General features: G+C 44.9%; 53 protein-coding genes, 2 tRNA genes and 1 pseudogene (2 of these 56 only partly in view). 21 read left to right on the forward strand and 35 right to left on the reverse strand.

Annotated features, from left to right (window positions below):
- Positions 1–177, forward strand: partial view of a NapC/NirT family cytochrome c gene (locus AOT11_RS22125; RefSeq protein WP_017422593.1) — the final stretch only. Its footprint begins 381 nt before the window's first position; only the last 177 of its 558 coding nucleotides appear in the window; its start codon lies beyond the left edge, outside the window; its stop codon occupies positions 175–177.
- A 317-nt stretch (positions 178–494) separates the two neighbouring features.
- Here the strand turns inward: AOT11_RS22125 and AOT11_RS22130 are convergent, their stop codons facing one another.
- From AOT11_RS22130 to AOT11_RS23550, 3 genes are all read right to left on the reverse strand, one after another.
- Positions 495–2,306 (reverse strand): SUMF1/EgtB/PvdO family nonheme iron enzyme, encoded by a 1,812-nt coding sequence (locus AOT11_RS22130; protein WP_026050714.1) that lies wholly within the window; start codon positions 2,304–2,306, stop codon positions 495–497.
- Between the two features lie 78 nt (positions 2,307–2,384).
- On the reverse strand, positions 2,385–3,482 hold the full coding sequence (locus AOT11_RS22135; protein ID WP_017422591.1) for a PEGA domain-containing protein: 1,098 nt from the start codon (positions 3,480–3,482) through the stop codon (positions 2,385–2,387).
- Between the two features lie 608 nt (positions 3,483–4,090).
- Complete coding sequence (locus AOT11_RS23550; RefSeq protein WP_017428818.1) at positions 4,091–4,237, reverse strand: hypothetical protein; 147 nt, start codon at positions 4,235–4,237, stop codon at positions 4,091–4,093.
- A gap of 72 nt (positions 4,238–4,309) precedes the next feature.
- On the opposite strand from AOT11_RS23550, the gene AOT11_RS22145 reads away from it, so the two are divergent.
- Both AOT11_RS22145 and AOT11_RS22150 read left to right on the forward strand, forming a co-directional pair.
- Positions 4,310–6,664 carry a fatty acid cis/trans isomerase gene (locus tag AOT11_RS22145; RefSeq protein WP_017422590.1) on the forward strand — a complete coding sequence of 785 codons (2,355 nt, stop codon included), beginning with the start codon at positions 4,310–4,312 and terminating at the stop codon, positions 6,662–6,664.
- 26 nt (positions 6,665–6,690) lie between these two features.
- Positions 6,691–6,876 carry a hypothetical protein gene (locus tag AOT11_RS22150; protein WP_011081109.1) on the forward strand — a complete coding sequence of 62 codons (186 nt, stop codon included), beginning with the start codon at positions 6,691–6,693 and terminating at the stop codon, positions 6,874–6,876.
- 79 nt (positions 6,877–6,955) lie between these two features.
- Here the strand turns inward: AOT11_RS22150 and torS are convergent, their stop codons facing one another.
- The gene (torS, locus tag AOT11_RS22155; protein WP_026050715.1) at positions 6,956–9,868 is read right to left on the reverse strand and encodes a TMAO reductase system sensor histidine kinase/response regulator TorS; all 2,913 of its coding nucleotides are present in this window, start codon (positions 9,866–9,868) and stop codon (positions 6,956–6,958) included.
- A 110-nt stretch (positions 9,869–9,978) separates the two neighbouring features.
- Between torS and torT the strand changes: the two genes are divergently transcribed.
- Positions 9,979–10,992, forward strand: a complete 1,014-nt coding sequence (gene torT / locus AOT11_RS22160; protein ID WP_017422588.1) for a TMAO reductase system periplasmic protein TorT — start codon at positions 9,979–9,981, stop codon at positions 10,990–10,992.
- Between the two features lie 56 nt (positions 10,993–11,048).
- The gene (locus tag AOT11_RS22165) at positions 11,049–11,504 is read left to right on the forward strand and encodes a methylglyoxal synthase (RefSeq protein ID WP_017422587.1); all 456 of its coding nucleotides are present in this window, start codon (positions 11,049–11,051) and stop codon (positions 11,502–11,504) included.
- Positions 11,505–11,642: 138 nt separating this feature from the next.
- On the opposite strand, the gene helD is transcribed toward AOT11_RS22165, so the two are convergent.
- Positions 11,643–13,715, reverse strand: coding sequence for a DNA helicase IV (helD, locus tag AOT11_RS22170; RefSeq protein ID WP_017422586.1), 2,073 nt, complete (start codon positions 13,713–13,715; stop codon positions 11,643–11,645).
- 208 nt (positions 13,716–13,923) lie between these two features.
- Between helD and yccS the strand changes: the two genes are divergently transcribed.
- The 4 genes from yccS (at position 13,924) to AOT11_RS22190 (ending at position 18,190) form a co-directional block, all read left to right on the forward strand.
- Entirely contained in the window at positions 13,924–16,077 is a 2,154-nt protein-coding gene (gene yccS, locus AOT11_RS22175) for a YccS family putative transporter (protein WP_017422585.1), read from the forward strand.
- Positions 16,078–16,297: 220 nt separating this feature from the next.
- A complete protein-coding gene (locus tag AOT11_RS22180) occupies positions 16,298–16,459 on the forward strand; it encodes a hypothetical protein (protein ID WP_223848361.1) in 162 nt (53 codons plus the stop codon).
- Between the two features lie 95 nt (positions 16,460–16,554).
- On the forward strand, positions 16,555–16,851 hold the full coding sequence (locus AOT11_RS22185) for a hypothetical protein (RefSeq protein WP_017422583.1): 297 nt from the start codon (positions 16,555–16,557) through the stop codon (positions 16,849–16,851).
- 79 nt (positions 16,852–16,930) lie between these two features.
- Complete coding sequence (locus AOT11_RS22190) at positions 16,931–18,190, forward strand: hydroxymethylglutaryl-CoA reductase (RefSeq protein WP_017422582.1); 1,260 nt, start codon at positions 16,931–16,933, stop codon at positions 18,188–18,190.
- Positions 18,191–18,285: 95 nt separating this feature from the next.
- On the opposite strand, the gene AOT11_RS22195 is transcribed toward AOT11_RS22190, so the two are convergent.
- Positions 18,286–18,552, reverse strand: a complete 267-nt coding sequence (locus AOT11_RS22195; protein WP_017422581.1) for a hypothetical protein — start codon at positions 18,550–18,552, stop codon at positions 18,286–18,288.
- 347 nt (positions 18,553–18,899) lie between these two features.
- Between AOT11_RS22195 and AOT11_RS22200 the strand changes: the two genes are divergently transcribed.
- A complete protein-coding gene (locus AOT11_RS22200; RefSeq protein ID WP_017422580.1) occupies positions 18,900–19,148 on the forward strand; it encodes a YgjV family protein in 249 nt (82 codons plus the stop codon).
- Between the two features lie 185 nt (positions 19,149–19,333).
- Complete coding sequence (gene cueR, locus AOT11_RS22205; protein WP_017422578.1) at positions 19,334–19,720, forward strand: Cu(I)-responsive transcriptional regulator; 387 nt, start codon at positions 19,334–19,336, stop codon at positions 19,718–19,720.
- A 50-nt stretch (positions 19,721–19,770) separates the two neighbouring features.
- Here the strand turns inward: cueR and vctC are convergent, their stop codons facing one another.
- The 3 genes from vctC to vctD are packed head-to-tail and all read right to left on the reverse strand — an operon-like array spanning position 19,771 to position 22,412.
- Entirely contained in the window at positions 19,771–20,526 is a 756-nt protein-coding gene (vctC, locus tag AOT11_RS22210; RefSeq protein ID WP_017422577.1) for an iron chelate ABC transporter ATP-binding protein VctC, read from the reverse strand.
- A gap of 7 nt (positions 20,527–20,533) precedes the next feature.
- Positions 20,534–21,484, reverse strand: a complete 951-nt coding sequence (locus AOT11_RS22215) for an iron chelate uptake ABC transporter family permease subunit (RefSeq protein WP_017422576.1) — start codon at positions 21,482–21,484, stop codon at positions 20,534–20,536.
- Positions 21,477–22,412 (reverse strand): iron chelate uptake ABC transporter permease subunit VctD, encoded by a 936-nt coding sequence (gene vctD / locus AOT11_RS22220; protein ID WP_026050717.1) that lies wholly within the window; start codon positions 22,410–22,412, stop codon positions 21,477–21,479. The genes AOT11_RS22215 and vctD overlap by 8 nt, the downstream gene beginning before the upstream one ends.
- Positions 22,413–22,643: 231 nt before the next feature.
- On the opposite strand from vctD, the gene AOT11_RS23655 reads away from it, so the two are divergent.
- Entirely contained in the window at positions 22,644–22,901 is a 258-nt protein-coding gene (locus AOT11_RS23655; RefSeq protein WP_162268210.1) for a hypothetical protein, read from the forward strand.
- 11 nt (positions 22,902–22,912) lie between these two features.
- On the opposite strand, the gene nifW is transcribed toward AOT11_RS23655, so the two are convergent.
- On the reverse strand, positions 22,913–23,188 hold the full coding sequence (gene nifW / locus AOT11_RS22225; protein WP_011081094.1) for a nitrogenase-stabilizing/protective NifW family protein: 276 nt from the start codon (positions 23,186–23,188) through the stop codon (positions 22,913–22,915).
- A 182-nt stretch (positions 23,189–23,370) separates the two neighbouring features.
- Here nifW and AOT11_RS22230 point away from each other — a divergent pair, with 182 nt between their 5' ends.
- Together AOT11_RS22230 and AOT11_RS22235 are read left to right on the forward strand one after the other, a co-directional pair.
- Positions 23,371–23,742: a MazG nucleotide pyrophosphohydrolase domain-containing protein gene (locus AOT11_RS22230; protein WP_017422573.1), complete on the forward strand. Its 372-nt coding sequence runs from the start codon at positions 23,371–23,373 to the stop codon at positions 23,740–23,742.
- A gap of 15 nt (positions 23,743–23,757) precedes the next feature.
- Positions 23,758–24,213, forward strand: a complete 456-nt coding sequence (locus AOT11_RS22235) for an NUDIX hydrolase (protein ID WP_017422572.1) — start codon at positions 23,758–23,760, stop codon at positions 24,211–24,213.
- A 60-nt stretch (positions 24,214–24,273) separates the two neighbouring features.
- Here the strand turns inward: AOT11_RS22235 and AOT11_RS22240 are convergent, their stop codons facing one another.
- The 3 genes from AOT11_RS22240 to AOT11_RS22250 all read right to left on the reverse strand — a co-directional run bounded on the left by AOT11_RS22240 (position 24,274) and on the right by AOT11_RS22250 (position 27,263).
- Positions 24,274–24,867: a sugar O-acetyltransferase gene (locus AOT11_RS22240; RefSeq protein ID WP_371286991.1), complete on the reverse strand. Its 594-nt coding sequence runs from the start codon at positions 24,865–24,867 to the stop codon at positions 24,274–24,276.
- A gap of 159 nt (positions 24,868–25,026) precedes the next feature.
- Positions 25,027–25,701, reverse strand: coding sequence for a response regulator (locus AOT11_RS22245; protein ID WP_026050719.1), 675 nt, complete (start codon positions 25,699–25,701; stop codon positions 25,027–25,029).
- Between the two features lie 2 nt (positions 25,702–25,703).
- Positions 25,704–27,263, reverse strand: a complete 1,560-nt coding sequence (locus AOT11_RS22250; RefSeq protein WP_017422570.1) for a GHKL domain-containing protein — start codon at positions 27,261–27,263, stop codon at positions 25,704–25,706.
- Positions 27,264–27,273: 10 nt separating this feature from the next.
- On the opposite strand from AOT11_RS22250, the pseudogene AOT11_RS22255 reads away from it, so the two are divergent.
- Together AOT11_RS22255 and AOT11_RS22260 are read left to right on the forward strand one after the other, a co-directional pair.
- A pseudogene (locus AOT11_RS22255) lies at positions 27,274–27,477 on the forward strand (anion permease); the annotation flags it as partial.
- 117 nt (positions 27,478–27,594) lie between these two features.
- Positions 27,595–28,383, forward strand: a complete 789-nt coding sequence (locus tag AOT11_RS22260; protein WP_026050720.1) for a lipase family protein — start codon at positions 27,595–27,597, stop codon at positions 28,381–28,383.
- A gap of 65 nt (positions 28,384–28,448) precedes the next feature.
- Here the strand turns inward: AOT11_RS22260 and AOT11_RS22265 are convergent, their stop codons facing one another.
- The 4 genes from AOT11_RS22265 to AOT11_RS22280 all read right to left on the reverse strand — a co-directional run bounded on the left by AOT11_RS22265 (position 28,449) and on the right by AOT11_RS22280 (position 30,234).
- Positions 28,449–28,703 (reverse strand): hypothetical protein, encoded by a 255-nt coding sequence (locus AOT11_RS22265; protein ID WP_017422567.1) that lies wholly within the window; start codon positions 28,701–28,703, stop codon positions 28,449–28,451.
- Positions 28,704–28,922: 219 nt separating this feature from the next.
- Positions 28,923–28,996 (reverse strand) — tRNA-Cys (locus AOT11_RS22270).
- 32 nt (positions 28,997–29,028) lie between these two features.
- A tRNA-Leu gene (locus AOT11_RS22275) sits at positions 29,029–29,115 on the reverse strand.
- 192 nt (positions 29,116–29,307) lie between these two features.
- Complete coding sequence (locus AOT11_RS22280) at positions 29,308–30,234, reverse strand: endonuclease/exonuclease/phosphatase family protein (protein WP_017422566.1); 927 nt, start codon at positions 30,232–30,234, stop codon at positions 29,308–29,310.
- 164 nt (positions 30,235–30,398) lie between these two features.
- Here AOT11_RS22280 and AOT11_RS22285 point away from each other — a divergent pair, with 164 nt between their 5' ends.
- Positions 30,399–30,779, forward strand: coding sequence for a cystatin domain-containing protein (locus AOT11_RS22285; RefSeq protein WP_017422565.1), 381 nt, complete (start codon positions 30,399–30,401; stop codon positions 30,777–30,779).
- Positions 30,780–31,018: 239 nt separating this feature from the next.
- On the opposite strand, the gene AOT11_RS22290 is transcribed toward AOT11_RS22285, so the two are convergent.
- Genes AOT11_RS22290 through AOT11_RS22350 form a run of 13 tightly spaced genes read right to left on the reverse strand, consistent with a single transcriptional unit; the run spans position 31,019 to position 42,258 of the window.
- Positions 31,019–31,585, reverse strand: a complete 567-nt coding sequence (locus AOT11_RS22290) for an OmpA family protein (protein WP_026050721.1) — start codon at positions 31,583–31,585, stop codon at positions 31,019–31,021.
- Position 31,586: 1 nt separating this feature from the next.
- A complete protein-coding gene (locus AOT11_RS22295; protein ID WP_017422563.1) occupies positions 31,587–32,915 on the reverse strand; it encodes a TadE/TadG family type IV pilus assembly protein in 1,329 nt (442 codons plus the stop codon).
- Positions 32,869–33,450, reverse strand: coding sequence for a tight adherence pilus pseudopilin TadF (tadF, locus tag AOT11_RS22300; RefSeq protein WP_017422562.1), 582 nt, complete (start codon positions 33,448–33,450; stop codon positions 32,869–32,871). Before tadF ends, AOT11_RS22295 begins: the two co-directional genes overlap by 47 nt.
- Positions 33,440–33,967 carry a TadE family protein gene (locus tag AOT11_RS22305; protein WP_017422561.1) on the reverse strand — a complete coding sequence of 176 codons (528 nt, stop codon included), beginning with the start codon at positions 33,965–33,967 and terminating at the stop codon, positions 33,440–33,442. The genes tadF and AOT11_RS22305 overlap by 11 nt, the downstream gene beginning before the upstream one ends.
- Positions 33,964–35,094 carry a tetratricopeptide repeat protein gene (locus AOT11_RS22310; protein WP_017422560.1) on the reverse strand — a complete coding sequence of 377 codons (1,131 nt, stop codon included), beginning with the start codon at positions 35,092–35,094 and terminating at the stop codon, positions 33,964–33,966. The genes AOT11_RS22305 and AOT11_RS22310 overlap by 4 nt, the downstream gene beginning before the upstream one ends.
- A complete protein-coding gene (locus AOT11_RS22315) occupies positions 35,087–35,965 on the reverse strand; it encodes a type II secretion system F family protein (protein WP_017422559.1) in 879 nt (292 codons plus the stop codon). The genes AOT11_RS22310 and AOT11_RS22315 overlap by 8 nt, the downstream gene beginning before the upstream one ends.
- Positions 35,962–36,879, reverse strand: coding sequence for a type II secretion system F family protein (locus AOT11_RS22320; RefSeq protein WP_017422558.1), 918 nt, complete (start codon positions 36,877–36,879; stop codon positions 35,962–35,964). The genes AOT11_RS22315 and AOT11_RS22320 overlap by 4 nt, the downstream gene beginning before the upstream one ends.
- Entirely contained in the window at positions 36,876–38,141 is a 1,266-nt protein-coding gene (locus AOT11_RS22325; RefSeq protein WP_017422557.1) for a CpaF family protein, read from the reverse strand. Before AOT11_RS22325 ends, AOT11_RS22320 begins: the two co-directional genes overlap by 4 nt.
- Positions 38,138–39,340 (reverse strand): CpaE/TadZ family protein, encoded by a 1,203-nt coding sequence (locus tag AOT11_RS22330; RefSeq protein WP_017422556.1) that lies wholly within the window; start codon positions 39,338–39,340, stop codon positions 38,138–38,140. Before AOT11_RS22330 ends, AOT11_RS22325 begins: the two co-directional genes overlap by 4 nt.
- Positions 39,340–39,801 (reverse strand): hypothetical protein, encoded by a 462-nt coding sequence (locus AOT11_RS22335; protein ID WP_011081074.1) that lies wholly within the window; start codon positions 39,799–39,801, stop codon positions 39,340–39,342. The genes AOT11_RS22330 and AOT11_RS22335 overlap by 1 nt, the downstream gene beginning before the upstream one ends.
- Positions 39,801–41,126 (reverse strand): type II and III secretion system protein family protein, encoded by a 1,326-nt coding sequence (locus AOT11_RS22340; protein WP_017422555.1) that lies wholly within the window; start codon positions 41,124–41,126, stop codon positions 39,801–39,803. The genes AOT11_RS22335 and AOT11_RS22340 overlap by 1 nt, the downstream gene beginning before the upstream one ends.
- Positions 41,127–41,128: 2 nt before the next feature.
- Entirely contained in the window at positions 41,129–41,947 is an 819-nt protein-coding gene (locus AOT11_RS22345) for a hypothetical protein (protein ID WP_017422554.1), read from the reverse strand.
- 17 nt (positions 41,948–41,964) lie between these two features.
- Positions 41,965–42,258, reverse strand: a complete 294-nt coding sequence (locus tag AOT11_RS22350) for a Flp family type IVb pilin (protein ID WP_017422553.1) — start codon at positions 42,256–42,258, stop codon at positions 41,965–41,967.
- Positions 42,259–42,457: 199 nt separating this feature from the next.
- Here AOT11_RS22350 and AOT11_RS22355 point away from each other — a divergent pair, with 199 nt between their 5' ends.
- Entirely contained in the window at positions 42,458–42,898 is a 441-nt protein-coding gene (locus AOT11_RS22355; protein ID WP_017422552.1) for an A24 family peptidase, read from the forward strand.
- Positions 42,899–42,901: 3 nt separating this feature from the next.
- Here AOT11_RS22355 and AOT11_RS22360 read toward each other — a convergent pair whose 3' ends face one another.
- From AOT11_RS22360 to AOT11_RS22375, 4 genes are all read right to left on the reverse strand, one after another.
- Entirely contained in the window at positions 42,902–43,753 is an 852-nt protein-coding gene (locus AOT11_RS22360) for a LysR family transcriptional regulator (protein ID WP_015727729.1), read from the reverse strand.
- Positions 43,754–44,273: 520 nt separating this feature from the next.
- Positions 44,274–48,134, reverse strand: a complete 3,861-nt coding sequence (locus AOT11_RS22365; protein WP_026050723.1) for a M6 family metalloprotease domain-containing protein — start codon at positions 48,132–48,134, stop codon at positions 44,274–44,276.
- A 389-nt stretch (positions 48,135–48,523) separates the two neighbouring features.
- Positions 48,524–51,589 (reverse strand): AAA family ATPase, encoded by a 3,066-nt coding sequence (locus AOT11_RS22370; RefSeq protein WP_017422549.1) that lies wholly within the window; start codon positions 51,587–51,589, stop codon positions 48,524–48,526.
- An 8-nt stretch (positions 51,590–51,597) separates the two neighbouring features.
- The gene (locus AOT11_RS22375; RefSeq protein WP_017422548.1) at positions 51,598–52,731 is read right to left on the reverse strand and encodes an exonuclease SbcCD subunit D; all 1,134 of its coding nucleotides are present in this window, start codon (positions 52,729–52,731) and stop codon (positions 51,598–51,600) included.
- 718 nt (positions 52,732–53,449) lie between these two features.
- Here AOT11_RS22375 and AOT11_RS22380 point away from each other — a divergent pair.
- Both AOT11_RS22380 and ylqF read left to right on the forward strand, forming a co-directional pair.
- Complete coding sequence (locus AOT11_RS22380; RefSeq protein ID WP_017422547.1) at positions 53,450–55,009, forward strand: methyl-accepting chemotaxis protein; 1,560 nt, start codon at positions 53,450–53,452, stop codon at positions 55,007–55,009.
- A gap of 259 nt (positions 55,010–55,268) precedes the next feature.
- The gene (gene ylqF, locus AOT11_RS22385) at positions 55,269–56,213 is read left to right on the forward strand and encodes a ribosome biogenesis GTPase YlqF (protein WP_026050724.1); all 945 of its coding nucleotides are present in this window, start codon (positions 55,269–55,271) and stop codon (positions 56,211–56,213) included.
- A gap of 102 nt (positions 56,214–56,315) precedes the next feature.
- On the opposite strand, the gene AOT11_RS22390 is transcribed toward ylqF, so the two are convergent.
- Positions 56,316–56,864, reverse strand: a complete 549-nt coding sequence (locus AOT11_RS22390; protein WP_011081058.1) for a GNAT family N-acetyltransferase — start codon at positions 56,862–56,864, stop codon at positions 56,316–56,318.
- Between the two features lie 169 nt (positions 56,865–57,033).
- Here AOT11_RS22390 and AOT11_RS22395 point away from each other — a divergent pair, with 169 nt between their 5' ends.
- Positions 57,034–57,671 carry the 5' portion of an acyl-CoA desaturase gene (locus AOT11_RS22395; protein WP_026050725.1) on the forward strand. The gene runs 487 nt beyond the window's last position, so only the first 638 of its 1,125 coding nucleotides appear in the window; it begins with the start codon at positions 57,034–57,036; the stop codon falls past the right edge of the window.

Raw genomic sequence — 57,671 nt, forward strand, 5'->3', positions numbered from 1 at the left:
GAATTTGTGGCAAACAAATCACAGCAGTGCCGCTATTGCCATCGTGTTGAGTTGATGGATTTCACTGCGCAAGATCGAACGGTCGCTCGTCGGCATCAAACCATGGAGGAAAGAGAGAAATCGTGTATCGACTGTCATGCGGGAATCGCGCACAAACTGCCACAACAATCTGAATAAACACGACGATAGTGCAATCGCTATACCCAAACAACTTGGCGTTGCAGGTAGGGGGCAAATGAGTGAGTCCCCATGCGCATAGATACGCTATGTGATTGGGCCGGGCTAGCGATCAGTGAACGAATGCAGCCAACACCGTTGCAGCTTCTAGTAGGAAGGGGATAAGTGGCTATGCTTACCAAGTAAATAGCATAAGGTCACGCTCATTTGCCTATGCTAAGTCCCCTATTTTGAAAAATAACTGTATTTAAAAATAACCATATTGATAAATAAAAAGGCGAGCCGATTGGCTCGCCATTCACATGACTTACTGATGCTTACAGTACTCTGACAACTCGGAATCCTGCAAAGTTTGCTGCAGAATCAGGAGAAATAAATAACTGAGATTCCGCTTTTGCTTTTTCAGGAGAGAAGCTCCAAGCACCGCCTTTTAATAAGCCTTTGCTGTCTGCGGTCCACTCCCAGACGTTACCAACCACATCATAGAGGCCAAAGCCATTGGCACTAAATGATTTCACTGGAGAAGTGCTGTTATTTGACCAAGGAGTTCCGCCCCATCCTGTATTAGCTTGGCCCGAACCAAACTTCTCGCCCCACCAATACTCCGCTTCCGAGCCTGCTCTCGCTGCGATCTCCCACTCGTCTTCGGTAGGCAATCGGTAGTGGTAGCCTGTTTTGTCGGACAGCCAGTTAACGTAGGCGTTTGCGTCATTTTGACTGACACAGACAACCGGAGAGTTTTCTTGCTGACTGAAACCCGGATCACGCCAGTATTTGTTGGCTATAGGAGTGATCGCCGCTTGTTCGATACGAGTACAGATTTTGTGTAGTTCAGCATCTGTCTGATAGTTACTTTGGTCAACAAAAGCACGGAACTGTGCAACCGTAATCGGCGTGGTACTTATCGAAAATCCACGATTCAAGCGAACTTGCTTACCCGCACGCTCACCGACCATATAAGTGCCTTCTGTCACGACCGCCATTTCCGGTGCTGGTAATGAACCCAAGTTATCCGCAAACGTCTCACCCGTCTTGGCGACATTGCGTTTTGCTACTAGGTTTGCTCTCAGTGCTTGGTCTTGGCTAACCATCAGATCGGTACGGAAGGTACTGTAGCCTTCTTTCTCAATGCTGATCTGGTGATTGCCCATCGGCAGCATAATCTCAACGGGTGTGGAGCCGTACTTCACGCCATCAATCAAAACGGTATCACCATATTGATTGGAACGAATGGTCAGCGTATGCCAAGCGGTTTCGGTCACTTTTTCACCGTCAACGACCTGACTTGGAGAAAAACAGTATTTTGAATCAATGTTCAGCAGCTTACACGGCGCATTTTCAGCCGGTCGCGTGTTTAAAGAAACCTTGAGAATTTGCGTGTATTGATTCTCACCAGAAAATTCAGCTTTCGACGACTGGTGCTTCAATACATGGATATTAAGAGCCGCTTGCGATTGATTCTGCTTGGCCAATTTGGCTTCGGTTGTTCCATCGATCAGTTCGTTTTGATACTGACGAACCGCTTTTTGCAGCGCTAAAGTTGTTGTTTGTTTCGCACATTGTTCAAGTGTCATATCGCTACGACAAGTATTGGTGAACGATACGGTGAGATCCCCTTTCTGGCTGATTTCACTGCGTATGGTCGCAATACGAGCACGTTGACGTTCTTCTTGAAGCTGTGCAATTTTGCCACGAATCACCGTTTCTTCTGCGTTAATCGCGGCCAATTCGCTTGCGAGTGTTTCATGCGTTTGACGCGCTTCGAGCTGCTCGCTTTGATTCTGCTTGACCTTAGACCAAGCGGACTGATAGGCACTCTGAGCGGGCATCAAATCAAAATCAGGCGTATCACTTAAACGTTGATAATCTTTCTCAAGCTGTTGCTTCGCCTTATCGAGTCGCGCAACAAGTTCAGCCTCTTGTTGTTTCAATCGCTCAAGCTGCTCTGCTTGGTTATTCAACTGATTCTGTTTAGCCGATTTCTTCTTTTCCGTATCGCTAAGCAACGTGTTTTGGGTGAACAAAGCGTCATCAACAACCACCACAGGGCTTGCTTCTTCCGCCATCGCAGGAATTCCAGCAACAACAGGCAGCATGGCAAGTGTAAGTGCAGAAAAAACTAAACGCATGATAAATACTTCATTAAAACTTAGGGAACATGCCAAATTATCGAAAAATGGCGTTTAAATAAAAATGCGAAAGCAGGGTTACCCCTGCTTATCTTCAACCAACTTGACCCAAACGGTATCGGTCGAACCGACATAAATCTCACGATTATACGTTTCATAGCCCGGTTTCGACACCGTAAAACGATGCTTGCCTTTAGGCAAGAGCAATTCGACTGGCGTACTTCCGTAGCTAACACCGTTGATCGTCACCGCATCATTGTACTGATCCGATCTTACCGTTACTGTGACCCAATCTTTTTTCTCTTGCTTTGATGAGTTACTGCTTGCTGATAAACAGTAGCGGCTTGATACAGAAAGTAGTTTACATGCTGCCGTTGCTTCTGGTTTCGCTTGAAGCTGAGCTTGAATACTCGTGCTATACGCACCATTGCCTGAGAAGCCACTTTCAATCGTTTGACTCTCTTGAACGTGGATGTTTAACTGAACACCTTGCAAGTTTTGCTTCGCCAACACCGATTCCGTCAAGCCTGACAAAAGTTTATCTTTAAAAGTGTTTACGGCTTTTTGCTTGGTGAGGTATTTGCCTTGGCTAATACACTCTCCAATCGTCATCGTTGATGAACAAGTCGTCGTGTAACGTGTTTCTAGTACCGCGCTTTCGCGAAGTTCTGCTTCCAAACGTTTTACACGCGCTTCAACGTGAGACTCTTGTAAGTTCGTGTATTCACTGTTTAAGCGTGCCAGCTTCTGTTTTAGCTGAGATAAACGAGATTCGCTTTCTACGATACTTTGATCACTCTTGAGCTTTTCGTTTTGATTCTGTTTCAGCGCTTCCCAAGACTCTTGGTATTTTTTCTGAAAAGAAACAAGGTCAGTATCTGGATCTTCCAGTAAACGAGCATACTGCTTATCAAGAGCAGATTTCGCTCGGTTACGTTTCGCTTCCAGCTCTTCAGCTTCTCGCTGCAAACGAGCGTTGTCGCCTTTCAATCCTTTCAGTTGACTGCTTTCTTCGCTGTATTGCTCTTCTACTGCTTTGATCTCTTGTTGTTTTGCATCGATTTTTTCATCAACGGCGGCAACTGGATCGGCCTGATTCACCTCTTCTGCCAACACAGAAGATGCCCATGGAAAACTTAGCGCAAGCAAAAGCGCTGGGATTGGACGTATGTTCATAGTTCCCTGCTCAAATAACGTTACATTCTGTACGTGCAAAACGAGATAAGCATCTCGTTAATCTAAACAAACCTTCCTTCTAGTACCGCGACAAATCCGTACTTGAGAAGAAGCTCAAGAGCTCTGCTAATTATTAGAAACGATCTCCTGAAAAATCATTGTATATCAATCCTGTTGAGAATATTGTTTTCAAAGTCTAAACCAAATCACACTTTTGAGCTAATTACATAATTTTATCGCTCAATTTTACTCCTGCTGACAGTAATGGCATCAAGAAACAACCAGTTACATTACGAAAACTATTGAATAACCGAGCATCGTTTGCTGTTCAAAAAGTCAGCATTATTAGCAAAAACTGTGTTTTCAATTGAAACCACACCAATATCTCTCTATAGAACATTTAACACAAAACGCCTAGTGAGATAGCTCAACAAGTTGAAAGCGTGAGCTAATCAAAAAAACCTATCCACCATCTCAGCCTTAAGCCATGCTCAACTAGAGGGCAATCACAATCTTGGTTTTGCATGGTGTTTTATTATTGAAACCGCTATTCTTCTGTACCTTCTACCCAAATAACGTCGATATCTTCAACTTGTCGCGCGGCGAATCTATACCCAAATTGCTTGGAGTTGCAGGTAGGCGGCAAGTGAGTGAATCCCCATGAAGATAGATGAACTATGTGATTGGGCCGAGGCGTACCAGTGAACGAACGTAGCCAACACCGCTGCAGCTTCAAGCAGGTTGTGGATATTCATTTTCGCTCAGCCAAGCATCTCTCCGTTATTTGAGTATAATAAACGCTATGGCTTATTTAGACGATTAACCAAATGAAATTTAGAACATTTCTAATACTAGCAGTAGTCACACTTTTTGCAGGTTGTGCCACCTATACTGGGCTCAACTATGACCAACTGTTTGGCGAGGCCGAAGTCCGTGACCGGACCGAGCACATTCAATCGGCTCAAAGTGCGTTTTTTATGCACGATGTCAAACCCATCATCGAAAACCGATGTGTGGTTTGTCACGCTTGCTACGACGCGCCATGTCAACTCAAGCTCTCTTCCGTAGAAGGTATTGACCGCGGCGCAAGCAAGACGCTCGTTTATCAAGGGACTCGTCTTACAGCCACGGCACCTACTCGCTTGTTTGAAGATGCGCAAACCACGCAAGAGTGGCGTGATGCAGGCTTTCATCCTGTGCTCAATGAGCGTGCCCAAACTGGTGTTGCCAACATTGATGCTGGCTTGATTGCGCGATTGCTGCAACAAAAGGAGCGTCATCCCCTTCCTCAACAGGACCAGCTTGAAGGATTTGATTTTTCGATTGATCGCGAACAGACCTGTCCGACGATTGAAGAATTTGATCAGTACGAGCGGACCAACCCAAGCTGGGGAATGCCCTTTGGTATGCCCAACCTTTCGGCCAAAGAACACCAAACGCTCATGGCTTGGCTGGAAAATGGCGCGATCATGAACGATCACATTCCGCTCACACGTGATCAGGCGGCGGAGATCACGCGATACGAGCAAATGTTCAATAAGAGTTCGCGTAAAAACCAGCTTGCCGCACGTTATATCTACGAGCATCTTTTTTTATCGCACCTCTATTTCTCTGAGTTAGAGGGGGAACCTCGCTTCTTTACTATGGTTCGTTCGTCCACCCCACCAGGCGAACCCATACAGCGCATTGTCACTCGTCGCCCCTATGATGATCCGGGTGTAGAACGTGTTTACTACCGAATCATTCCCGAGCAAGGCACGATTGTCGATAAGACACACATGCCTTTCGCTCTGAATAGCCAGCGAATGAAGGATTGGAAAGCGTGGTTTATTGACGCAGATTACGTCGTCGAGCAGTTGCCAAGTTACGATCCTGAGATTGCGGCCAACCCAATGAGTGCTTTTATTGACCTCCCAGTGAAAGCACGCTTTAAGTTCATGCTAGATAACGCACAAAACACCATTATGGCTTACATAAAGGGGCCAGTGTGTCGCGGGCAATTGGCGCTGAATGTGATTAACGATCGTTTCTGGGTTTTCTTCCTCGATCCTGACAAAGCGGATATTCCGGAGGTTAACGAGTTTTATCGCTCACAAGCCGATAATCTAAAACTACCGGGCGAACTTGAAAGTAATACCCTACCAGTCACCAATTGGGTCAAATATTCGACACAACAAGCTCGCTATTTAGAAGCAAAATCGGAGTTTATTAACCATTGGTTTAAAAATGGTACGCATCTCAACACCGACATCATATGGGATGGTAATGGCACTAACCCCAATGCCGCATTAACGGTGTTCCGTCACTTTGATAGTGCCTCTGTGGTACAGGGATTGGTGGGTGAGAAGCCCAAAACGGCCTGGGTTCTCGACTACGCTTTGCTAGAACGCATCCACTACTTGTTAGTGGCGGGTTTTGATGTGTATGGCAACTTTGGTCATCAATTAATCACTCGCATGTTTATGGATTTTCTTCGTTTAGAAGGTGAAAGTAATTTCATCGCCTTGTTGCCCGCAGATATGCGCCATCAAGAGCAATCCAGCTGGTATCAACAGCAAAACCGCCAACTGAGCGATTTCTTGCAGCGCAATGTGGCGCCCTTTAGCCAACCAACTAGCGTTGTATATAAAACCGATGATCCTAAGTCCGAGCTGTTTGACATATTACGCCGTCAAGTGAGCCCAATCCTGAATGCACGCTATGAGATTGTCGATACTGGCATGAGCGTGAAAAACGAAGCATTGCTGAAGTCATTGAATTTGGTAAAAGGTGAAAAACTGTTGCCTATCCCGCAAATTACCATGTTGATGGTCAAAGCAGATACTGGGAAAGAGCAGCTTTATACACTGCTTCATAACAATGCACATTTGAACATCTCAAGTTTGTTTAATGAAGAGAAAAATCGTGACCCAGCGAACGACAGTCTCACCATAGTGCGTGGCGTTGTCGGGAGCTACCCTGCGGCATTCTTCTTGTTAAACGAAAACCAAGTGGCTGAGTTCGTCCAAATCATTACTGCAATGAAATCTGAGCAAGACTACGTTAAGTTATTGGATAAATTTGCGATTCGTCGTAGCTCAACCAATTTCTGGTCGTTTAGCGACAAAGTTCATACTTGGTATCGCAACGATCAACCTATCGAATTTGGATTGCTTGACTATAATCGTTTTGAGAACCGATAGCACAACCTAACGTAAAGGAGGTTCCCATGAGTATCCGAGATAGAATCGAAGCTCTGGAGCAACAAATTTACGTCGCTTGTTCTGAAGGTGATTATGACACCGTGAACATGCTAGAGAGCAAATTAGAACGCCTAAGAGGGCGTGTTGAGCATCCATTTGATGACGACCCTAACGCGCTGGATACCCAGTTTGATTGGGACAGCGACAATTAACTGGGTAAATATCGGGCATAAAAAAGCCTCCGTTGATTGACGGAGGCTTTCTTTTTGGCCGGGAGCTGCTTGGAAAACGCTATTGAACCAAGTTCTTCAGTGCGTGATAACTTAGCTCAACGCACTCTTCCAACGCTTCTTTTTCGTTGAGATAGAGGCTGATTGGTGAAGAGTGGGTTTCAATTGTTTTGCACAGCGTCATTAACTTATTTAGACCCAAACTGCCTGCACTGCCCTTAAGTTTGTGGGCTAGCCCTTTAACTTGCGCTTCATTCGCTTCATTGGCAGCGCTCACTAAGGCTTGAAGAATTTCATCGCTGCTGCTTTTGAACAGTTCGATGATTTGTCGCATTTTGTCAGCACCAAGCACCTCCATATCGGAAAGCACCACTTGAGGATCCATCAGATTGCTATTCTGAGATTGAGCAATGCTTGAGCAAACGTCACCGCTCGTTGCCGTGTCTTGACTTTCTACGCACACCAGTACTTTTCCTTCTAACATTTTTTGAATCAGCGCTGAAAGCGCTTCTTTTTCCAGTGGTTTTGCAAGGAAACCGTCAAATCCTGAGGCTAAATAGCTCTCCACTTCCTCATTAAATACGTGAGCAGAAACCGCAACCATAGGTGTTTTTCTCTCACTTGATTGCTCTTGCTGCTTTAAACGTTGGATCAAATCCGTTCCATTACAATCAGGCAGATTGATATCAACTAACGCAATATCAAATGACTGCTGCTCAAACAACATTTGTGCTTCTGCACCATCTTCCGCCATTACCACGGTATGACCCAAGCTACTGAGAAACCCTTCCGCAACAATACGGTTCACAGCGTTGTCTTCAACCAATAGGATCGTCGCTTGTCGGTTTTCAGTTTCGAGCGGACAAACAACGGGCTCAACGGCATCGCAAGGCGTCAAAGGCACGGTGAACCAAAAACGACTGCCTTCTCCCTCTTCCGACGTCATTTCCATCTGCCCACCCATGGCTTGAATGATGCGGCGACTGATCGCCAAACCCAACCCTGTACCACCCGCGGCTTTTTGCCCACCACTGGCTTGGGTAAAGGCATCAAAAAGGGTCGCCTGCTCTTGTTGAGCAATGCCGATACCAGTGTCAGTGACTTCAAACTGCACCACATTCTCCTGCTCAAGATCGAGGCTAACGTAAATATCCACCGCACCTTGATGAGTAAATTTAATCGCATTACCAACAAGATTGTTGAGCACTTGACTGATGCGTGTGACATCGCCACGCCAATAATGGTTAACATCACTCTCGATATGATAGGAGAAGGTCAGCGATTTCTCGGCGGCTCGGCTTTGCATCAGTTGGAAAGTGTCTTCCACCATTTGATGCAACTCGAAGGCGGATTCTCTAATCTCAAGATGCCCAGCTTCAATTTTGGAGTAATCTAAAACATCGTTCAAAATGGCCAGGAGATTTTTACCACTGCGATTGATGATATCGGCATAACGCTTTTGCAACGGATTCAGACCGGAGTCCATCAATAAGCGAGCGGTACCCAGTACGCCGTTCATTGGCGTGCGAATTTCATGGCTCATCGTGGCCAAAAATGCCGATTTCGCTCGGTTTGCTTGTTCTGCTAATGAACGCGCTTTGGCGTGATTGAGCACTTCGTGATTGAGTTTCTCATTGGTCAGTTGTAACTGACGCGTGCGCTCAGTTACAAGCTCTTCTAAGTGTTCTTTGTGCTCTTGAAGCTCTTTTTTCGCTTTGGCTTCCCCTTCAGCAACGATTTTCAGTGCTTGAGCCGTGTTCCTTGCCGTGATGATCGCCTGCCCCATATGCGCCAGCTCGTCATTGCCCCGAACTTGAAGCTCAATATCGAGATTGCCTTGGGCTACTTGCAACAACGCCGCCGAATATTCCGTTAAACGCGTCACCACAGAAACATAAACCACTCGCCAAACAATCACGATGGCGACGATGAGGCCAGCGAGTGAAATCACCGTTAGAATGAGCTGCGCTAAGTTCAGTGTGCGTGTTAGCTCCGACACGGCTTTTGTCGTGGTCTGATTTGAGTCGTCCACAAGCTTATTGACGGTACCGTTGAGCTCAGAAAAAAGCGCGAGGTTTTGCTGCATAAGCTTCTGGGATTCTAGGTTATTTTGGTATTGTTGCCCAAGGATGTTAAACACGACTTGGCGCTTGCCCAACTCAGTAAGTAAGTTGGACATTTGCGCAGAGCGAGTAGGATCTTCCACCGCTTGAACTCGGCGAACCATGATTTTGAGGTTGGCATCAAACTCATTACGCACATCATGAATGCGATCAATATTGGAAAGTGTACGTGCTTCTTCGATCTGGTTGAGCATTTTGAATGCGAGCAGATGCAGCTCATGCAATCGTTCGGAAAGATCAAGGTCAACCTCCACCAAGGCATCAAGCGCTTGGTAAGCTTGAGGAATTTTGTTTGACTCCAATAAGTCATAGATATGTGTCACATTCGCAACCGCAATGGTGCTGGTATTGAGCACTTGAGTGCGCGTCAGTTGTTCAAGCTCTTCGCTGAGCAGACGCATCTCTTCAACTCGGCTATCAATCTCTTTTGCTAACCACAGTTTTTTCTCCACTGATACGCCTAAGTCGGCCAAGTTATCAATCACACTTTGCACATGAGTTTCGAGCCGCTCCAACAGTAGCGGATCAAACGACTCTCCACCGCCAAGCGCTTTAATATGTGAAAGTAGCGACTCCAACTGAGAAAAAAGTTCTTTCCCTGACTGTTTTCGCTCCACTTCATTTTTGGCGTTTGATAAGGTTTGGACCGATGCAATAATACGCGAGCTGAGCTCAGAGACTTGTCTTGCTTCAATCATGGCGGGAATAGCCGTATCAACGACATTGCGCTCTGTTTTTGCCACGAACGAAAAACCCGATACACCAATTAACGCTGATAACATCACCAACATTGCCATGGCGATGAACGAGAGTAACAACTTCCGGCCGATACTCGCTGTTGCTAATAACATATTTTTCTTAACCTTACACAACGGCAAACAGCAGATCAGCATTGGTTCGCCGGGGAGAATACGCTATATTCTGCTACGTAACTTCCAACGATGCCAATGAACCTTGCTGCATGTTAAAGACTAAGCACACTTTTTCGCACTGTTTGCGCAAAACTTTACCACTTTCCCTTCCAATTCTATTTTCTACCCCTGTTTATGCGGCGGAAAAACTCTGTGCGATTTATCCACATTTAAAAGACTCTTACTGGCTTTCTGTCAATTATGGCATGGTGTCTGAAGCGGAGAAGCAAAAGGTCAATCTACGCGTGTTAGAAGCGGGAGGCTACCCAAACACTGCCAAACAGCAGCAACAACTGATGCTATGCAGCAAATGGGGGGCGGATGCTATCTTGCTTGGTACCGTCGACCCCATGGCGTTTAACGAAAACTTGCAACAGTGGACAGGCAGTATTCCCGTTTTCGCAACTGTAAACCAATTGGAGCTCGATGAAACGCAAAGTAAGAATCTGAAAGGCACCGTCGGCGTGGATTGGTATTGGATGGGTCATCAAGCGGGTCAATACTTGGCACAGAAACATCCTGCTGGCTCAGGAACCAAAAATGTCGTGTTATTGTTAGGCCCCAAAAGCAGTGGTGGGACCAAGCCCGTCGATAAAGGCTTTAGAGATGCCATTAAGGGCAGTGATATCCATATCATGGAGAGTTTCTGGGCGGATAACGACAAAGAGTTACAACGTAACTTAGTACAGCAAGCGATCGACACACCCGATGTTGATTATCTCGTTGGCAGTGCGGTGGCAATGGAAGCAGCGATCAGCGAACTACGTAGCGCCAATAAAACAGGCCAGATTGGTTTGATTTCAACTTACCTCAGCCATGGCATTTATCGTGGCCTATTACGCAATAAAATTGAGTTTGCTCCGACGGACCAAATGGTGCTGCAAGGGCGCTTATCGGTGGATCAAGCGGTCAACTATTTACGTCATAAGCCATATCAGATTCACAGCTCACCAACCATTGAGCCTCTAACACCAAACACGCTGAACTTCTCAACTATTGAAGACTCTTTATCGCCATCCGAATACAGGCCAATTTTTGACGTCAAAGCAGTTGAATCTCAGTGACGATTTATGCTTAATTATTTTCGAACCGAATCAGGTAACCATAACGGAAACATTTGATGCAAAAAACAACTCGCACGATGCCAGCGCATAAACACATTGCATTGGTTGCACACGATAACTATAAGCCTGAGCTGCTACGCTGGGTAAAAGAGAACAAAGAAAAATTGCAGAGCCACTTCTTGTATGCCACAGGGACAACTGGCCACATGCTTAGTCGCGAAACCGGGCTTGCGATTAAAAGTATGATCAGCGGCCCAATGGGCGGTGACCAACAGCTTGGCGCTTTAATCTCAGAAGGCAAGATCGATATGCTGATTTTCTTCTGGGATCCACTGAATGCGGTACCACATGATCCGGATGTAAAAGCGCTGCTGCGCATCGCCAGTGTATGGAATATTCCAGTGGCAACCAACCGTGCAACGGCAAAATTCCTTTTTGAATCGCCATTGTTGAATGAAGAAGTTAACGTCGAAATACCTGATTACCAAGCCTATTTGGCAGGCCGCACCTAATTCTTCTTTCTGAGTGCCTCAACAATCACCACCGCTAAAATCGGTGGTTTTGGGATGACAATAAAAATGCCAGCAACTCAGTTGCTGGCATTTTTATTTGTTCTTTCGCGCTGAGTTTACCTTCGCGACCAGACTTATCTAGCTGTTGTGTTTCACCACTGGGTAGTCGTTTTCCAACAGCTCCTGAACAAATCCGGAACCTGCACCACTGTGTGTGATCCAAACCTTCTCTTTGGCGCGAGTTAACGCCACATAAAACAAGCGTCTCTCATCGGCATACGCAAAGGTGTCTGAAGATTGAGTTAGTGCGCCATCAACATGCAGCTGTTTTTTCTTGGCAGGGAACTGCCCTTCATCAACGCAAAGAATAATCACGTAATCCGCTTCTTTGCCCTTACTGGCGTGGCAAGTCATGAAGTTGAGCGACAGGTTTTTGAAGCGTTTGACCCAATCATCATAAAGGTCCGGCTTGTGATAGTGATTGCGACCAAGTAGCAGCACTGATTTCTGCTTGTCCGACTTTCTATCCAACTGATCGAGGATCTTTTCTACCGAGTTACTTGGCGCTGTGTGTACTGCTTTTTGTTTCTGCTGTTTGTGACTCTGCAGCGTTTTCACCAGTTGTCGTGGATTCGCCTGAATAAATCGATTCGCCACCTCTCCAATCATATTATTAAAACGATAAGTGGTATCAAGGTGATGCACCGTTGAGTGCTCAAAGCGCTGTTGGAAACCCGTGGTTAAATCAACATCCGCCCCAGCAAACTGATAAATCGCCTGCCAGTCATCACCGACGGCAAACAGAGAGGCGCCTGGCTGCTGATGGGTTGTCTCGCATAGCGCTTCAACCAAGGCAAGCCGATCGGGTGAAATGTCCTGATATTCGTCGACCATAATGAAACGCCAAGGAGAGACAAACTTCCCTTCTTTGACGTATTTCGTTGCACGACTGATCATGGTTGGAAAATCGATCTGCTCGGTCTCTTTCAGCATTTTTTGCCATGCGCTGAAGCATGGCCAACACAGTGACAGTTCGCTGTTCAAACGCGTGTAGTCTGGTAATTCGACCAAACGCTCTTGGATCTCTTTCTTACTAAAACCTAGTGACGCAAATTGAGTCAGCTGCCTGTCCAGCCAAGCAATCAACTTGGGGTTTTCTGATTGGCTGCCCAACTCATCGTCCCCTGTGAGGTAGGCAATCGGCCATTTGGTTAAATGTTTTTGCCAACGCTTGAAGTTAGTTGGGGTCATCCAATGCTTTTTCAGCCAATCCACACACCATGCTTGACGCAATTTGTCATCCAAAGCGATGGGAGAAATCTCAACAGGCTTACTTTCCACTTGATGAATGATCGACAAGCCTAACTGATGGAAAGTAGACACACTGGTGTTTTGCGCGGCAAGTCCTATTTTATCCACCAAGCGCTGTTTCAGCTCCTGAGCAGCATCACGACCAAACGCCAACAACAGCATTTGTTCATCTGTCGCTTGATGGCTTTGTAATAAATACGCCACCCGGGCGGTCAACACGCTGGTTTTCCCTGAACCTGCCCCAGCCAAGACGAGATTGTGATCATCATTCAGCAACACCGCATGTTGCTGAGAAACATTGAGCGGCGAAGATTCGATTTGATTGAACAACACTTCCCAATTTTGCCTTTCCTGTTCAAGCCAAGACAAATTGCGCAGTTGAATCGCTTGCTCTCCATCAAGTAGCCAGCTTTCCATCGCAGCCACCCGTTCTGGCAGTCGCTGTTTCGCTTCATCAAGCGTCATGTTCATCTCTTTTAATTGACCATGAACATCGCGAACCCAAGTGTCTACGGTTGAATGCGGTAAATAAGCCGGTAAATAGATTAAACGGTGTAACCCGTCTTCCCAAATCGGCAAATACTGACTCAATTGGCGACATTGCTGATCGTGCCACTGTTGATATTGCTCCACCGCATTCCGAGCAAATTGTTTGCACTCTGGCCATGGAAGACCTTGTACCAGCCAGCTCTGCTGCTTACCTTCGACCGGATGCGCAAAAAACTGCAACGCCCCCCAAAACAAGCCTCGTTTTACGTGAATCTCACCATTCCAAACCGTAAATGGAATGTGCTCCTCGCTTCCGACCGATACCAAGAGGAGAGACTGACCTTGCAATTCGACATGGTGATACTCTTTTTGGATAAAAAACTGGGCGGTTTTATTGGCCGTTAGCAGCATGGATTCATTTCTCTTGCTTCTGAAATCAAGGGTTTCAGGGTTATACCATTTTGTAACTGGAAAATGTAGCCATTAATCCCTATCAAGCAGCAGCGAGTGGAGAAATACTAAGCAGGCAAAACTTTTTATGTGTTCAAGTCATATTGTTAATGTTGGTTTCTGCTACACTGCCGAATAACTCGTTCATGCTTATTTACACAGGAAAACCGTGAACTTACGTTTCAAACTCCGTCACTTTTGGGCCAATAAAACCATTAGCTATAGTGTATTGATCCTCATCACTTTGCTCGGTGTTGTCGTACCAGCTTGGTACTACGAACAAAATACCTTGATCACGCCTTTAATCCTCGGTGTTATTGCCGCCGCTTTGGCGGAAAGTGATGACAGTTTTAGCGGCAGAATAAAAGCCGTGTTGCTCACGTTTATCTGTTTTGCTATCGCGGCTTTTTCGATTGAGCTTCTCTTTAATACACCATGGCTCTTTGCTATTGGGCTCTTTGTTTCTACCTTTGGCTTTATTATGTTGGGCGCAGTTGGCCCTAAATACGCCAGCATCGCCTTTGGCTCTTTGCTTATCGCAATCTATGCCATGCTCGGAGCACACCAGAGTGTCAATATTTGGTTTCAGCCATTATTGCTACTCTCAGGCGCCGCATGGTACTACTTTATGTCGATGGTTTGGCAAATCCTCTGGCCCATGCAGCCAGTCCAGCAAAGCCTAGCCAACGTTTTTCACCAGTTGGCCAATTATCTTGATGCAAAGGCGCAACTCTTCCATCCCGTAACCAACATGACACCTCAACCGATGCGCATTAACGCCGCAAGCCTCAATGCCCGGACGGTTAATGCACTCAATAACTGTAAACAGACGTTGCTGAGCCGCTCGAAACGAGGTCATATTGATGGGCCAAGTGACCGCTTCCTTAATATTTACTTTATTGCGCAGGATATTCACGAGCGAGTCAGCTCGAGCCATTACCGCTATCAAGATCTTGCTGTGCAGTTCGAGCGGTCAGATATTTTGTTCCGCTTTAAGTATTTGCTTGAGGCGCAAGCGACCGCCTGTCGAGAAATTGCCGAATCGTTGCGCTTAGGCAACGAGTATAACCACGCGTCTCACTCCATTCTGGCTTTGGCAGAGCTACAAAACGCATTGAGCTACCTCCAAGAGCAAAAAAATCCAAAATGGTCTCATCTTCTCGGCCAACTTAACTACTTGTTCAATAACCTCGCTACCGTTGAAAAGCAGTTTAATAACATCAGTAATCCTGATGCGGAAAAATTGGAAGAAAATTTGCTGGACGATACGAATCCGCATACTCTTAAAGCCATGTTTCAGCGCATTCGGGCCAACTTCAACAAAGACTCGATGCTGTTTCGTCACGCCATTCGTATGGCGATAGCATTGACTGCCGGTTATGGCGTGATCTATGGATTCGAGATTGAAAGAGGCTATTGGATCCTATTAACCACTTTGTTTGTTTGCCAACCAAACTACAGCGCAACAAAACAAAAGCTGGTTGCACGTATTGCAGGCACTTTTGCTGGCTTACTTATCGGTGTTCCCCTACTCACGTTTTTCCCATCGCAAGAAAGCCAATTGGTGTTTATCGTCCTCTCTGGCGTGCTCTTTTTTGCCTTTAGGATTAATAACTACGGATTTGCGACTGGTTTCATCACCCTACTCGTGCTCTTTTGCTTCAACCAGTTGGGCGAAGGTTATGCGGTCGTATTGCCTCGGTTGGCCGATACGCTCATCGGTTGTGCACTTGCCGTTGCTGCTGTGGTTTTGATTCTGCCTGACTGGCAGTCTCGTCGCTTACACAAAGTGATGTCTGATGCGATAGACGCCAACAAGCAGTACTTACTGCAAATCATTGGTCAGTACCGGATTGGTAAAAAAGATAGCCTCGCTTATCGTATCGCACGTCGCGATGCGCATAACCAAGATGCCAATCTTTCGTCTGCGATCAGTAACATGCTGATCGAGCCTGGGAAGTATCAGACAGCGGTCGATGAGAGCTTCCGTTTTCTCACACTTAATCATGCCATGCTAAGCTACATCTCTGCCCTTGGAGCTCACCGCACTCGCTTGGATGACGAATCCACACATCAATTGGTACTCGACGCGCACCGAACAATCCACCAGCACTTAGAGACGCTTCAATCTCAGTTGTACAATCGTTGTGATGATTGTGATGTCGACACAAGTAACGCCGCGGACTTGGAAAAGCGATTGAGTGAATGGCGTGAAGATGACGAAGGCAGTGCTCGCATGGTACTTCAACAACTGCACTTAATTTATCGAATGATGCCAGAGTTACACTCATTAGCCAGTAAGCTTGCAGTACGCACGCAGTAACCAAACATTCCACTTCATTTTTCGGTGATAAACGGCCTATTAGCGCCGTTTATCACCTTTCAACCACGCCCATTCTATACCGTCCAGTTTTACCGTGCCCTGACATTTTCCGGACAATAAAACAGCGTTCATCCAGTACATTGCTCATTATTCACTCGTTGTGATGGACAACACCGTAATGAATGATGAGCAAAAAAAACGATACAGATCGGTGATTAACATGAAACAAACTGATTTCGAAAGATTGCGTGACGAGCTTAAAAGGCTGTCTCCTCTTCAGTTACAACATTTGCAAGGCGACATTCAACTTGCCTTGCTAAAGAAGGACAATGACATTCTAAGCCTTGAAGAGCGTGATGCATTGGCTAAGTTATTTGTTTAAGAAGAGATTATCTAAACACGATTTTGCTAGCATAGTTGCCACCATTGTCAAATCCAACTATGCTTAAGACAGGTTAATTAGCGAGCGTTTTAACCATGCCAATTTCAGGAGTTCAATCCGGTTATCAACTCATTCAGCAATCCAGTAAGATGGCTGAAGAGGCAGCGTTGGAAGTGAACCAAGCAAACGGAAATCCTACCTCTAATGAGCTCGCTTTTAATCGTGTCGAATTTGATCGTCAACCTGAAGAAAAAACCACTCAAGCACCACCCACAGATCACAACGAAGCTTTGATGAAACTGAGCCAAGCCAGTAGTTATAACCGTATTGGTGCGAGCGTTATTGAACGAAACAACGATGTGATTGGTAGCCTATTGGATATCCAAGTGTGACCATTTGTTACGCTTACCACCTTGTTTACTCTCCCTGATTCAGTAGAATCGACGCTTCCTTTTTCTTGCTGACAGACTTATGCCCGTTAAAACTACGCAAAATAAAAATATTCATACCGCACTTCGCTGTCTAGATAGCGCCCAACAAATAGAGCAAAAACTCAACCCCAATTACGCACCACCAAAACGTACCTTACCCAAGAGCCCCTTTATTAGTGATAAAACCCTAAAGAAGCGTTGGGATGTGGTGAACTGTCATGCCACTCAAGACCAATTATTAGATCAACATACTCTTGAACACATGACGCTCTATCAAAAGAACATTGAGCACTTTGTCGGTACGGTGAAGGTCCCTGTTGGGCTAGCGGGACCATTGCGCGTAAATGGCTTATTTGCCAGCGATGATTATTTGATCCCCCTTGCCACGACAGAGGCCGCTTTGGTAGCTTCCTATTCACGTGGGGCCCATCTCATTACCGCAGCCGGCGGAGCAACGGCCATGCTAGTGAATGAAGGCGTGACACGCACCCCCGTATTTGCATTCACGAACTTAGTCTCCGCGGGTCAGTTTGTCGCTTGGGTGACCACCCACTACGATCGTTTTAAGCAAATCGCCGAATCCACGACTTCGCATGGTACGCTCAGTGACATCAATATCAACATGGAAGGCAATCATGTCTACCTAATGTTTGAATACCAAACAGGCGACGCCTCTGGGCAAAATATGGTGACCATCGCCACCAACGCCGTATTTCAATCGATATTGGAAACCTGCCCCATCGACATTAAAGAAGCCTTTCTAGATGGCAATCTCTCAGGAGATAAGAAAGCAAACAGCAAAACACTGACAAGCGTTCGCGGGAAAAAGGTGATCGCCGAAGTGACCCTTTCCCGCGAGATGGTTGAAAAGTATTTGCATACTACGCCGGAAAAAATGGTCAAATTCGGCCAGATGACAACGACGGGTGCGGCATTGAGTGGAGGAATTGGTGTTAATGCCCATTACGCCAATGCGTTAACGGCACTCTATTTGGCTTGTGGACAAGATGCCGCTTGCGTGGCCGAATCAGCCATTGGCATTACCCGAATGGAACTTGCCGCCGATGGGCACTTATATGCCAGCGTGACACTGCCAAACCTGATGGTCGGAACCGTTGGTGGCGGCACTGGCCTACCAAGCCAAAAAGCCTGTCTAGACATTTTAGGCCTTTATGGACAAGGCAACGCGCGTGCATTGGCTGAAGTTTGTGCTGCACTTTGCTTGGCCGGAGAGCTTTCGATTGTTGGTGCTTTTGCCGCTGGGCATTTTTCTCGCGCGCACCACAAACTGGCTCGCTAAAGCAATATGCTCTCTAAAACGGCTGTTTCTCACGGCTTAATCACTATGAATTAAGCCGTGAAGCGCAAACTCCCAGACAATCAACCTCTTAGCATTCAAAGAAAAGCCACTATGATCGCGACAAAGGCCGGCAAGATAGAAAACCACTTATGTCCTTTTTCTTTGCACTCCCGACGGTGACACATGGCAATCTGAATCGGGGCAGAAAAAAACATCATAATCAAATAGCTCACTGCATAGGTTTGCCCGACTAGAATAAGAAAAACAGCATGCAATGCGATGTGCAATAAAGCATACGCCTTTTCTACTTTCATTTTTACGATCAATAACAGCGAAAACAACACAGCAATCAAAATAGACATAAATAACACTTATCAATAATAGTTCTCATTCGCAATACTATATCAGTGTAAATTCTCTGTCCAACTATCGTTTCAATAGGCAAAAAAGATAACTTCTCCCCCACCAACACCCCCATGCTATTGAGCAAACGAATGATTACGTTATTGATGTTTTTCTTTCTAAACGTTTGCGTAATCGCTAACCTTCTCTTAACCTTGAATTGAGGCTTTCATCACGGATTTTCCATTGATATAGTGCACTTAACGAAAACAAAATTAGACCATTCGAGGCATGGAGCTTCCTCACTTATCTCAAGAAGAGAAGAATTGGTACCGACATATTCGGCAAGATTTAAGAGGGTCAAATTATGGAAATGAATATGGTTGAAATTCTAGGCTACGCAGCTTCAATCATGGTTGCAATCTCACTAATGATGAAGGACATCGTTCGTCTGCGCGTTTTAAACTTCATCGGTTGTGCACTGTTCACTGCATACGGTCTAATGATTGACGCATGGCCAGTGGTTGTGACTAACGGCTTTATTGCGTGTGTCAACGTCTACTTCCTAGCCAAAATGCAGCAGGAAAAAAAAACTCTAACGCCTGAAAAAGCGTAATTTTATAGAGTGCTAAATTGCTTAAAAAGCCCCTAAGGGGCTTTTTTCGTTGGTCGGATTCATTTTAAAAAAACTTACCTAGGTTACCAAGGCCTTCAAACGCCATTTTGGCGTTGCGCCACATACCATTGCCAAACCCGTCACGAGGAGTACAATCAACTAAAACCGCGAAATGAGACAACACGATGAACATAGGTGCTATTGCAAAATTAACCGGATTATCAAGCAAATCCATTCGCATGTACGAAGAAAAAGGCATTATTTCACCGCCGCTACGCAGTGACGCCGGCTATCGCGAATATGGGCAAAAGCACATTGTTGAACTCAATCTGGTATCACGCGCTAAAAATGCAGGGTTTTCTCTCCAAGAGTGTAAAGAATTTGTTCAGCTAGCACAAAACCCTAACCGTAAAAGCAGCGAAGTCAAAGAGAAGACCAAAGAAAAACTGGCTGAAATTGAACAGAAGTTGGCGCATTTGCACGAGATAAAAAAACAGTTGGAAAGTTGGGTTTCCTCCTGCCCTGGTAACTCAGATAGTCATTGCCCGATAATCGAAGAGCTCACTAAATAGCAAGGCTTTTGCCATCGCCTCCTCATCTCGGAGGCGACTTACTCACGAGTTTAGAAATAGGTACACATACGTTTACCGTCGCGTTCAATGACACTAAACGGGGTTTCGTAGATCTGCTCAAGCACCGCTTCTTCAATCACCTCTTCAACACTACCACTGGCGACAATTTGACCTTTTTTCAAAGCAATAATTTGGTCGGAATAACACGCCGCAAAGTTAATGTCGTGGATCACCACCACCACGGCCTTGTTCATCTCTTTGGCCAATCGACAAATCGTCTGCATGATCTGCTTTGAATGGCGGATATCCAGATTGTTCAGTGGTTCATCAAGGAAAACATAATCGGTATCTTGGGCTATCACCATGGCAATAAAAGCGAGCTGCCGCTGCCCTCCACTGAGTTCATCGAGATATTTGTCTTGGATATCACTGAGATCAAGATACTGAATCGCGCGGTCAATCTGTTGTTGATCTTGTGCCGTCAATCGACCGCCAGAATGAGGAAAACGGCCAAAGGCCACCATTTCTCGAACAGTAAATCGCATCGTAATGCTGTTTGCTTGGCGTAAAACAGCCAATTTCTTCGCAAGGACTTTGTTGTCCCACGTTTGAATCTCTTTCCCTTCGATCAACACCGCCCCGCCATCACGATCAAGCAAACGCGAAGCCATCGACAGCAGTGTACTTTTACCGGCCCCATTCGGCCCAATAATGGAGGTGACACTTCCTTTTTCAAATTGACCACTGGCTGCCGACACAACAGCAAACTTGCCAAAATGTTTAGTGAGTTTATCTAGAACAATCATTGCCTACCTACACAATACGATTTCGCAGCAACATCGACATGAAATAGATGCCACCCACAAAGTTGATGATTACGCTGAGTGTTGTTTGAAATGTTAAGACGTTTTCCACCAGCCATTGACCGGCTAACAGCAGTGTGACGCCCAAAATGGCGCAGCCGGGCAATAGCTGGGCATGACGATAAGTGTGAAACATCTCCCTGGCCAAGTTGGTCACGAGTAGACCAAAGAACAAGATTGGCCCGATTAGCGCAGTGGCTACGGCAATTAAAACGGCACTTAACATCAGCACCTGCTTGGTTACTTGACGAACATTCACCCCCAAACTGGTGGCGTTATCTTTATCTAACCAACACACATCCATGACAGCATGCATGTGATACATAAGCAGCGATGCAATCAACAAAATTGGTGCCGTAAAGTAAACCAGTTGGGTATCAATATTGTTGAAGCTCGCAAACATACTGGCTTGAACCGTCGCGTAATCATTAGGATCCATGATCAAAACAAAGAAGGAGGCAACGTTAGAGAAGAGTTGGCCGACAACTAAGCCCACCAATAATAAAGTAATCAGATTTTTCTCTTTTCCTCGGAAATAAAAACCGAATAACGCCATAGAGAACAAAACCATGGCCACGACGGAGAGCCCAAAATTCAAGTAGGCGTTAAGCACATACTGGCTCAAACCGCCGAAGACCACCACAATGATGACTTGCACCAATAAATAGAGAGAATCAAATCCCAAGATTCCCGGTGTCAGTATGCGATTGTGCGTCACGGTCTGAAACAGAAGCGATGCTTGAGAAATCGCAACACCTGCTAACACCATCGCCAGCACTTTGGGGATACGGCGAGAGAGAAAGTATTGATAATTGTCCAGTGTGAGTCCTTTGCCCAAAAACAGAGTCACCATCACTAGGCTTATCGCCAGCAGAAGCCACATTTTGCTACGATCAGACACCTTGCTTCCCTCTCAAGATCAGATAGATAAACACAGCGCCACCCAAAATGGCAATCACCATGGAAATGGGCACTTCATAAGGGAAAATAATCAAGCGGCCAAGCAAGTCACAACCAAGCACCAGCAAGCCGCCATATAGGGCAGTCAGAGGGATATTGCGGCGTAAATTATCGCCATAAAAATAGCTCACCAGATTTGGCACAATCAGCCCCAAGAAAGGCAATTGCCCGACGATCATGACGACACTGGCGGAAAGTACCGAGACCAACAGAACACCAATCACCACCACCTGCTGATAGTTCAAACCAAGGTTGAGAGCGAAGTCCTTACCTAAGCCTGCAGCGGAAATTCTTGTCGCATAGAGATAGCTGAATATTCCCACCGGAAGCGCAATGTAGAGCAGTTCGTAATCACCTTGCAAAAGGTTGGCGAAATTGGCGACAGACCAAGCAGAGAGGTTTTGCAGCAAGTCATACCGATAGGCAATAAACGTTGCCAGTGAATCAATGATGTTGCCAAAAATGATGCCGATTAGAGGAATAAACACGGCATTTTTGAACTGTATTCGTTGGACAAACGTGACAAACAACCATGTTCCACCCATTGCAAAACTGAAGATCAGTAACCAACTGTCCCCTTTGCCAAAAAACACTAAGCTGACGATGTAGCCCAACATGGCACATTCAATCGTGCCGGACGTCGATGGTGCAGCAAATCGGTTTTGGCTGATTTGCTGCATAATCAAGCCCGCGATACTTAAACCCGCACCAGAAAGCAGTATCGCCAGCAGGCGAGGTAAACGGCTCGTCACGAGCAAATGAAGCGCCTGCGTGTCCCCAGACAACAACATCGCTGGTGTAAGATCCCCTACGCCGACAAACACCGACGCGAAGGACAGCAAAAACAGAGCCAGCAATAACTTTTTCACTCTGCCTCCACGAAAGAAGAGCAAAAGGCCCATGCTTGTTTGCTTCGACTTGACGATTGATTATCTGGCCCAAAAGCGGCGAAGGAGATGCCAAAGATTGCTGTTTCAGCTACCTCTACCCCGAACTCACGGTGGGAAGCGGGTATCATTCGGCGATGGGGATCTCTATCCATGTACTTAATACCAATTGAGAAGTGTTATCATGCGCATTCGCAATATACAGATTCACTCATGAGTATTCAACTGGTTAAACAAGATGAGGCCGTCGCATTTGAGTTTAAAGCGACAAATTACGCCTTTTTGTTGTCTGGCAATGCGTTAGTTTGCGTGTGGAAGCGCGCTTTAGGCATGAAGAAGCCACAAGCCTCGCGCTTAGCGAAGGTAGGTTGTTCCCACGCCCCACATAAATCTTTGACGTTTTCTTTAGCACGACAAAAGTGTCGGCATTTACCGCAAGTCTCCATTCCTGCTCCTTGTAACGATATTTAGCCCTTGTGATTCTACCTTCGCTGACACGAGGTACATCCACGGCATGCTTGACGTGTGTGTGGGTTCAAGCGACCCCGTTGTACTTTGCAATAGGCGTTTTTGAGTGCTCTTCTTGCCGAGAACCAATCGTCCGGTTTAGTTAGAATTAAGTATCCGTTAAAGCGTTTAACCAGTTCACTGCGATACTCATCAATAAAACGGCTGTCATAGCCGATGTCAAAATAGTCTAGTGCTTGCTCAATGCAAGTGAAACTGGCGATGACGTCTTGTATCGATGGTTTGCTCATAGGAAGTATGCTTGTCAATTTTGCGCAGTGTAGACCTATCGCCGTTTCACTTCTTTGACTTAGACCAACTCCACTTCAACTACATTTTTCATCAATTGATTCAACAAATTGCAACATAGATCGCTACAAACCAGCGACATCGCAGGCTACACTCCCTCCCCATCGCGAAAGGAGCTAAAACGATGAAATATTTCGAACAATTACTCGAAGTGGTCCGACGTAAGGCGAAGTACGATCAAAGTAACTCTTGGTATTTGGGGCCACATACCTATCTCAACGAACTGAAAAAGGAAGTCGACGAAGTGTTCGATGAGATCCCGCGAGAGCGTACGTGTTACTTAGAAGATGAACTGGCGGATGTGCTCTGGGATTACCTGAATGCGATCGTAGCGCTCGAAAAAGAATCGGAGATCCGCTTAGATTCAATATTGCACCGAGCCTATATCAAATATAGCCAACGCGTCACGGCGATTGAATCCGGTACTGACTGGGCAGATATAAAAGAGGCGCAAAAACAAGTTCTTGAACAAGAATACGCTCAATCTTCTCGCTAATGTCTAGGAATAAATATGATCCCATTTCAATCTCATGCCGTATCGGGTGTGGCACTTTCCCGTTTTGAAGGCCAATATAAAATCCTGATGATGAAGCGCACCAAAGGAAACTATTGGTGCCATGTTGCAGGCGGAATCGAAAAAGGCGAAGCCGGTTGGCAAACCATCGTTCGAGAGTTTGCCGAAGAGACCCAAATAAACGTAGAAACACTCTACAACGGCCAATATTTGGAACAGTTTTATCAAGTCAAAAGTGACTCTATCGTCAACATTCCTGTTTTTGTCGTCTATTGTGACGACAATCAAGTCGTTACACTCAATGATGAGCACACCGAATATCGTTGGTGCGATTTAGAGCAAGCCAAATCGTTAGCCGAATTTCCAGGGCAAGAAGCGCTGTATGATCATGTTTGGCAACACTTTGTCTTACGTACCCCTTCACCGCTCTCACGCATTCCACTCAATAGATAGCGGGTTAAACGCATCCATAAAAGTGTGGACTGAGTGGATGCGTCATCTCGCTAACGGGCTTTAGGTTTGCGGTAAATCGTCAATAACCTTATCGCGATAGAAGTAACGTCTGTCATGTTCTCCAATCGGCCGTAACACTCGGCAAGGATTACCGACGGCCACGACATTCGCTGGGATGTCTTTCGTCACCACACTGCCGGCACCAATCACGCTGTTTTCGCCAATCGTTACGCCTGGCAACACAACGCTGTTCGCCCCAATCCAAACGTTATCTTTAATGTGCACAGGAATATTGAATTGCGCCACTTTACGTCGCAGTTCAGGATCGATCGGATGTCCCGCCGTTGCGATGGTGACATTGGGTGCAATCATCACCGAGTTGCCAATGTAGATGTGCGTATCGTCCACCAAGGTTAAATTGAAATTGGCATAGACGTTATTACCTAAGTGTGTGTGCTTACCCCAATTGGCTCTTAGTGGTGGTTCGATGTAGCAGTTTTCACCTACATTGGCCAAGAGATCACGCAAAATCGCCGTGCGTTTTTCCATTTCTGAGGGTCTAGTTTGGTTAAAATCATAGAGAATTTCTAGGCAAGCTTGCTGCTCCAACGCCACACTCTCATCATCACAAAAGTAAATCTTTTGTTGATGCATTCGCTCTCTCACACTCATTTCTCTCTCCACTAAACCGTTTGCCTTGATGACCACCGCGCCACAAGGGAAAACGTTAATGTAGCAAAACCGATTGATTTCCTTCAGTTCTGTTGATTGAAATGGAGAGCGGGATAACAGATTTCCATTGCACAGAACTCATCACACGTTGAACGGCTTATTTCGGTAGCAACGCGTTGGTCGGCCTACTTTGCCATGCGCCAAAAACGCGTAAAGCGCTCCCCTTTCAACCACCTTGTCGAGATATCGCCTTGCCGTGCTCTTACTCACACCGAGTAACGCGGCGACACTGGCAGCGGTGTGCTCACTGTGGCCGTGGGGAAAGAGTGAAACCACCTGCTGCAAAGTAAACTCATCCACGCCACTGACCTCATCCACCACCAGTTCGGTGGCGTGAAAAATGCCATCCAATTCACTTTGCTTGACCATTTGCTGGCTATCCACCAGCTGTTTCATCTTCATCAAGCGAAGCAAGCTGGCTTGTAACCGCGTGTAGTTCACAGGTTTCACTAGATAATCAAAGGCGCCGTAGCGATGAGCGAGATTCACCGTGTTAGCGTCGTTGGCAGCCGTGATCACAATGCACTCAGGTTTTGGTTGTAACACCAAACAGCGTTGAACTAACTCCACACCCAACCCATCGGGCAAGTAGTTATCAATGATCACCAGATCGGGTTTCGCGGCAATGATCAGTTGCTCGGCGGTAGTCAGGTTAGCCGCTATTCCTATCACTTCAAAATCATCCAGTTGAGCAATAAAGAACTGATGCAGCTCGGTGATTCTCTCATCATCTTCTACAATCACGACTTTTATCATGCTCACTCCTTCGGAAGATAAACGGTAAATAGTGTTTCTTGTTCATCGCTGTCGAGCTCTAGATGACCATGCGCCTCGGATAGAATGGATTTCACTAAGTGAAGGCCAATACCATGTTCCCCTGTGCCACTCTTGGTCGAGTAACCCCAGCGGCATAAACTTTCCAGATCCTCATCGAGACTAGGACCGTTATTAGAAAAAGTAAGAATGAACTCTTCTTCGGTTTCATGTAATTTCACCGCCATTGTGGCATCGTTTTGGCCTTGGCACGCTTCTAAACCATTGTCGATCAAGTTCCCAACTAGTGAGCACACTTGTTCCTCGCTCACTCTTTGAGTCAATCCGGAGAGATCGCCATAACACGAAATATTCAATGACTGATTCGATTCTCTCGCTTTGCTCAATTTAGCCAACAGCAACGCCGTTAGCTGAGGCATGCTTTTCACACCTTGTAGCGAGTCTATGCGTGTTTGATTTTGTGCCGCTTGCGCTAAACAGACTGAGAGCGTCTTATCAAACGCCCCCATTTGTAGCAAGCCAGAAATGACCGACAGCTTGTTTTGATGCTCGTGATGTGTCACTCGCATGCTTTCAAGATACTTGTCGACCTGACTGATGCGATCCGAAAGTGCTTGCAACTCCGAGCGCTGACGCAGAGTGAATACCGCGCCAGCCGATTCCCCATTCGATGTACGCATGGTGACGCGATTGATGATCACCCCATCTAAGCCAAACTGCGCGACTTTATTTATGTAATCTTCTCCATCCAAAGGAAACAGATGCCTAGCGTCATCCAGCTGTTTGGTCTCCTTACCCACGAGATCGCTTTGACGAAGAATGGCTCTCGCAGCGTCGTTCGCTAAATAAATATTTCCCTGTTGATTGATGGCAACAACCGCTTCATGAGTCGCGTCCAATACGCCTTGATGGGTCTTCAACGCTTGCTTTAATTGCCAAGGCTCGAGATCTTGCATTTGTTTCTTTACATAAGACGAAAATCGCCACGACAACAGTAAAAACAACGATAGAGCAGAAAGGGCAAACAAAAGCAGCGGCAACAGCTTTTCCCGACTCCACAGATTGAGCGTTTCGACAAGATAGCCCACCTTAACCATGCCAACCACTTCCCCTTGTGGGGAAAAAATCGGTGAAATATAACGTACCGAAGGGCCTAAAGAACCAACGCTTTGCGAGAGATAAGCCTCACCAAAATTGAGTGCCCTTTGAATGTCTCCCCCAACCACGGGTAAACCGACACGCTCACTCACCGGATGCGCCAAGCGGATGCCCTCTTCATTGCTGACAGTGATAAAATCAGCGTCACTCACCAATTGCACAACCGAAATGATCTCCGACACCCATTGTGCATTTTCACGCTCAACAGCATCAATGAGACTGGGCAATTTTGCCAATTGCTGTGATTGCACCTGCGCACGCAAGGCAATTTGGTTGTTCAGAACATTTTCTAATTGATACGCACTGTAACTCCACCAGGCAGCGATGCCAATTAGGACAGTACAACTCAGGATGAAGGCCAATTGCCTTGTAAAGGATAATGTCATCAAATCGTGGCTAATTGCGATTGTGTTGGGTATTTTTAGTAACTTGTATATGTCGACCACCCACTACTCGTCTGGCCCCGCGCCGATTCTGTTTGGCGCTGGATTCCACAGCTTACAGAACTGGTGGAAGATCGGCTTTGTCTTCTCACTGATCGTTATCCCCATTTTCATCTTTGTCGGAGGTATGTGGTGGAAAGTGCTCGGCCTTTGGTAATAAGGGCACGGAAAAACGATGTACAACAGGGCTTAAACGCCCTGTTTTTTCGTTTGTCATTTTTATTTCATCTTCGCTTTGCACTATGGCTTCAAGAACTTCAGTCACATGTTCACCGTGAAACCACTCAAACGTTATCAATACGAACGCTACGCTGTCCTGTGTAATCTCGCTTATCCGAGGGTGTTTAAGCAAACACGCTATGGTTTCGATCCAAATGGACAACGCATCATCAAAAACCAATTTGGCAAAACCATGATTCGAGTGCTGTGGAGTAAAAATGCAGATGAAGTGGTGGTCGTCATTAAAGGCTCACATAGCCTTAGCGACTGGCTGCTTAACTTCGCATTATGGACAAAAAGCACCCAGTCTCTTGGTCTTCCCTATCGTATTCATGCTGGGTTCTATCACCTGTTAACTCAAGAAAGCCAACCATCAAGGAATCAAGATCACTTAGGAATGACGGTACTTGAAAAACTTGAGCAGATTTTGCTTGAACGCATCAAAGAGGGGAAGCGTATCGCGATTACTGGTCACTCCTCTGGTGGTGCCATTGGCTGTGTTTTTGCCGATTATTTTGAGCGAAAATACCCAAAATCAATTAAACGTGTGGTCACATTTGGCCAACCGGCCATTGGCGACTGGCGCTTCGCCAAACACTATTCTTTGGCACATAAAACCTATCGAATTTGCTGCGACCTCGATATCGTTACCTTTATGCCACCATTGCCCTTCCTGTATTCTCACAGTGGAAAATTGCTCTGGCTCTATAACGGTAGAATCTATGAAAATACCCCGACTTATGAACGCTTGGGGCGCTCTGTGCTCAGTTGGCTTATCCGACCATTCACTTACCACCTAATGAGCAAATATATCCGAAATAAAGATTTTTTTGACGAGCGATAAACAAACGCTCAAAAGCAAGAAGAGACCCACGGTCTCTTCTCGATAATTTTTCATGCCCACATTTGCTACAGGGAAGCGATCTCTTTTTCCAACTGATATTTTTGGTCGGTGACGATTTTCTCTAGCACAATCACGCGCTTTGTGAGTTTGTCGATCTGCTGCTGCATCTCTCTTTGCACATCAGCAGACGCACCTTCCGTTTTCGTCAACTCTAACGCTTTAACCTTTTCACGATGATTTAAAACGATTTTTAGCATGCCACTACCAAAAATGGCGGTGAAAATAATCAAAACAATTAAAATGTCGCCCAACTGTTCCATGTTGTTACCTCTAGTTAACGTTATCCATTAATCAAAAACGATTCATGTAGTTTATAAAATAGCTAGAGTAATAACGCAATCATTGCGTCGCAGATCACATCGCGTTTGTCGCTGAAACAAAATGAAAGAGAGAGAAGAAAAAACACAGATTAAATCAATGATTACAAGGAATTATTGAATAAGGTCGCGAATGAACGGAACGAGAACAAGGAAAGAGAATGGAGGCGCGTCCCGGAGTCGAACCGAGGTCCACGGATTTGCAATCCGCTGCATAGCCACTCTGCCAACGCGCCTTTTAGATAACCATTGCTGGTTTGAGTTAGGATGGTGCCCCGGGCCGGACTTGAACCGGCACGACTCGAAAGTCGAGGGATTTTAAATCCCTTGTGTCTACCAATTTCACCACCAGGGCAACGCATACTGCGATGGTAACACCACCTGCTCTAACGACCTTCGCCGTGAGAACGAGGCGTACTTTAACGGATTTTTTATTTGGGTCAATAACAAAAACAAACTTTTTGAATCAAATGGTTAGTTTGCCATCGCCTCAGTACGGTTCGCGCGCAGTATGGGGGATTTTTCAACACTCTGCCGTTTTGCACTCTCATTGAATGTTTAGATAAGTCATGATAGCTCGATGATCCGAACCGATCACTTCATCGATAGACTCCCTTTTACAGATAGCAAAATCACTGTTGAGCCATAAGTGATCGATGGAAATTTGCAGCCATGACGGCAGTGTCCATGTCGGTAAGTTTGGCCAACTTGCAATAGGGGCAGTTTGCATTCCAGAAAAAAGCGTGTCAAAGCGCTCACTGCTTGCAGAAAGATTCATGTCGCCCATGATTAAAATATCCTTCGTCGGACTTTGTGTCGCTTGGTGTTCTAATGCCTGAATAAGTGCGTTGCGTCTCAACCACATCTCTTTGTTGCGAGGAGAAGGCGGATGAGCGATAAGCAGGAACACAGGGTGTTGCTCATCAACTTGCCAAATGCCTCGGATGAAATTTTGATAGCCTTCGATATAAAAAACATCCATCCCATATAAAGGTTGCCGAGAAAAAATTAGCTGATGCGACGGTAGGCCCACTTTTGGCTGGCCACCAAAACGATAGCGGTAAACGTCATCCAACACTTTTAGCCGCTCTAAGTGTGGAGCCGTCACTTCTTGTAGCAAAATGAGATCAGGTTGCACCTTTGATAGGTAATCGATCAATTGGTCGACATGTTGATTAGAGAACAGCATATTGTACTGAAATAGACGGACGCTATTTCGGCACTCCCCTTTCGAAACCATCCCTTTCGGGACGCCAATGGCCGTGAAATAAACAATGAGCCCAATGGAAGCTAACATTGGTGTCCACGCGCGTATCCCCAAACTGATGAATGCGACAACCGCGAGAGGCAAAATAAACAGTGCGGGATAAGCCGATATGTTTTCGGCCCACCACAAATGGGTCTGCGCTTTTACCCCCCAGTAGAAAAGGGAGCAAAGAATGATAATGAACCACAAGCCATAACTTTTAAGCATTGCTGAGTCATACCTATTGAGCCGCTACCTTAGTTAGTCTAGCAATGTTTATTTGAGAGGCTGTTCCATTTTTCTTAAATTTCAAACTTTTCTGACACTCTCCGTACATAGACAGTCGATAGACTTGGCTATACTTCTCTTTCAATTCACTACAAGGTATCCCCATGAAAGCAAAACTAGCAGTTGCAGCGGCAACGCTAATTTTACTGGCAGGATGTCAGCAAGAACCTCAAGGACAACCTTCAAATAACCGTGTTGGTAAAGCTATCTGCGACTCCCAAGCGAGCATGCCAGGAGGGTGGCACGATGCAGAAGTCGATCATCAAGTTATGCAAGCCGTAGACACAGTGTTAGAGCAAATGAACACAAACTCGCCACTAAAAGGAATCACATCGGTTCATACTCAAGTGGTCAGTGGTGTTAACTACGCTATAGAATTTCAGCTAGAGAATGGCAGCCAATGGAATACGATTGTTTACCGTAACCTGAAAGGCGAATATCAAATTACCCAAACGGCTAAGCTAGGCTTGTTCTGTCAGCAATAAACTCGCATAACAACCTTCCTCAAGACACAAATACCCAAACGACTTGGCGTACCAGTTAGGACACCATGAGCAACTCTCAAAAACCCTTGTGTCATGGCGTTGGGGGGAACAAAAAGAAATCCCCTTATCTGATTAAAACAAGGGGATTTTTAATCACTTTAAGCGGTAAAAGGCTAAATGCCGCTCAAAGCTCCGCACATCATGATCAAAATGCAGATAACCGCCAGAAAGCCCATCGGCTACTCCAAAGTGAGAACGACTCGACGGTTACAACCATTCTGCTGGTTTTCTTCCGCGGCACAGATTGGCGTGGTTTCACCGAACGCTTTTTCTAAGATTCGATTGCCTAAACCCAAATCGTTTTTAAGGAAACGGGCGACGGTGTTTGCACGTCTTGCAGACAACTGCTTATTGTAAGTATCTGAGCCTGTGCTGTCGGCATGCCCTTCCACTGAAATTTTACGATTTGGGTCAACAATACCGATATAGCTACGAATCGCATCTTGATGGATATCGGTTAAACCAAATTTGTTGTGCTGGTAATTCAGCACCAGTGACATTTTTTTCTCATCGAAGAAGCAATGTTCACTGCTGTTTTGTGCTTTTACTTTCTGCACATCACGATTCAAGACACGGGCTTCCGTCTGTCCTTCATCAACCACAATCGAACCTTCGCTTTGTGTGGTTTTGTAATGCGTTGATAGCAATGTTTTGGTTATGATCTGTTCTTCTGATGTATTGACACAATTGGCCTGGGCATAATTGGAAAGCAGCACCAGTAACAGTAAAGGCAGTGTTTTTTTCATTTTAATCCTTAAGTCTACCTGTCTCTTCATTAATGAGATTCAAAATATATTTGTATACGTCATTGCCTTCTTTGGCATGATAGATATTGTCATGACCAAAGCAGTCGCCAATCCCATCGTTTTTGTCTACAACGTAGTTAACCCCAATAACACCCATCGTCACTTTGGTCTTTGACGCTTTGTCACTTGGGTTTTCACTTTGGAAAACGTTCCTTTTTTGTGAAATTTTCGTTTTTAACTTTTCGCACAAACCTGCCTTTACAAGTCTGTTTAGATATTTATTGTATCGAACTTCACGCCACTGCCTACCTTCCAAGTAGTAGCGAACAAAATCACCATCTCTACCATCAGAAAGCAAAATAAATACTTGCTCTGGATTTAAGTCCGTGGCTTGCTCAGCCATTTGAGCTGCACCAATAATGCCTTGCCAAGATTCAGTTAGGCCGTTTGGGGAAGCGTAATAATTTGAACTGTTGAACTTAGCTAGAAATGCGTCATAGTCTTCAGTTAAGGGGATATCCTCGAATGTTTTAATATTGCCGGAATCGTTCCGCGAGTGGATTTTCGGTGCCGTAAACATATTATTCACCGTGCCAGACGGCGTCCTATATGATGAATAGTCAAACGCCGTACGCTGCCTACCAACCTGCTTAACTGCAGTATGGTGAAACCCAATCACCGCCACTCGGCTCTTCCTATCTGTTTTAAACTCCCGCAGGTCGTCCACGATTCGGTTGATCGTTTCTGCGACTACATCATATTTCCTCTTGCCACTTCTTCCCCAAGGATTCACCATCGAGCCACTCATATCGATAATGAAGTAAATATCTAGAGGTTGCGGTAGAAATTTTCTAGACGTAGACGTTCCCATAACTTCAAAGTCTTTGGTTAATCCCATCTCACCGTCATTGTAAGAAATCCAGGAGTCGTGCTTTGTTTTGGCAGACACGACAAAATCGGTAAAAGGCGCTAGTTCGCCACTGCGCTGCACGCAGCCGTCTTTGTACTCGCAGCGTCGATTAAACACTCGAGCCACGACTTCGCCTTTATTATCTTCAATATAGTGGTCAACAATCTTTTGCGCGTATTCTTGGTTTTTCTCATCGTTTTCTTTTGGACTCGCAATTAAAGCCAAGCTCGCTACTTCCGCCGCTTCTGTAATTTTGGCGTGTGCCATATGCCTTTGAGTCATTTGCATCGAGAACACCATAATGACGACAAGTGCTGGCAACATACCCATAAAGATAATGCCTGCGACCCCTTGTTGCTTTTTGATGGACATACTAGACCCTCGCAAACGAAAATGACGTGGATACCGCTTTAATGACATTACCCTCAGCCAAGCCAAAGATATTAAACGGCGTTTCGTAACAAAGCGTGATTTGATACATCGGCAGCCGACGGTTGCGAGAGGTAATTGGCAACAGCTCTAGTGCCTCTTCTTTAGTGAGACTGTCTAGATTTGGCAAATTGCAACCGTCGGTCGCGCCACTACTAAATTTTTTATAACGTTTGCGAAAGTTGCTTGGCTTATCGCCCTCTACCGCCAGCTGCTCGACAAACACGCCGAACTTAGCCTCTTCAAAGCCCGGCATCATGCGCTTTAGGGAGGCTTTGGATAGATAGTTCACAGCTCTCTTTGTTTCAGAGCAGTAAGGATCGGCTCTGCCACAAATATCTAAATCACCATCAAAAAACTGTTTTCTTTCCGCCATGATCGTTGTGAGTGAATAAGCGGCGCGGTCGAGTAGTCCTTTGGTATTGATGGCAACAACATAATTGGCCATCACAACAAACAGGCCTGAAAAAAACATGAGAACTAGCGCTAGCTCCACCATAAAAGCACCCTGTTGCTTAGCTTTCACAACCCGACCCTCCACCAATTTTGAATGCGCAACGCTCATATTCTTGAATAGCCATAAGCTCACGCCTCACTTGAAAGTCTGGCAAAATACCATCCAAAATCGTGTTGTAGGTGTACTGCATACGATACATCGCTATCGCCATATCCTTCGGTTTGTCTTTTCGTTCAGGACAAGTTTCAATATCGTCATAACCGACATTGCAAGTCACAAAGTCCTGATAGTTTTTGAAATAATCGACCGTAATATTGACGCTTTCTTCTTTAGCCAAATATTTCCACGCCACACCGGCATTTTCGTTAATGGTTTTTTCCAACAGTTTTTGATACTCCTGTGGAGTCGTGGCATTGGATGTTCCCGCTTTTTTGGTCTTGATAACCGACAGTGTCAAAGCATGGTCGGAAACACTCATTGAATAACTCAGCATACAGAGCTCAATCCAACTAAACACCATGATGAGTAAAACAGGTAAACCAAGTGCAACCTCAACGGTTAAGGCACCCTTCTGCCTTTTTTTCATAGCTCGACATACCTTTTCTTGGTGTAATCCACAACAAAAGCACCTTTGATGTTTAAGCTATTAAGAAAGGTTTTCGCTTCCTCTATGTCAGTAAATTCACCAATGCAGTAGCGCTTCCATAAACCATGCGTATACGAGTAGACGGTACCGTAGTTCGCTTTTAGGAAATTGAGATAATCGTTCGGCACGGCTTTGTAAGAAGCCAACACTTGAATACGATACAGTGATGGCGCTTTAGGCTTGAGGTTATTCACATCGAGCTTACTTACAGGCACTACGTTATCAACTGGCTTGGCCTGCTCCACTTTTCTCGTTTCTTCTTGCGCTTTTGGTGTCACTTGAGCAGTCTGTACAACAGTAGCTCGGGTCGTGTCTTTGTTTATTTGAGCGACTTGTGGCTGCACGGCTTTCTTCCCTTTGTTCTTTCCTTTGTTGACAGTTTTCATTAATGCCGCCAACTGTTTTCTCGCTTCTTCTTCGCCCTTTTCATGTTTTAGCACTTCCAGAGCAATATCAGGGCGGTTGGACTGCACAGATGAGATGATGAGATTTGACCGAACTTTGGCATCACTTGGCATAGCGACATAAAGGTCATAAAGAATTTCCGTCGCTTCGACATAGCGATTTTGCAAAAGGTAAACCACAGCGATATTGTTGCCCGCCTCTCTATCCGAAGCACCGCTTTTACGACTTTCTTCGAAATGTTGAATAGCCGTTTCATACTCTTTACGTTGCGCGTAAATCTTGCCTACCAACAAATGATAGGCCGCCTCATCTCCACCTTCATCGAGGAACTTCTCGCTTTCTTGCAATGCTGAATCGTAGCGTTTTTTCTTATAATTTAAGTTCGCCAAACTGTAGATATAATCTGGTTCATCTAGGTCTTTGGCTGTATAAGTATTGGTATAAAGTTCGGCTGACTTGATATCCCCCATATCTAAATAGAGGTTAACCAATTTCACCTTATAACTTGGCACTTCTGCCAAATTACCCTTGTAGAATTCGACCAACTGCTGATTCTCACCAGAACTCAATAACAAACGTTCTTTAGTTTGCAATTCCGAACTAATAGATGAGCAACCTACAATCGAGAAAAGAATTAATAATTTAATTATCCATTTAGCCATCAGTTAACATCCTCATAATGCCAGGAGCAATAATCAAAATAATTATTGGCACCATGATAAAAATAATCATAGGGATTGACATTTTCGCACCAAGCTTGCCTATTTTTTCTTCAAGTTCCATCATATTTATTTGACGAATATCGGTGGCAAGCGTACCTAACACTTGGCCGACTGAAGAACCAAATTTCAAACTTTGAACAAGCGTCATAACAAAACTTTGTGCTTCACTTGAGGGCACCATTTCATAAAACTCCTCAAGCGCTTTTTCTATTCCAATCACTTTGGATCTTTGCACCGTAACATTAACAGTAAATGCCAAATATTTATCAACCGTTTGCAGCTCTTTAGCAAGGTACTCGAGTGTCGCTTCAATGGTCATACCCGTATGGACACACACATTCATCAAATCCAACAGAAATGGCAAGCGTGAGCTGACGTGACGTGTGATAGTGTTCGTTCTCGAAGATATGTATAAATCCGGACCAGCAACAAAAATAATTAACGCAAAAGCACCAATTAGTATCATTTCATTCAAATCAATGACCTCTTGACTCACTGCTAGTAAGCCACCTCCAATCGTTAAGAACAGAGGTACTATTTTAAATAGATAGTAAGTTTGAGCGATAAAGTCACTATAGATCCCCGCTGCGACCAGTTTCTTTTTGGTTTCTTCTTTATTAAAACTAAAACGTTTAAAAAATGACAAAAAAAGATCATCACGTTTCTGTTGCTCTTTGGTTGAACCAATTATTTTTCTAACCGATATTTCTGCTCTGGTTTCATCCCACATTTTTAAGGTAAAAATAGCCACAATAACAGAAACAAAAAGTGCAACTAAAATAAATATGATACTAGGAAGAGAAAAATTCATGATTTCACTCCCCGCAAAATAAACCAGATACAAATAAATCCAATAATCTCGCTAGTAAGAACGTAGTAAAATATCGGTTTTCCACCTTCCTCAAACATTACATAATTATAATTCTCTGGACTTGTAAATTTCAAAATCAACAAGAAGATAACGGGTAAACAAGCAATGATTTTGGCTGACATTCTCGCTTCAGACGTTAACGAACTTTTCTTTTTGTCGACGGCGCGCGCTTCAAACATAATCCGGTTAATACGAGAGATAACTTCTTTTAATTGGCCACCGCGACTCAGGTTTATGCGAATAGTCGCCGCAAAGAAAAAGTATTCTACATATGGGAAAGAGGCGGCGCTTCTAGACAGAACATCATCGGGGTCCTCACCAATCAGCAAGCGCTCCGCCATCAGCTTAAATTGCTTCCCTACGTCGTTTTGCATTTGATTTCCCACATACTCAAATGCATGAACGATGCTTTGACCTGAAGAGAGCGCACCAGAAAGTATGTTAAGCGCATCGGGAAAATCTTCTTTAAACTTAGCCGCTTTGGCTTGCTGAAGTTTAATCACAAACACGACAAATAAAGGGGGTTGTGCATACATCAGCAGCGTCAAAAAATCCATCTGCAAGATAAAGTCGTTAATAAAGTAGAGCGCGATCGCCGTGACCAACAAGAACAACCCGATCTTTTTCATTGGATTTGGCATCAAAATGGTCACAAACGCTTTAAAATGACGACGAATTTTGGCGCGAAAACTCACTTCAAATTTTTGCGCATCAATAACGGTTCTTTGCCCTTTAACCCCTTCAAAATCTTGTTCGAGCTCGATAATACGCTGAATCGCTTTTTCTTGTTTCTTCTTATGCGTGACAAAATAGATAGCAAGAGCTACCCAAGAGAGCACCATTAGCCACATCATGAGAACAACTCCTGCACCGTATCTTCTAAACCAAAGAAACGAGCTCGCTCATAAATAACCGAGCGCTTTGACAAACCAGGCGAGCGAAACTCACCTTGGATCTTGCCGCCATCAAAGCTGCCAGTGGTTTCAAATCGGAAAATATCTTCCATCACCACATTGTTACCTTCTAGCCCAACAATTTCACTGATGTACATGACTTTACGGCTGCCATCGTGGAGACGCCTTACCTGAACAATCAAATCCACCGCACTCACGATGGTGCGGCGTATCGCCTCCAATGGTAGCGACGCAGTTGCCATCATCACCATGCTTTCAGTACGTGCAATTGCATCTCGCGGCGTATTGGCGTGCAATGTAGACATTGAACCATCGTGGCCGGTGTTCATCGCCTGCAACATCTCAAAAGCTTCTGCACCACGACACTCACCGACAATAATACGGTCCGGACGCATACGCAGAGCGTTGATAACGAGGTCACGAGCCGTGATCTGCCCCGTGCCTTCAACACTTGCTTGACGTGTTTCTAACCGAACGATATGAGGCTTTTGCAACTGCAATTCGGCCGCATCTTCAATGGTGACCACACGTTCGCCTTCCCCGATAAATCCCGACAGAGCGTTAAGCAAGGTTGTTTTGCCCGAGCCGGTACCACCAGAGATCAAAATGTTGCACTTACAGTGACTGGCGATGGACAACAACTTGGCCATTTCTATCGACATGGCGCCAAATTCAACCAAGTTTTCTAGTTTGATCTTTTGCTCTTTGAATTTACGAATAGAGATGGAGGTGCCATCAATCGCCAATGGAGGAATAACGATATTGACACGGCTACCGTCTTTTAATCGCGCATCACACAAAGGAGAAGACTCATCGATGCGGCGACCAACATTCGATGCGATGCGCTTAGCGATAGTGTTCAACTGCTTTTCATTGACAAATTGGATCGGTGACTTTTCTACCTTACCGCCAATTTCAATAAAGACGTCGTATGGGCCATTGATCATGATGTCCGAGATATCATCATTTTCGACCAATTTTTGCAGCGGTCCCAATCCTTTAAGCTCGTCGTAAAGCGCTTTAACAAGCTCGGCGCGCTTTAGCGAACTTACCTGAAGCTGCTTTTTGTCGATCAAGATATTGACCGACTCCGACAACTGCTCCGCCAGCTCTTCGTTACTGATTTCACTTAAGGTTGAAGCATCAATCGCGTCAAAAATTTCATCTCGTAAGTCGAGATAGATCTGCTTTAGTTGATTCATTTTTTAAACAACGTGAATTTCTTAGCGTTTTTAGTCTGGATTTGCTTTCCGGTAAGAGACGAAACCATTTCAGCGATAGACGTCGCGTATTTGCTCTTCATCAAGCCACTGGTTCCCATTTGAATCAGCTTTTGCTCCAGACCCGGTTCATAGGCAAAGTCGACAGACGAATGGCATTTGATTCGCTCTTTGGCATTTTTTAGGGTCACCAAATAATCTTTGTGAGGACGTGTCTGGCTGAAAATCACTTGATGCTCCGCCTTACCGATTTTCTTTTTGAATCGGTTGTAAGCGCGTAATGAAGAGACCGACGGTTCACAAACTAAATAAATCCGATGGTATTTGTCCGCCAAATCTTGGTCGTGAACCTCTTCAAAGGAGCTCATCGGCACAGAATCAATAATAAAGTTATATTTATCAACCAGTTCCGTAGAGAGACTAAATAGCGTCGAGGCATGATCGCTCAGACACGCGGTGGTTTTTTCCAGAGCCAAATAGTCCAGCTTTTCGGTCACTTTACACAGATACGTGGTGGCAATGGCAGAATCGATCTCTGACTGATTCAAATCGATACTGTTTTCCTTGATTTTGTACCCCTTAACACCGAGAAAAATATCGCCATTCATCGCACCTGAATCGTGATCAACCACTAGAGTTTTTAGGTTGGCATTTTTAACCAATGCATTAGCCAACACGCTACTAATACAAGAAACCCCGATACCACCTTTTGTGCCCAGGATAAGGATCCTTTTCGCAATTCGCGTCTTACCGCTTTTTGATGCTTCTGCAATGTCACGCTTTAAGCTCGCTAATAATCCATCGAGCTCTTCATCCCAAAGAATGTAACTGGCACCGCATGACTGAACACGGTCTCGTAGCTTGATCGAATCAAAATTACTAATAACCAATAGCTTGATGCTGACATCAAGACGGGTCGCAATATCAGAAACCTCATCCACCATGTTTTGGTTATTACGCATATCCAAAATGACGTGATTTAAGGTGACGTCACTGCGATTCCACGTTGCTTCTTCATCCAAATCGGTTACTTTGAGGGGCTTTTCAAACCCCTCGATTGCGTACAGTTCATCAACGGCAGCAAGAAATCCCGCATCGTCAGAAACGATCAAATCTTGGTTGGTATTGCCACCTTTTCTTTTTGAGGATGAACTTTTAAATAATGTATCGAGATCCATCATCAGTAAGTACTCTTCAATGGGTTGACCAAACTAATGTTTCGGTTATGTTCTAACGCACAACCGAATCGGTATTCATCTTTGCTTGAAAAAGCGAGGCTTCCACAGTTTTGACTGCGGATATGAACATACTGAGCTTGAATCAGAATGGCTTTTTTCTGTTCATTCGGTGCAATTTCAACTTCATAGCGGATCTTGCTAATTTTTGAACTTTTTAGCTGCACCAATAGCTTATCGATAAATTCGCTCGCACTTGGCTGATAGTAAATCTTGAATTTTGCTTTTGGTTCACGCTCATTGACTTCATTAATAAATGACATGGCGCGAGATACCGAATACTCTTTGCCTGTTGCATCAAACTCATAGCTCTCTTGAAGCTGTTCCATCACACTGGTGTTTGAAATATTAACGTTTGAACAAGCGTTCAAAAGCAAAACAAATAAAACCAATAACCATTTTTTCATTAATTGAATCCCCCTTTGTTCAACGTATCTTCCAACTCAGGTTCATTCATTGATGAGAGGTCGATTCTCAGTAGACGCTCGATATCACTGGTGCGACGGAAACTTGGTAATTTGATGTCTTCCGCTTTCACTGGGTCCACCAAGTTCACCGTGGCGACAATGATTAATTCAGTTTTGGTTTGATTGGATTTTGTATGGCTGAACAAAGCGCCAAGAATAGGAATATCACCCAATACAGGGATTTTGCTTAATGACTCGCGCTCTTCTGACGTTAACAAACCTGCCAACACAAAACTCTGGCCGTCCTTTAGTTGAACGGTTGTTTGAGCTTTACGTGTACGTAGCGCTGGCACATTGATCAAACCATTCGCGGTCTTATTTTCTTCGTCGATAGAGCTGACTTCTGGCAAAAGTGATAAGCGAATGTTTTCCGAATCCGTCACCTTGGCGACCATAGACAACTTCACACCATATTCTTTATAAGACACGCTAATTCCGCTCTCATCACGGATGGCGATTGGCAACTCACCACCGACAAGAAAGCTTGCGGTTTCACCAGAGATCACCGAAAGATTGGGTTCGGCAAGTACACGACCAATTTGGTCGTCACCACTTGCGGTAATTACTGCAACGATGTCCTGAGCGGTAAAATCAAGCAGTTTGTTCACAAAACGTCCCGCCTGACCACTGTCTGAATAAGAGACACCTAGCTCAGATAGAAACGAGCTCGAGACTTCGGCGACAGTCAGTTTGACGTTGATCTGCTCGGTAGTCAGCACCTTGAGATTATTGATAATGTTGTCGTAAATATAAGTGGCGGTGTAATCCAAAGAATCAACTTGTCCACCGCTCGTATCTTGTAGAGTAAGCGTATTACGAGTGACGCTTTTCTTAAGCATTTCGCCGACCGTACGATAAATCTGAGCTTTTATTTCCTCACTACTTACCACCCCGTCGAGAATCACTTGCTCGCCTACATTGGTAATGTTGACAGACTCATCTGGAAAACGGGCAATCAAGGTCTGTTTCACCAATCGCAGACTTTTGTTGACCACCACTTCCGCGTTGTAAAGTTCATTTCCAGAGCGGTCATAGACAATCACCGACGTCGCACCAAGGCCAACACCGTAAACCACTACTTTGGTTTCATCGATGATTTTATAGTCGGCAATTTCTGGATCACCTACAAATACGGTTGAAATTTGACGTTTCAACGAAATGGTTTTTGCTGATCCCTGATTTAAATTCATTAGTTCATTAGAATTAACCGATGAAGAGACAAAGCCAATCGTGGTGATTAGTAAACACATTAATGTTTTTTTCATTTTTATTCCTTACCACGTAATTCTCTAACGCCAAATTGATCTTCCAGAATGTCGCTACTGCGAATTGACAAGTAACGTTTGGCTACGCTGGAAGGAACAATACTGATATCACCAATCTTTTGTGCCATTTCTAGCTTCAATACCTGAGGTACTTTCAACGCAATTACCAAACTGTTTTGCGACTCAGAAGTTTTTGTAGAATTTACATTTCTATCTGACTTAATGACTTGTATGACCTTTGCATCGCTAATAATGATTTTACTAACGAGATGTCCAATATCTTTGTAGCCATTTTCTAATAGATTAGATCTTGATGATGTAGTGGAAACAAAACTGACGCTGTCACCCGGTTGCAAAGTAATATTTTCGATAATATTAGAACTTGATGGTTCATAATAATAAGGCACTTCATCTTTTTTTAGAGACAGAAACATATAATCACGATCACCAGGATTACTGATCATATCGTTTGACAATATGCTTCCTTTGAGTAAGGGTCGGTTAAAAAGCGCGCCCGGTTGGATATTCAGTTCATTCTTTAGTGTGTGTCGATTGCTGTGCGCTTCAGATAGCTTAACTTCAACTTCCTTGTACACAGACTTAGATACAATCCCAGATTTTTCAACATCTTGAACCAATTCAAGCAAGACTACAGTGGGTTCAACTACAGGTTCTGCTGCGACAACTTCTTCAGTCTCAAACATATCACCCATAAGAAAAAACAGCGTGCTGAATATTGCAAGGGAAAGGAAGAGAATGATAACGGCTCTATTCATTGTTTTGTCTTTTTTATTAAGAGAAAAATGGAGGTTTCCCTCCATTCTATATTGGGAAGTAATTAACCGCCTGTTGCACCACCACCTGCAGCACCACCTGCAGCACCACCTGTGCCACCTGTGCCACTAACGGTTCCAGCTTCTGTCATTTTTGATGAAATAGCACTCATCGCATTATTAAGAGTTTGCTTTAGAGTACCATCCTTGAAAACAAACAAAATAATTGCAGACATTGCCACTGCGATAATCGCGTATTCTACCGCCGTTACACCGCGTTTATCTTCATTTAGAGATCGAAGACCTTGATTAAGGTTTAACTTCCACTCAATCGCTTTTGTCATAACTTTGTTAAACATACTATCCTCTTATTAACTTTAAAATGTGTCGTTATGGGGTGAAGACAAATTAAACTAATGGAATAACAAACGCCAATGAATAAGATTTATATATACATAATGCAAAATTATGATAAAAAAACGTTATAACGCTATAAATATAATAGTTATTAGCGGAGTGAAAATTAATGTAAAATAGGCTTTATTTTTGGAAATATTTATGCCACTCGCCATAACATTAATATTTTTTACAGCACTCTACGCATCATTTACTGATGCCAAATCTCGCGTCATATCGAACCACACCGTTGTTTTTGCTTTTCTTTGTTGCTTTATTTTTGCTTTTCTAAATGGTTATTTATTACACTCCTTTTTAATTGCAACATTATGCTTTGCATTAAGTTTTATATTGTGGTTGTTTGGATTCTGGGGCGGTGGTGACGCAAAATACTTTCCAGTCATGATGGTGGGCGTAAAACCCGACTATGCTATTGAAGCCATTTGCTATATCGGCTTATTTGGTGGAATCACCGTAATCGGTGTTTATGTGTATTGTTTGATTGCCAAAAAGGAGATAAAAAAAATAGGCATCCCTTACGGAATACCTATTTCTGCATCATGCTGTTTGTTTATGCTATTAAGCTTGTTGGTCCTCAGATAGCTGCTAATGATGCTGTTCAAAAAGATCGTTGAGTTTCGCCTTTAAGCCAATTTTGTCTAACTCATCAGACATCCCTTCACTAAACCAAACATTCATATTGACCTGTTGGCTAGTGGGAATCTTCTTGTAGTTAGGCTCTCTAACTGACCAATCAGGACAAACCATGATGGTGCCATGGTTTTCCAACTCTTTGTTCATCAGTCTTGCAGAACTCGTGCTTACCCAACTTGAGACAAACCGCGTATCGATTTTGTTCTCTTTCAGTAATTCTTGAACCAAGGTTTTCGACAAGGAGTTGCAATAAACCACTCGGAACGGATAGCACTCATATAAGTCTATACATGCTGTGTGACTAATTACATAACTTGATGATCTTAACTGATAAGAATTACCATTTTCAGAGCTCAATCGATTGAGACTGAATATTACATCGAAGTTAGCGATATCGATCGTAGACGTTGTACTAAAACTGGTGATCGCTAAATCTGTATTATTCAGTGCACGAAATTCGCTCACGACTTTTTCTACGAGAATAGGACAGAACGAATCTGCAATCGCAATGTTATATTGCTCTCTCGTATCCACTTTTTCTAAATCTTTGAATAGCTTTTCATACATGGACATTGTTTGATCCGCATATTCTAATAACACCTTACCGTGTTTCGTAAGCCCAAATCCCTCTTTTCTAACAAAAATACTAGCCCCAATTGTATTTTCGATCTTTTTGATATGCTGCGACACAGCGGGCTGAGTCATAAATAGTGACTCGGCTGCAGCTGTAAAGCTTTTGTGTTTTGCAACCTGTGAAAATGTCCGAAGATATTTTACGTCGATCATTCTATGAACGGTTTTCATGACAGCTATCTACCTTGATGTTACCCAGTTTTATAGTTTTTTTGTGTACTTTGTATTTCTGATTTTTAAAATCAAGACAAAAATATCAATACGCTACGCGAGTTACAAAAAACTATTGTTTATGCAACTATAAACACAGCTTATATGATGTATTTTCCTTTGTAATAAAATTGTAAATAAAATTCTCCTCAAGCCAGAACCCATATAGGCAGAGCAGTATTATCATCATGAGGCATTTATTCGAACTGTGAATTAATCTTTATGCAAACTGACTGACGAATATGTGACAACGGTCACATACGAAACTTCATCCTGATAGTTGGCACGTCATACCTTAAATAAACTTGACAGCGGAATTTTTCTCATGAATGGGATATTCAAGATATTTCGCGGCAAACAATAAGGATTTCAATGCATTATCGCCGAAGTTTACAGTTGATTTCATTTCGAACAAACAATAAAGAAGAGGTGAAACACCTCTTCTTTTGCTGGTAATGGAAACTGCCGAATGTCTGGTTTCCTAGCTCTTTCTTCTACGCCACAATAAAACGAATGCCATTAGCCATGCCGATCCAAAGCCTAGAGAACCCGCATCTTCACCACCAGAATCAGCTGTTGGTGGGTTGTCTGAATCATCATTTTGGCCAGAAATCGTGCTGGTTGGCGACAACTCTATTTCAAACCATCCCTGCTTGCTCTCTCCGTTATCAAAAAGAACGTCATAGTTGAATCTGTCGATCATGGTTAATGCTGTTTGAGACGGGGCTTGATAGATCAATTCCTGATTCACAATTTGCACTTCACCATGTTCTGCTGGGCGCGTAATACGCAGTTGGAACTTCCCTTTGTATTCAGATTCAAGAGGCTTCACATTCAGTGAGCTACCAAACTTGAGCTTAAGTTTGCCCTGCTTCACACTAGGCGTCGTGGCATGCACCGTTAATGTCAAACTATGAGTAACCGCCTCTCCTTGTTCGTCACGAACCGTTGCACTGAACACAAGCTTTTCATTGCCAACGGATTGAGAAGGAATCACGACGATTGCAACCGACTTATCCGCATTAAGTATTGTCGCTTTACGCCCAGAGACTTGTTTCCAATTGAACTGGTGGTTGTTGGAATCAATGTCTTTTAATTGCACAACCGACAGTTCAATGCGCTCGTCTGCACTGACTTGCAACTTAGAGGCGTTAACACGAAAAGTATGTAAGTCGTTGACTGGCAGAATGTTGATCGAAACCGTGGCAATATTTGAGGTCGTCCCCTCGACATTCGTCACTTGGAACGTGAAACTGTCTTTGCCAGCAAAGTTCGCTTGAGGTACATATTGACCATTGTGAATCAGCCCATTTCTCGGCAGTTCCACAATCTTAACCTCTCCTCCTTTGCCTGCTAATTGCTGCAAGTTGAGGATGACACTTTCATCTTCACGTCCTTCAAGGGTGATGTTATCGATCACTAAAGCCTTCGGTTTAACAAACTGAATGATCAATGTTGCTTGAGACATCAGTCCTTGAGGGTCTTTGATCTCATACGTCACCGTTGTGCTCGTTTCACTACCGAAAGTCGCTGGTGCACTAAATTCAATTTCATTTCCTGAAAGGCTCGCTTTACCCAGCCCTTGCTGAGAGACGATACGAGTTAAAGTGAGCGTCTCGCCATCTTTCTCAATATCGTTGTCCAACACTCTAAAGCGTTTCACTTCCCCAGCTTTTATTTGGCCGTGATCATTTTGCGCTTCAGGCTGATGGTTATTCACCTTCACTTCCACGTTTTGGCTGACTTCGTTTTGGGCATCATCAGTCACAGTGACCTTGAAGTGCATGACATCACTCGCTGCCACACCTTCAGGAACCACAAAACTGCTGGTTTTCTGCTGGCCATTGCGTAGCGTCACTTTTGGACCGGAAATCTGCTGCCATTGGTAACTAAACGCTTTGGAATCTTCATCCTCCACTTTGTCAACGCTCAGCTCAACGAGTCCTCCAACGTACACGACGTCATTAACCACTTTGGCCGAAATCACCGGAGGTTTGTTAATCGCCAGCACTGTAACAGACACTTTTGCCGTGTTACTCACGTTTCCTTCACTGTCGCGCAAACGATATTGGAACTCATCAACGCCTTCAGCCCCCAAATCAGCTTGATACTCTTTTCCATTCACAGTTCCTTTGCTTGGCTGGGTCATGAGCTCAACCTGAAAACTGTGACCAGGTATTAAGTTGGTATCATTGTTCATTAGGTTGAGCTGCACACTCTGGCCCTGAGTAACTTGGAATTGATCGTCCAGTGCGAGAGGAAGCGGGTTAACTTGGGTTTGTAGTAGTGCTGCAAACGGGAAGTTTCGACCTCGCGCGCTGTTCATTCGGCCACCTTGTAACGTGGTATTGTCAGCGTAGAACTGCTCTTTGCGAATGCCATCGCTGAGATAAGCATCGTAATAAGAAGTTGAAAACTCGGGTATTGCATTGGTTAGCTCAACCACAATGAGGTGACGCTCTTGTGTCAATGCGAATGGTTGTGGGAACATCGCCCGTCCACCATCGGAATTCAGTTGCCCACGAGTAATTTCAACGCCATCTTCCGCCTTAAAAGTCACTTCGCCACGCCAATTGGTTTGATAAGGATATTTGGTCACCTTATATTCCATAGGCTGTGTCTGATCACTTTTCTGCGCATAAAAATGAATGCCATCTAATGAGGTGTTTTCAAAATGCACATCCACCGCAAAACCGAGTGCATTAATTCGGCGATCATATTGCGTATATTGACGTGCAAATGAGGTCATCCACGCATGTTTGCCACGCTGATCTGGCAATTGCAGTGTCAACGTTGAATGCTGATTAGTACTGACAATGTCACTGATAGTGATGCCGGTATTGCGCCCAGCTGTGTTCAACCTTAATGAAGGCGTTGAGTCATCAGAAAGTAAGGTAACATTGCTGCTGCCCGGGAAAACATCGCCATTGTCACTCCACCCTCCTGCGTTTAGTTCATCTAGCCCGTCCGCTTGGAATATTTGCACCTGCATTGGGCCAGTACTGTTGAACTTGTTGTCAATCACCACAGAGGTAGCCAACAGGCCTTCTCCTTGCAATGCTCTGTCGTAGTCGACTTTTCGGCGGTTTTGCAAGTAGAGCCTTGGCCCCATTTTCTGTAGGTAAGGATCAAGATAGATGACGCTTTCACCTTGAGAGGTGTTGACGGTATAGTTTTGGTTACTGTTTAAAACATCTGGTTCCAAAAAGCCTGATGCTTCTTTGCTCCATGCCGTCATATTGACAGGCGTGTCGCCAGAATAAAGGTCGCCAGGTTTGCGGCCCCATGAACCACCGCCCATCAAACCCCAATGACCTATAGAACCATCATGCTCATAAGAATACAAATCTGGAAGACCCAACATCAAATGACCGAGTTCGTGAGCAATAACGCCCATTGTTGACTGGTGGTCGCCTTGAAAATCCGCAAACAAGCAATACGCATTGATGGTGACACCATCGATGGTTTCATTGTTATGGGCAAACTTATGAGGCCAAATGTAAGGTCGACGATTACCGCCAGCCGCCGCATCGTAACCCGCAAACACGAACATCACTGAGAGTTCTGAAGGCTTGATAAAACCATCACCATTACTGTCGTAAGTGGACAAATCAATATACTGATCAAGCGCGGCGTAAGCAGCCGAAAAAACGGCACGTTGTCTGGTGGTACAAGTATTGTCCTCTTTGGAGTGACAATCAGGATGCGCCATATCTAATGAAATGTTAATCACCCCATCATTCGCTGTACCTTGCGTTTCTCGTGCTGGAGTAACAACGTACTTGTTGTAGCTGTTCTTGAGAAAGTAATCTCTAACGCTTTGCCCATTCTGACCAAAAATTCGGTTAGTAAAGTCATTGACCATCACCTCGTCATTAAAGCTGACTTGAACCACAAGCAAAGGTTGAGTAACAGGTTGATCTGCTTGAAGGATTCGTAAAGTAGCAGAATGGTGCTCAGTGGTGTTGATGTCTGACGAATGTCCTTCATCAAAGCTAATTCGAGCTGGCTTTACTGGGTGAAGTGATGAATTAGAGGCCGCTGGACTTTGCGAAGCTTGAGTAACAACAACATCTGTTGAGACCACTCTGCCCTCGCCATCAAATTCTGCGTATTTGCCGTAGTACCAAGTCTCTCCTTGATAGAGATAAATAGTGCCTTCACGGTCTTGGTACCACGCTAACGCTTGATTCCCCATTAGACGCATTTCACGTACCGATCCATCACTCATCGTGAACTCATGCCAATCCGGAGACGGCAGAGTGGTCGCATTAAGTGAGATGGAGGAGAGCAAACTTGATATAGCGATTCCTATTTTCGCTTTTTTTATTTTTAAAGACATTATCCCGCCTTATTATTGACAATAATAAAGGCAACATATCAACCAGGCCAATTAATTACCAATTAGCATTTGGATTAATAATATAAATTAAAGTTATACTTTCACCCTCTATAACAACCAAATAAAAATGCTTTAAATATCAATACGTTAATAAACAAAACGACATCCGAACAACAAACTTAAAAAATTAATCAGGTAGATAAATCAGAAGCCTACCCAAAATTGATGCTGCCAATAAAAATGAAGTACTGATTATCGACTTAAATTTATAAGTCGATAAAAGAGAGTTATAGGGAAAATAAATCGCCTCGATCGTTGGTCTCAACTCACGAGGCGATTTTGTCTGTTTATACTGCTAGGATCTGTGTGCTACCCCCCCACTTACCACCTCAACTTGTTGAGGCATTAGCGGTAAAAGCGGACTTAAGACGAATCGAAGAGCCCACTCGCGACGGTATCACGTCAATCCGTTGTTGCATTTGCTCTTTCAACTCTGACACATGGGAAATCACACCGATCATTCGGCCTGTTTGCTGCAACTCCACCAAGGTTTGAATGGCGAGATCAAGTGATTCAGGATCCAAGCTGCCAAAGCCTTCATCAATAAACAAAGTCTCTAAACGAATACCACCGCTGTATGACTGGACAACATCCGATAAACCAAGAGCGAGGGAAAGTGCCGCCATGAAAGATTCACCACCGGAGAGTGTGGCTACATCACGCGATTTTCCGGTGTAGCTGTCTTCCACAATCAGATCGAGCCCACGACCCGCCGTGCCCTTAAAGCCTTCGGTTTTTCGCGTTAACTGGTAGCGGCCTTTACTCATTAGCGCCAAACGATGCGAAGCCTGAATCAGCACATCATCCAGCAACACTCCTAATACAAAACGGTGCAAACTAATGCGACTGCCTGTTTTGCCACTCGCCACATCGTAGAGTGTACCAAAGACCTTGTACTCTTCTTCAAGGCGATGATTATGCGTGTGCAGTTCAGCTATCTTCGCTTGTACGGTCTCAAGCTTCGCCACCAGTGAACGTACCGCATCCAACTCATTTTTGATCTGTTGATAGCGCTGTTCCGCCGATGTCACCAACAACTCTAATTGCTCAAGATCGGGCGCTTGCTGATTTTTCAAACGCTCTTGGAGGTCTTGATAACTCTGCTCTAAACGTGTCGCCTGCTGTTGATGTTGCTCAATCTCGCGTTTCCATTGTTCGATCTGTTCTGGTTCGACGCGCAGCGCCAAATAGTGCGGTTCATCGTCAAATGAGGATACAGACAGCGCCTCCAACCATGCAGTTTGGTTTTGTTCACTCCGCTGCTGAGTCTGCAGCAACATCTCACTGTGTGCTTTGACTTCACTTTTAAGTGCGGCAAGCGTTTGTTGAACCTCCTCAAAACGCTTTTGGATCGTCTCTTTTGCCGTTTGCAAAGCCGTGGTTTGTTGCTTGAGCTGCGCGATTTCCTGCTCAACTTGGGCAACCTGGCTAAACTGCGCGGCAATTTGTTGGCTGAACTTCGCCAACTGTTGCGTTTTTTCTAGCAACGTTGCACTGCTAGAAATATGTTGCTGAGCGAGTTCTTTTTCCATCTCCTCGCCTTTCGCACAACGCTCCGTCAATTGTTTAACATGGCTTTCTTGCTGAGCGAGATCTAACCCTTGCAGCTGTTTGAGCGTGTGACTGATTTCAAGAGTTTGCGCCTGCAAAGTTTCTAACGGGCTCTTAAGCAGCTCACCGAGTTGTGTTGCTTTTTCCTCAATCGCTTTCTGCTGTTGCTTGACTTGTGCAAGGTGCAGCTCCAGCTCTTGGTGATGTTGATTGAGCTGGGCGAGCGCGATTTTTTCCTGCTCACGGGCCTGCTCTACCTGATGTTTATGCACAGGCTCACCAATAAACTGCGCTTTTTGCGGGTGCTCAAGGCTACCGCAAACCGGGCAAGCTTCCCCTTGATGAAGGCGCTGCGCCAAAATAGCGGCTTGGCCATTATGCCAACTCAACTCAATGTTATCCGCGGACTGTTGGGCATTGAGCCAATGCTGCTTGGCTTGCTGGTGTAACTGCTCTTTTTGTTCAGTTTGTGTGAGTAAATTCTGCAGCGCTGTATTCAGATTCTGGTATTGCTCATAGTCACTGATCTGACGCTTAAGCTCGCTCTCTCGCGCTTCAAGTCTCGGTATCTCTGCCGCTTGCTGCTTGGCCTTTTCAAACGCTTCAATGGCGGATGTCAGCTCCTGCTGCATCACGACTTTATGTTCTTGCACGCGCTTTAATTGGTGTGCAAATTTCTGCACGTCTTCTTCAAGACGAATGATATCTTGTTCAAACTGGGCTTTTTCCACCAGCTTGCTTTTAACCGTCTCTAATTCATACGTTTGCTGTTGTAGCTGAGGAATTTGCTCGGCATTTTTCTGTGCCTGAAAACACTGTTGCTCGAGCTCATTGCTCTGCAATAACAGTGTGTTTAATGATGCGTTAAGCTGTTCAATTTTGCCTTGCTGAACATGAACATCATTGAGTGCGTTTTTCCACTGACGATACGGTGCGTCAAGCTGCTGGGCTTGACGTGCTTGTTCCAGCTTTTGCGCCAACTGATGCATCTGATCATTTTTCGCCAAATGGGCATCTAAATTCGTTTTGGCCAAAGCCAGTTTGTTAAAATCATCGACCAGAGCTTTGGCAACTGATAGGGATTGCTTGGCCAAATTATAACGCTCGAGAGCGTGTTTCTCCGTCTCTTGCCACTGCGTCAGTTGCGTCTTTTTGTCTACAAGCGCCTCTTTGAGCGCCTGCTCATCACTGACATCCGCCACCTCTAGCGCCCCACGAATTTGATTATCAAACTCTTCTTTGGCTTTACTAATCGCATTGGCTTTATCTTTTAGCGCCCATTCAATGCGTTTGTAAATTTCAGTTTGGAACAGTTGGCCAAAAATCTCTTCACGATCTTTGGAACTCGCCAACAGCAAATCGCGGAACTTCCCCTGTGGCAACACCATGACTTGGCGAAACTGCGTTTCATTCAATCCAATCAGTTCCGTCACTCGCGTTTTCACTTCAGCCGTTTTGCTGGTGATCAGTTCTTCGTCATCTTGGCAAAGATAAAGCGCAGCAGTGTGTTTTTTGGTGGTGGTGCCTTCACCGCGCGCTTTTGCCGCCTCTTGCTCAGGTAAGCGAATTACCTTATAGCGTTTTCCATGTAGCAAAAACTCTAACGTCACTTCCGTGGCTAGATGGATAGAGGCCAAATCTGAACGCATCTGCATACCTTGGCGCTCATTGCCTGTGGTTTCGCCATAAAGGGCAAAACAGATCGCATCCAAGATAGAGGTTTTTCCGGATCCTGTGGGCCCATTGATTAAAAACAGAGGGTTGTCACCCAATTGAGTAAAATCAATGACTTCACGTTCAGCAAATGGACCAAACGCCTGCATGGTAAGTTTGAGTGGTTTCATCGCGATTCCTAAGACTTGGTCAATTGTTGAATGAGTTGGCAAATCGCGGCATCTTGCGTTTCGCTCAGTGGGTTGTCCTGCGCTTGTGCAAAGAAATCACGAAACATATCAACTTCGCTACGAGCCAATTTAGCTTGCGATAAACCTTGCTCTACGTTCATTAACATCCCTGGTTTTTCTAAATGAAGAACATTGGGATAGACCGCTCGCAACTTTTCCATTGGGTTTAAAATGGCATGTTTGTCATGCAAGCGAACAAGCAAATAGTCTTGATAATTGGGATCTTGCTTACCTTGTTCGAGAATATCGTTCATTTCACCCTCAATCACCCGCATGTCATGAGGGGCATCGAGCGCGATGTGTTCTGCGCAGACAAAACCGTTTTCATCCAACTGCACTAACGTGAATCCTTTTTTCTGGAACTGCTCAGAAAAACTGTATTTCATCAATGAACCACTATAACGAATGTGTTCTTCCACTCGCTTTTGTGGTTGGTGCAGGTGCCCTAAGGCAACATAGTCAAAAATGGAAAAATGCTCATAGCTAACGCGGTCAGATCCACCGATGGAAAGTGGACGCTCCGACTCACTGCTCTGCGCCCCATCGACAAAACAGTGGCTCAATAGCACCTGACGCTGTTTGGGATCAAAATGCTGGCGAATTTCATCAACCAAGACGCGATGCGCCTCATCATAATTGCTCACCGACACGCCAAATGCGTCGCGCACTTGCTCAGGATCGCTGTAAGGCATACCATAAAACGCCACATCGCCCGCCCTCTCACTTTTAAGCACAACCGGTTCTATCATTTGCGAAAACTGGCTAATGATGTGCAGCCCTGAGGGTTTCATTTGCGAAGCACCAAAGCCCAAACGCGCTGCACCATCATGGTTGCCTGGAATCAGGATCATCGGCGTATCAAGTTCACCACAAATTTCATCAATCGTTTTGCCGAGCAGTTCTATGGCGGCAGTAGGCGGCACCGAGCGATCAAAAATATCGCCAGCAACGACAACGGCATCAACGGGATGATTTCGAATATAATTAACCAACTGGTCGAGCACGACGCGTTGGTCATCAAGGAGTGAAACGTTGTGAAACTGGCGTCCGAGATGCCAATCTGAGGTATGGATGAACTTCATGAATTGTCACTGCCAACAAATGAGAGAAGAGTGTCGAATATTGTTGGCCATCATAGCACAAAACCGCGCAGATTCTATGACTGCTCAAGGTTCAAATAAGCAGCAAAACCCATCACATTCAATGAGTTCCTTTTAGCGAACTCGCGTTATCTGGCACTGGTTTTCTGGGTGATTTGAGTTTTGGACTCCGTTGATGATTTTCTTCTAACGCATAGGATAGCCGACCAAAGGTAGAAGAGTCTCCCGCGGCAAGTCAAAGATCAGTTCCAGCCCTTTCGCAAATGCCTTTTGCCTTATCACTTCAGCGTTTTTAACTCGTTGTAATTTTTGCTCATCACCAAGATACAGCCCCTACACAGGGGTATTTCTGAGCCAATCATAAAAGTGCTTAACGTACCCATCCAATTTGAGCACCATAATTTGACCAAACTTACGAATCGGCGCTAAATCTGCTTCAGTAAGTTATTGAAGTTTCAGAAGTTCATCTGCATCTTGATGTCACTTCCCATTGACATACCAGCTTTTACACCCTTTGTACGCGTTTTTTCAGTATAGACCTGCGCCAATAAAAGCAATGGGTAATATCGATGTTTGTACTTTTTCCAAACTGAACTAAACCTAATAAAAGACCAATAATAATGATTGTTATTTAAGTTAAAGCTAAAGTAAAAGTCGTGGCTTATTTTTTCATTCAGGGATATGAATCAAGAGGCAATTTATGCGCATCAATCAACCCGTGACTCAGAAAGAGGTGACTTACCCTCCTCATTACAACCTTCTTTCTGTTACCTCTCCTTCCAGTCATATCACTTATGCGAGCAAAGAGTTTTGTGATGTCGCTGGCTATACCTTAGAGGAATTGCTGGGGCAGCCACACAACATGGTTCGACACCCTGACATGCCACCCGAAGCGTTTAAAGATTTATGGGAACATTTGAAAGCGGGTAAATCTTGGATGGGAATGGTCAAAAACCGTTGTAAAAATGGCGACTATTATTGGGTTGATGCGTTTGCCTCACCCATTAAAGACAGCACAGGTAAAGTTGTCGAATATCAATCCGTCCGGTTGTGTCCAAGCCGAGAAAATGTCGAAAATGCGACTCGGCTATACGCACAAATCCGTGCTGGCAAAACACCGATTCAACTCAAACTTCCTCGCACTCGACTATGGCAAAGACAATCAATACTGTTTTTGGGCGCGACTCTCTTAAGCTTGGCGTTCAATACCGTGCTTCCCGGTTTAGGTATTTGGTCACTTCTCTTGCTGTCTGTGGCGATTAGCTACAGCTCCACCCGCCGATTAGAATCGCTTTCAGCAGAAGCGCGTAAAGTGTTCGATAACCCATTAATGGAACTGGTATACAACAAGAATGTAGACGATATTTCCGAGATAAAACTGGCACTTAAGATGCGTCAGTCTGAGCTCAATGCGGTGGTGGGACGCATTCAGGACTCCAACCAACAACTCATCGTCTCTGCTCGTAGTTCTTCCGTAAACAGTGATAAAGCATCGCACAACCTCAAAGGTCAAACCCACGAGACAGAACAAGTGGCTGCAGCCATTACCGAAATGCACTCCACCGCCAACGAGATAGCACAAAACGCGCAAAGTGCTTCAGACGCAACAGATCAAGCACACAACGCAGCCAGTGAAGGGATGATCACTGTGCAAGACACCGTCAAGGCGATTAAATTGCTGGCAGGACAATTGGATGAGACTTCAGACGTGGTGAGCCAACTCGCGCAACACGGCAAAACCATTGGTGATGTGCTGATCATCATTCAAGGTGTGGCTGAGCAAACCAACCTTTTGGCACTCAATGCTGCCATCGAAGCAGCACGCGCTGGCGAACAAGGGCGAGGCTTTGCGGTCGTCGCCGACGAAGTGAGAAAGCTTGCGCAGCGAAGCCATGAATCTACCGAAGAAATTCAGAAAGTGATTGGATTGATCCAAAGCAGCACTCAAAAAGCGGTCTCGTCCATGAGTGAAGGGACGCACTTGGCTGAACAATGTGTCTCTTCAGCCGACTCCTCTGGGCAAAAGCTTCAAATACTGCTCGACCAAGTGACGGACATTTCTGATCGAAATAACCAAATTGCCACAGCGGTTGAAGAAATGGCTCGAGTCACGGAAGACATGAGCTCTAGCGTGCAATCCATCAATGATGCTTGTTCAGCCGCCAACGTGCTCTCTAGTGACACCTGTCACCAATGTAACGCGTTGGTGAAATCCCTTGATAGCCAAGGTAAGCTGGTTTCTCAATTCAGGCGCATTTGATGCGATCAACCTATAGACGATAAGCAATAAAACGCACGACGGGTAGACAAGCCCGTTGTGCGTTTTTATTTGGGTCGTAATACCGAGAGATGGGCTTGTAGTGAATTAGGAATCTTATCTTCGCCATCGGAGGTTGGAAATGATAAGATCGCGCCAAAGCCGTCTGCACACACCTTAGATGAAGTTGGTATCACAGATTTCTAGCCAAATACGGTATGTTTTCAGACAGACAAAGAAACACAAAGGGCAATTTATTCAAATGGTTAACAATTCAATTCAATGGTTTCCGGGCCACATGCATAAAGCCCAAAAAGAGATTGCAGAAGCGATTCCGCAGATAGATGTCATCATTGAAGTGCTAGATGCACGTATTCCTTTTAGTAGCGAAAACCCTCTTATTTCTAAAATCCGCGGTGAAAAACCCGTCGTTAAAGTACTGAACAAGCGCGATTTAGCCGATCCTGAGCTAACAGAACTTTGGATTGAGCATCTTGAAAAAGAACAAAATGTAAAAGCAATGGCGATCACCACGTCACAAACTCAAGAAGTGCATAAAATTCTTGAGCTATGCCGTAAGCTAGCTCCTCATCGTGAAGAAGTCGGCAAAAACATTCGCACCATGATCATGGGCATCCCAAACGTGGGGAAATCCACCATCATCAACACTTTGGCCGGCCGTGCGATTGCACAAACGGGTAACCAACCAGCGGTGACTCGCCGTCAACAACGCATCAACCTGCAAAATGGCATTGTGTTATCAGATACCCCTGGAATTCTTTGGCCAAAAGTGGAAAACCCTCATAGTGGTTTTCGTTTAGCCGCTACTGGCGCAGTGAAAGATACGGCGATGGAATATGACGAAGTGGCATTTTACACTGTCGAGTACCTCGCAAAGCACTACCCAGAGAAGCTGAAAGAGCGCTATCAGATCGAAGAACTGCCAGAAACTGATGTTGAGTTGATGGAAGAGATTGGTCAACGCCGTGGGGCATTGCGTTCAGGTGGTCGTGTTGACCTCCACAAGGCCAGTGAAATCCTGCTGCATGAACTTCGTAGCGGCACGCTAGGACAAATTACCCTAGAACGCCCAGAGATGATCACTGAAGAATTGGTGGAAGTGGAACTTGAAGCAACACGTCGCGCGGAAGAAAAGGCAAAGAACAAAGAAGAGCGTCGTAAACGTTACCTACGTAACAAACGTTAATAAGCGTTAATAAGCGTTAATGGGCGTTGATAAACGGAAGGGATGCCCAAATGGCATCCCTTTTTACTGAACTGAAAAAACGCAACGCTTTACTGGCAGGCCTTAGCCGTGAACGAGTGCCAGTTCAAGCCCATCCAACAGTGCTTGCGCGTTTTGCCAAGTCATCACCTTTTCTACCACAATTTCCCCTGACAGATCTTCGCGCTGACGACTCTCAGCCACCCTGCCGCCAATATGCAGATAAAACTCAATCGCCTCGGTGTTGGATTCACTCACCTGTAAATAAAGGCCACGATCACTAAAGTAATGCTGCTGCCACTGCGCGATTTCTTTTAATAACTTGCTGCCAATTCCTCGGTTTTGAAACGCGTCATCGACGTAGAGTGAATCAATGAAGGTGCCCAACTCAAAGTCATGGTTACCGAAAGCACAAATAAAGCCCAGCAACAGCCCTCCTTCTTCGGCCAAAACGATGTGCTGACTAAAGGGAGGGTTTGTTAATCGAGTTTGCCATAGCAGCAGTTTCTCGGCTGAGACCTCATGAGTCAGGTACTGCTCACTCAAGATACCACCATAGTGTGACTTAAGGCTGTTTGCGTGAAGTTGGGAAATCCGTTCAAAATCGCAATAATTCGCTACTTTAAAATCCATTTTCAAGTCCTTATCGCTACAAATAGTATTTTCATAAAGAGTTAATACTACACTCTTCCTACCAGTAAAGGGAAACATTCCGTTCACATATTTTGCCATTTAGTTTGACTTACACATGTTCGCTGATATTCTAGCGTACAACTGTTCGCTTAAACATTTGAGGTCTATCTTGCAACAACAGAAACCGCCATTCATCTGGCTCAACATTGTCATCTTTGTTACGTCATTAGTGCTCGCCCTTGTGGTCACACCTTGGTACGGTATCAAGGAAGGGTTTGGTTTTGAGCACCTCATCTGGTTACTCGTCACTTTTAGCTTCACCAACCTTTCTATTACTGCTGGCTACCATCGTTTGTGGAGCCATAAGACTTATGAAGCGCATCCTTTGCTCCGTATTGTCTTTGCCATCGGCGGTGCTTTCTCTCTACAAAATAGTGCATTGCATTGGTCTTCTGATCATCGTATGCACCACAAGTTTGTTGATCACCACGATAAAGATCCCTACTCCGCGAGCCGCGGCTTCTGGTTTTCTCATATTGGCTGGATGCTGCGAGACTACAATCAATCAACCTACAACGATTACACTAACTGTCGCGACCTCCAAAAAGATCCCGTCATTATGTGGCAGCACAAATACTATGTGCCACTGGCAATAGCGACAAACTTGGGTATCCCTTTGCTACTGGGTTGGTATTATCAGGACATCATCGGCATGCTACTTGTGGTTGGTGCACTACGTTTAACACTGAGTCATCATTCGACGTTCTTTATTAATTCCTTAGCTCATATTTGGGGAAAGCAGACCTT

This window comes from Vibrio vulnificus NBRC 15645 = ATCC 27562 (assembly GCF_002224265.1).
Lineage (GTDB): Bacteria > Pseudomonadota > Gammaproteobacteria > Enterobacterales > Vibrionaceae > Vibrio > Vibrio vulnificus.

Excerpts from the sequence above, each read along its gene's own strand:
- AOT11_RS22355 (WP_017422552.1), top strand. The coding sequence starts at position 42,458 with ATGCCACTCGCCATAACATTAATATTTTTTACAGCACTCTACGCATCA.
- AOT11_RS22265 (WP_017422567.1), bottom strand. The coding sequence starts at position 28,703 with ATGGAACAGTTGGGCGACATTTTAATTGTTTTGATTATTTTCACCGCC.
- AOT11_RS22380 (WP_017422547.1), top strand. The coding sequence starts at position 53,450 with ATGCGCATCAATCAACCCGTGACTCAGAAAGAGGTGACTTACCCTCCT.
- AOT11_RS22145 (WP_017422590.1), top strand. The coding sequence starts at position 4,310 with ATGAAATTTAGAACATTTCTAATACTAGCAGTAGTCACACTTTTTGCA.
- AOT11_RS22285 (WP_017422565.1), top strand. The coding sequence starts at position 30,399 with ATGAAAGCAAAACTAGCAGTTGCAGCGGCAACGCTAATTTTACTGGCA.
- AOT11_RS22375 (WP_017422548.1), bottom strand. The coding sequence starts at position 52,731 with ATGAAGTTCATCCATACCTCAGATTGGCATCTCGGACGCCAGTTTCAC.
- torT (WP_017422588.1), top strand. The coding sequence starts at position 9,979 with ATGTTAAAGACTAAGCACACTTTTTCGCACTGTTTGCGCAAAACTTTA.
- AOT11_RS22315 (WP_017422559.1), bottom strand. The coding sequence starts at position 35,965 with ATGAATTTTTCTCTTCCTAGTATCATATTTATTTTAGTTGCACTTTTT.
- AOT11_RS22325 (WP_017422557.1), bottom strand. The coding sequence starts at position 38,141 with ATGAATCAACTAAAGCAGATCTATCTCGACTTACGAGATGAAATTTTT.
- AOT11_RS22135 (WP_017422591.1), bottom strand. The coding sequence starts at position 3,482 with ATGAACATACGTCCAATCCCAGCGCTTTTGCTTGCGCTAAGTTTTCCA.
- AOT11_RS22180 (WP_223848361.1), top strand. The coding sequence starts at position 16,298 with ATGAAACAAACTGATTTCGAAAGATTGCGTGACGAGCTTAAAAGGCTG.
- AOT11_RS22240 (WP_371286991.1), bottom strand. The coding sequence starts at position 24,867 with ATGCATCAACAAAAGATTTACTTTTGTGATGATGAGAGTGTGGCGTTG.
- AOT11_RS22350 (WP_017422553.1), bottom strand. The coding sequence starts at position 42,258 with ATGTTTAACAAAGTTATGACAAAAGCGATTGAGTGGAAGTTAAACCTT.
- AOT11_RS23655 (WP_162268210.1), top strand. The coding sequence starts at position 22,644 with ATGAGTATTCAACTGGTTAAACAAGATGAGGCCGTCGCATTTGAGTTT.
- AOT11_RS22245 (WP_026050719.1), bottom strand. The coding sequence starts at position 25,701 with ATGATAAAAGTCGTGATTGTAGAAGATGATGAGAGAATCACCGAGCTG.
- AOT11_RS22335 (WP_011081074.1), bottom strand. The coding sequence starts at position 39,801 with ATGAAAAAATGGTTATTGGTTTTATTTGTTTTGCTTTTGAACGCTTGT.
- AOT11_RS23550 (WP_017428818.1), bottom strand. The coding sequence starts at position 4,237 with ATGAATATCCACAACCTGCTTGAAGCTGCAGCGGTGTTGGCTACGTTC.
- AOT11_RS22330 (WP_017422556.1), bottom strand. The coding sequence starts at position 39,340 with ATGATGGATCTCGATACATTATTTAAAAGTTCATCCTCAAAAAGAAAA.
- AOT11_RS22345 (WP_017422554.1), bottom strand. The coding sequence starts at position 41,947 with ATGGAGGGAAACCTCCATTTTTCTCTTAATAAAAAAGACAAAACAATG.
- torS (WP_026050715.1), bottom strand. The coding sequence starts at position 9,868 with ATGTTATTAGCAACAGCGAGTATCGGCCGGAAGTTGTTACTCTCGTTC.
- AOT11_RS22370 (WP_017422549.1), bottom strand. The coding sequence starts at position 51,589 with ATGAAACCACTCAAACTTACCATGCAGGCGTTTGGTCCATTTGCTGAA.
- AOT11_RS22320 (WP_017422558.1), bottom strand. The coding sequence starts at position 36,879 with ATGATGTGGCTAATGGTGCTCTCTTGGGTAGCTCTTGCTATCTATTTT.
- AOT11_RS22190 (WP_017422582.1), top strand. The coding sequence starts at position 16,931 with ATGCCCGTTAAAACTACGCAAAATAAAAATATTCATACCGCACTTCGC.
- AOT11_RS22295 (WP_017422563.1), bottom strand. The coding sequence starts at position 32,915 with ATGTCATTAAAGCGGTATCCACGTCATTTTCGTTTGCGAGGGTCTAGT.
- AOT11_RS22340 (WP_017422555.1), bottom strand. The coding sequence starts at position 41,126 with ATGAAAAAAACATTAATGTGTTTACTAATCACCACGATTGGCTTTGTC.
- AOT11_RS22235 (WP_017422572.1), top strand. The coding sequence starts at position 23,758 with ATGATCCCATTTCAATCTCATGCCGTATCGGGTGTGGCACTTTCCCGT.
- AOT11_RS22150 (WP_011081109.1), top strand. The coding sequence starts at position 6,691 with ATGAGTATCCGAGATAGAATCGAAGCTCTGGAGCAACAAATTTACGTC.
- helD (WP_017422586.1), bottom strand. The coding sequence starts at position 13,715 with ATGCTGCTAACGGCCAATAAAACCGCCCAGTTTTTTATCCAAAAAGAG.
- vctC (WP_017422577.1), bottom strand. The coding sequence starts at position 20,526 with ATGATTGTTCTAGATAAACTCACTAAACATTTTGGCAAGTTTGCTGTT.
- AOT11_RS22185 (WP_017422583.1), top strand. The coding sequence starts at position 16,555 with ATGCCAATTTCAGGAGTTCAATCCGGTTATCAACTCATTCAGCAATCC.
- AOT11_RS22290 (WP_026050721.1), bottom strand. The coding sequence starts at position 31,585 with ATGAAAAAAACACTGCCTTTACTGTTACTGGTGCTGCTTTCCAATTAT.
- AOT11_RS22390 (WP_011081058.1), bottom strand. The coding sequence starts at position 56,864 with ATGGATTTTAAAGTAGCGAATTATTGCGATTTTGAACGGATTTCCCAA.
- ylqF (WP_026050724.1), top strand. The coding sequence starts at position 55,269 with ATGGTTAACAATTCAATTCAATGGTTTCCGGGCCACATGCATAAAGCC.
- AOT11_RS22200 (WP_017422580.1), top strand. The coding sequence starts at position 18,900 with ATGGAAATGAATATGGTTGAAATTCTAGGCTACGCAGCTTCAATCATG.
- cueR (WP_017422578.1), top strand. The coding sequence starts at position 19,334 with ATGAACATAGGTGCTATTGCAAAATTAACCGGATTATCAAGCAAATCC.
- AOT11_RS22195 (WP_017422581.1), bottom strand. The coding sequence starts at position 18,552 with ATGTCTATTTTGATTGCTGTGTTGTTTTCGCTGTTATTGATCGTAAAA.
- AOT11_RS22360 (WP_015727729.1), bottom strand. The coding sequence starts at position 43,753 with ATGAAAACCGTTCATAGAATGATCGACGTAAAATATCTTCGGACATTT.
- AOT11_RS22250 (WP_017422570.1), bottom strand. The coding sequence starts at position 27,263 with ATGACATTATCCTTTACAAGGCAATTGGCCTTCATCCTGAGTTGTACT.
- AOT11_RS22165 (WP_017422587.1), top strand. The coding sequence starts at position 11,049 with ATGCAAAAAACAACTCGCACGATGCCAGCGCATAAACACATTGCATTG.
- nifW (WP_011081094.1), bottom strand. The coding sequence starts at position 23,188 with ATGAGCAAACCATCGATACAAGACGTCATCGCCAGTTTCACTTGCATT.
- AOT11_RS22230 (WP_017422573.1), top strand. The coding sequence starts at position 23,371 with ATGAAATATTTCGAACAATTACTCGAAGTGGTCCGACGTAAGGCGAAG.
- AOT11_RS22305 (WP_017422561.1), bottom strand. The coding sequence starts at position 33,967 with ATGAAAAAAAGGCAGAAGGGTGCCTTAACCGTTGAGGTTGCACTTGGT.
- AOT11_RS22130 (WP_026050714.1), bottom strand. The coding sequence starts at position 2,306 with ATGCGTTTAGTTTTTTCTGCACTTACACTTGCCATGCTGCCTGTTGTT.
- AOT11_RS22280 (WP_017422566.1), bottom strand. The coding sequence starts at position 30,234 with ATGCTTAAAAGTTATGGCTTGTGGTTCATTATCATTCTTTGCTCCCTT.
- AOT11_RS22365 (WP_026050723.1), bottom strand. The coding sequence starts at position 48,134 with ATGTCTTTAAAAATAAAAAAAGCGAAAATAGGAATCGCTATATCAAGT.
- AOT11_RS22310 (WP_017422560.1), bottom strand. The coding sequence starts at position 35,094 with ATGGCTAAATGGATAATTAAATTATTAATTCTTTTCTCGATTGTAGGT.